The sequence below is a fragment of the Pseudoalteromonas sp. SR45-6 genome, assembly GCF_014163545.1.
Classification (GTDB): domain Bacteria; phylum Pseudomonadota; class Gammaproteobacteria; order Enterobacterales; family Alteromonadaceae; genus Pseudoalteromonas; species Pseudoalteromonas rhizosphaerae.
Genome location: NZ_JACJDM010000021.1, coordinates 1 through 57671, shown reverse-complemented (window position 1 = coordinate 57671; position 57671 = coordinate 1). Strand labels below are relative to the sequence as shown.

Genomic DNA, 57671 nt, shown 5'->3' with positions numbered 1-57671 from the left:
CATCCTAAAACTGTGATCTCTGGTCATATGTTAGGTGATAAGCCATTGACTATTGAAGCGGTGCACTTTACTCGCAAATACATTCAAGACTTTGAAGCTGCAGCCAAGTCTTCAGCTAATTCAAGTGAATTGATGAGTAAAATGAAAGCAAGCTATCCAAATATTGGCGGCGATAGCGTATTGGCGTTAAGTGCCAAAGTTATTATGGGCGAGATGCCTTGGGGCTAATTACTACAGCTTAAATTTATTTATGGCTTTTCAAGCTGCTTGCAGTTTGAAAGGTCTGTTCAACTCTTTGTACAGGCTTCATTTCATGGGGGGAATTCAGCGAGTAATCACGATAGTAATGGCTTTGGCTATGCTTCAAGCATGCAGTACCACTGCCAAAATATCGTCATTAGAACATTACAATAGTTTTAATCTGGAGACTAAATCGATGACCAATCTTGATATTGTAAAAAGTACTTATGAAGGTAAGACCTCAGAAGAAAACGGTAAAAACCTCAAGCGTTATATAACAAACGAAACACAATGGACGGAAGCCGCTGGTTTTCCATATGCCGGAACCTACCAAGGCTTTGATGAAATTGAAAAAAATGTATTTGTACGGTTAGGCAGTGAATGGAATGGTTATAATTTTGCGGTAGAAGACTATGTTGCTGCTGGCGACAAGGTGTTTGCTTATGGTAGCTATAGCGGAACCAATAAAGTCACAGGCAAATTTTTTAAGGCCAGAGTCGCCCATTTATGGATACTCAAAGAGGGTAAGATCATCAGTTTTGAACAATTTGTTGATAGTAAAACCGTTAGCGATGTCATGTAAAAAAGTAGTTTTTTAATAACAACTACAAGTATGTTGTAGGTGCGCTTTTATTTCGTACTCTCGTGCATAAAAAAAGCGTTGCCAATCGGCAACGCTTAAGTTCAACTCTGTAGCACCTAGCACCTAGCACCTAGCACCGATTATTTAGTCAAATAATCCAGCACCACTTGATGATGGTCTTTGGTTTTAAATTTATCGAAAAAGTGCTTTATTGTTCCGTCTTGGCCGATCAAGAAGCTTAAACGGTGAATGCCGTCGTACTCTTTACCCATAAACTTTTTGTAGCCCCATACGCCGAATGCTTCTGCAATCGCGTGATCTTCGTCTGAAAGTAGGTCAAAGTTTAATTCTTTTTTGGTTTCAAAGTTCTTTAATTTTTTTACCGGATCAGGGCTGATACCAACCACGCGGGTATTTAGCTGTGCTAACACAGCTTTTTCATCACGTAAGTTTTCAGCTTGCACGGTGCAACCAGGTGTTGATGCTTTTGGATAAAAGTACACTAATACTTGCTGCTCTTTTAATAGCTCTGCAAGGACGATTGTTTCATCATCTTGGTTTTGTAAGCTAAAAGCGGGGGCTTTGTCGCCGGCTTGTAATGGATTAATTGTGTTCATGCTTTGCTCCTTAGCGAATGCGTCGAAATATGTAATCTACGTTTAGAGTACGCGACAGATCTTCAAATTGGACTTTAAACGTATCAATGTCAACCTCAACAGGAATGTTAAACTCCAGTTCACAGCGCATTTTTGTATCTTTTTCTTCGTCATAGGTATCTGACTTTAAAGAACAAATACTAATGTGGTTGTCGGCAAAAAAGCGGGTAACTTTACTTAACGTGCCAGGTGTATCGATACCTGTATATTCGAGGGTGTAGCCAGCACAAAATTCACTTTGAGTATGACTGGCTGTCCGCTTCATCATAGTGAGTAAGCCCAGCTCCATGCCTTTGAGGGGCAGGGTGTGTTCAATGCGGCTGATTGCCGACATATCACCTGATAACAGCATAATAAATGTAAATTCATTGCCTAAGATGGCAATGCGACTATCAATAATATTACAGTGACAGTCACTGACTAATTGGGTTAATTCACTGACAATACCAGGGCGATCATCGCCAATGGCAGTTAAAACGATCTGATGATTTGAAAAAGCAGTCATGAATTCAAGTACCTAGGTTATATTATTAATAACAATCAGAGTAAGCTAAGCCGGCAATTACCACCACACGGCGGCGAAGTTTAACACAAAACAATCGCTAAACTACAGGCCGAGATAATTAAGCTGTTATTAAAGCACAGTGTTTCTTGTTTTTAGTGGCATGGGAAAGTACCATAGTTAAAATTTTGCATATTGACAGGCTGACACTTACGTTTAGCCGTACCCCAAAGTAACGGGTTTTGCATAAAAACAAGATACGTAAAGTTAATATTGACTTTACACTGAACCAAATCGGCATAACCCACTCATATATTTGTTAAAACAATTAAGGGTATGCTAAGGAGAATTATCTGTGCAGTATTGGATCCCAAAAGCGCTTGCTGTAAGCGTATTGGTTAGCTTGTCAGGATGTGGTGTGTTCACTGACGAAGCGCATCAAAAACGTAATTACCGTGCCAGTGAGCCGGTACAAGTGCCAGGACAATTGGCTCAGCCAGCTTTAGACCCCATTTATAAAATGGATGTGGCGGAATATGACAATAATCCGGATTCAACAAACTATCGTCCCCCAGCACAAGTATTAACTGTGGCAAAAGGCAGTTGGGTTGAAGAAGGTGATAAACAAGCACGCGTTTATTTTGATAAAAACGATGGTATTGTCGATTTAGATGAGTTTATTTGGGATTCTGTGCACGCTGTGTTAGCGGAACACCAAACAAAGGCAATCAAACAAGATAAGTTATTAGGTTCAATAGAAACTGACTGGTATGCCATAATTAAACCTGAAGAAGGTTGGTTATGGGATAGCGATACTGCGGTATCTGAGCAACGTTTTATTTTTACTATTGAAGAAAAGTCACATCAACGCACAGCTTCATTAAGCGCTAAGTTAGCTGAGTATAAAAGTAAAGATGTGCCATTGACACCAGTTTTACAACAGCAGCTAGAAGTGCGTGCACTGAACCAAGTAGTGGCTGAGTTTGATTATCGCTATCGTCAACTTGAAGTTGAAATACGTAAACAACAAGGCATTATTTCGCTGGAAATGGGTTTTGATAATAAAGGCAATGCGGCACTGGTAACTGAACAGGATTACTTTGTAATATTTGATCGTTTCTCAGGATTTCTTGAGCGCCTATCGTTTACGATAGTTGAAATTGATCAAGAACGTGGTTTGATCACGGCTGATTACAACAAACCTGAATCAAGTGTTTGGGATTCAATTTGGGGTGAAGAACTTGCTGAATTGCCGATTGAAAACGGCCAATATCAAATCTTAGTCAGTCGCACCAAAGAAGGTGGTACTAGCTTAACGTGGATGGACGATGAAGGCACAACGTTAGAGCCTGGTACGATGAATGACTTACAACAAGCGTTAGAAAGTGCTCTGCGCCAACGCGGTATTAAAATTTAATAATAAATAATAATAACACCACAAAAAGAGCTTTTGCTCTTTTTGTGGTTTCTACAGGTTGAAAATAATGTCTAATCTAGCTTCCTCTCACCCGCAGTTTGACTTTAAGGTATGGTTTAATTTTTTAGTTCCTTCATTGATTGGCGTCCTCTTATTCATGACTCCAGTGCCAATGGACGGGGCAATGACTATTCCTATCGCTGTTATGGCAAAAGCGGTGCAAGCACATATTACATCGTATGCCGATACGTTGATCACTCTAATTATTTGTACTACAGGTGTTTTATCATTGATTTTCAAGGCTTTTAAGCCTGCGGTATTAATGAAATCTACTATTTTAAAGCATCTTTTTGATGTGCATTGGCTTTGGCTAGTGATCCGCTTATTTGGTATGGCGTTTATTATCTTAACGGTTTTAAGTATTAATAATCCGGATTTTAAATCGACGTTACCAGAGTTTTTAATTCCACTTTTCGATGGTATTACATCAGGAAATACCGGTGGCTTAGTGCTAAAAGATTTATTGCCGGTGTTATTTTCGGTATTTATTTTAGCGGGTTTATTACTGCCTTTATTGTTGAATTTTGGCTTGCTTGAGTTAGTAGGCACATTATTAACTAGAGTAATGCGCCCGTTATTTGGCGTTCCAGGGCGAAGTGCTGTTGATTGTGCAACCTCGTGGCTAGGTGATGGCAGTGTGGGTATTTTAATGACTGCGCGCCAATATGAAGAAAAGCATTATACTCAGCGTGAAGCGGCGATTATCGGTACTACGTTCTCCGCGGTATCAATTACGTTTTGTTTGGTGGTATTAGGCCAAGTAGGGCTGGAAAAATTATTTGCCCCGTTTTATTTAACCGTTTGTTTAGCTGGGGTTGTTGCTGCGCTGATCGTGCCACGTATACCGCCATTGAGCTTTAAAAAAGATATATATATTGATGGAAGTCAGCCTGATAAGCATAAAGAACGCGTGCCACATGGCAAAAATGTGTTCAAACATGCGCTACATGTAGCGCTGCACAAAGCTAAAAACTCACCGGGCTTTGCTGGTACCATAAAAGAAGGTATTCACAACGCATTAGATATGGTGTTTGCAGTATTACCTGTGGTTATGGCTGTGGGCACGTTCGCATTAGTTATTGCTGAATATACGCCGATATTTGCTTATTTAGGCAAACCGTTCATCCCATTTTTAGAGTTATTACAAATCCCAGAAGCAGAAACTGCTGCGCAAACGATCATGGTTGGCTTTGCGGATATGTTTATTCCGTCAATATTAGCTGCTGGCACGATCGAAAGTGATGTTACTCGTTTTATTATTGCGGCAATGAGTGTAACCCAGTTGATTTACATGTCAGAAGTGGGCGCGCTTTTATTGGGTAGTAAAATCCCAGTCAATATATTTGAATTATTTGTAATATTTATTCTCAGAACCTTGATCACGTTACCCGTTATTGCCCTGATGGCACATTGGTTGGTTGGCTGATCCTGCCAGTTGTTAATTTATAAAAAGCCTTGATTAATCAAGGCTTTTTTTTATGGTTGTTAAAGTGGTTTATCAATCAATAAAATTGCTTGATCGGCGGGCAGGGGTTTAGCTTTTAAGAAGCCTTGGCCAAAATCACATTGAGTTTTTTGTAATATGGCGAGTTGCTCTTGAGTTTCAATTCCTTCGGCTACAACATCTAACTTAAGTGATGATGCCAATGACAAAATGGCGTCAACCAATGGCGTGGCGGTGTCTTTAAGGCGGTCAATAAAGCTCTTATCAATTTTTAGCACATGAATTGGCAGTTGGTGTAAGTAACCCAAAGAAGAGTACCCCGTGCCAAAATCATCTAAACATAACTTTACTTTTAATGGCGCTAACCCTTCAATTATCTTAGTTGCTAATTCTAAGTTTTCGATCAAACCTGATTCGGTGATCTCTAAACATAAGGAGCCTAATGCTAGCTCATATTTATTATAAATAGCATGAATTTGTGAGATAAAGTCTATGCTTGCAAAATGTCGTGAGGAAACATTCACTGTCACACGTAAGAAACGTTTACCTTGTTGTTGCCACGCAGCTATTTGTTTTCCTGCCAGATCTAATAAATGCAGGTCGAGATTAATTATTTGCCCGGTGTGTTCTGCTATTGAAATAAAATCATTAGGTGAGACAAAGCCTTTGCGTGGGTGATGCCAACGTACGAGTGCTTCAAAACCGACCACGTTACATTGTTGTATAGCAAAGATCGGCTGATAATATAACTCAAACTCATTATGCTCAATGCCATGCTGTAAATCATTTTCTATATCAGCGTGGCTTTTGAGCTTTTTACGCATGGTGTTATTAAAAAATCTTACTTGGCCACGGCCTGTTGATTTAGCTTCGTACATTGCAGCATCGGCATGCTGTAATAACTGATAGGCTTTGTCGTTTTCGTTTTCACAAAATGCAACGCCAATACTGGTCGAAGCTTGCAGTAAATGGCCATCAATATTAAGTGGCTCCGCGAGGACTTTTTTAATCCGTTTTAGTGCGTCGTTAACTTGGTTTTTGCGACTGATATTTTCCATAAAAATAGCAAACTCATCACCACCGAGTCGTGCGAATGTATCGGTATTTCGTATTGTGCCTTTAATTAACTTACAAATGGCGATTAAAAAGTGATCGCCCACTTCATGTCCTAATGAATCATTGATGCTTTTGAAGCGGTCGAAATCTAGATACAGCAACGCATGATATCGCCCTTTGGGTGTTCGAGTAAGCCGTAAAATGCCGTGCTTAATGCGGTCAATTAGTAAAGAGCGATTAGCAAGCCCAGTTAATTCATCATGCAAAGCGCGATGTTCCAGTGCTTGGCGAGATAGTTGTCTGTCGATGGCCATACTAATTTGGCGGCTGACATACGTCAGTAGGGTGCGGTCATGATCATTATAATGGTGAGTTTTATCGTAACTTTGTACCACGATCACACCGCTTATATGATCGCTTACTTTAAATGGTACACCAAGCCAAGATTCTGACTGGCGACCCACCATTTTAAAGTGGCCATCATTTATATGTTGTTGATATTCTTTTTTATTTAATAGTAAAGGCTGTTCGGAATTTAAAAGATAATAGGATGCAGTATGTTTTAGTTGCTCTTTTGATATCTTTTTATGGGCATTTGAACGTACTCCTTCCTCGACAATGTAAACAATATCGAGAATATCGATATTTTTGTTGTATAGCCCTACCAAAAAGTTATCAGCGCGCAGCAAGTTGGTCATAATGCCATGCAATGCTTCTAAAAAAGTATCCAAATCATTGGCTTGATAGGTTAAATTTGCTATTTGTAAAAGCGTTCCTTCTAGCTTTTGTGCTGCATTTAATTTGCTTACCGTTTGTTGCAAGTTTTCAACGGTGTTGACCTGATTTATTTTAGCACTGAGCAAATGCGCTACGGTGGTTAAAATTTCAAGATGGGCATCACTAAAATAGTTACGTACCGGATGCTCGCAGTCTATAACTCCTAAAACCTGCTGCTTATAAACTAATGGTACGCATAGTTCAGACATTGCAGGGCGTACATCTGCGATATAACGGCTATCAGTACTGACATCACCAATAATGACTGCGCTGCCTGTTGAAGCAACATAACCAGTAATGCCTTGATTAAATGCGATGGTTTTTCGTTCTATGGCATAGTTACTATTAGCAGGAGACACTCCCATTGATGCGACTTCATGCAAGGTTGTAGCACTTTCATCGGCAATATAAATAACACAATCAACAAAACCTAGCCGTTTAACTACTTCAGTGGTGACATAGTTGAATAGTTCATCGAGTTTATCTAACTGTAATAAGCTTGATGAAAACTGATTAATAATACTCAGTTGCTCGGTTTTAGCATCAAGCGCTGAAGATAACTCTACTTTATTCTGCATATGCCACGCGTGAATATACCGTTTTGTGTCATTAATGAATCTATAGATTAACGGAATGTTAACGTTTAGACAAAGAATAAATAAAATTAGCAAGATATGTACGTAAAGGAAAACGCACGCCAAACTATTGATGATTCAGTGCTTTCATTCTATCCGTTGATAAAAAGCATCAGTAAAAACCGCAATAAAATCTTTACTCAGATAGGGCATATGCATATGATCAACTAAATTCAGCCGAGGAAACAAGTAATGACAAAGCAAGCCTTCGACACTCAGTCAATGTTAACTATCACTCGCCCAGATGATTGGCATGTTCATTTACGTGATGGGGATCAATTAAAAGATACAGTGCGTGATATTAGCCGTTATATGGGACGCGCTATTATTATGCCAAACTTAGTTCCTCCGGCAACCTGTACTGAAACGGCTTTAGCGTATCGCGACCGTATTATGGCGGCTGGACCACAAGGAAATTTTGAGCCTCTGATGGTGCTTTATCTAACTGATAACACGAGCGCGGATGAAATCAAAAAAGCGCATGCCACTGGTAAAATCGTTGCCGGTAAAGTGTATCCAGCAGGTGCGACAACAAATTCTGATTCTGGTGTAACATCAATTAAAAAGATTTACCCAGCATTAAAAGCCATGCAAGAAGTTGGTATGTTATTGCTGATCCATGGTGAAGTGACAGATTCATCGATTGATATATTCGATCGTGAAAAAGTATTTCTAGAGACAATTTTAATTGATGTGGTACAAGACTTCCCAGATTTAAAAATTGTGCTTGAACATATCACCACGAAAGATGCCGTTGATTTTGTAAATAATGCTTCTGATAATGTGGCTGCAACCATTACGGCACATCATTTATTGTATAACCGCAATCATATGCTAGCGGGGGGGATCCGCCCACATTATTACTGTTTACCAATATTAAAACGTAATACACACCAACAAGCACTTATTAGTGCTGCGACCAGTGGCAGTGCTAAGTTCTTTTTAGGTACTGATTCGGCGCCGCATTATAAAGATAAAAAAGAAGCCGCATGTGGGTGTGCCGGAGCATACACCGCTCATGCTGCACTTGAGTTATACGCGGAAGCATTTGAAGAAGCCGGTGCGCTTGATAAGCTAGAAGGCTTTGCAAGTCATTTTGGTCCAGACTTTTATGGTTTAGCACGTAATACAGATACAGTTACACTTCTAAAGCAACCATGGACAGTGCCAGCAAGTTACCCATTAGGAAATGATCACGTGGTGCCAATTAAAGCCGAAAGCACAATTGATTGGCTGATTAAATAACCATAAAGTCAGTAAAGCACAGCTAAGAAAGGTGTGCTTTTTGTATTAAAATTAATCACTTGAACAGTTTTATTGAGTTGATGTTAAAAGCATTAAAATAATTCTCAATTAATAGAGCTAAAACAATTATATTGTGTTAACCTTAACTTGCTTTGAGTTTTTGCGTATTGAATTTTTTGGTTAATGTGCGGCGTGTAAGGTTTCCGGTTAATGGTTATTACTTCTTCCTGTACTTTATCCCAGCGATTTATTGGGCATTCACTCAGGGAGGATATAGCCAATCTGGCTGAATTTTAATTATTGACTTACAGGAAAATTTGGTATGTCAAACACGGTTACTGGTAAAGTTAAGTTCTTCAACGAAGCTAAAGGCTTCGGTTTTATTGAACAAGAAAATGGTCCTGACGTATTCGTACATTTCAGCGCTATTACAGGCTCAGGTTTTCGCACTCTAAGCGAAGGCCAACAAGTGTCTTTCGGCATCAAGCAAGGCCAAAAAGGCCCTGAAGCTGAGAACGTAGAACTAGCATAATTTTTATTATGTGAACCTAGGTTCAACTTGGTGAAACAGGACTCTGTTTCACCATAATTCCCCCTCATCAAATTCTTTTTTAAAATAAACCTTTTACCGCTACTTTTTTAAATTCAATAAATATACACTAAATTCTGAATGCTATTTCACTAGACCAAATGCTGCTCAATACAAGCGGTGTACATATTTGCGTCCCTCAATAAACTTTTTATACCAACTGTATATAGTTAGTCAGCTACTCAACACCAATAAAGATGATGTTTTTAATTAAATTAGTATTTAATTAGATAGTGCTATTTTGCCTCTGATTGCTCATACATAAGTTCGGCACGTTAGTAATCGGTATAAATAGGAACAGGGGATATCGCCTCAACATGTTTAATGTGATTATTTCTAATATCTTGATAACACTGGCAGTGACTCTTTGAGTCTTACAGAGAAAACGGGTATTACTTTAGGCCTTAATCATACGCCACGCTTTCCTTTAAAAGGTCCAGTTGCTAATTTTTATATGCGATATATCCTAGGTTTGGCTGCATAAAAAGGCTTTTTTACTGAATGATTACGCTTATTCGAAATAATTATGAACTTTTTTTAACCCTCTTAGATTACACATAAAATGTTACATTTATGTTTTGTATTTCATGGCTGACGGTAGAACTGTTGTTAGGTAGCGGCTTTCATCCCAGCTGAAAACTCAGTGGTGTTGCATTTATGTTAATCCTTTGTTTTTTGTGTTTTAGTTTGCAATGATTGAATTAATTTATTTCGATCTAATTCCAAACATCAAGTTGACAGCATGCATTGCATTTAGCATTATTGGAGGGTTGATATCTATTAAAAGATATCAGGGTTGTCTCCTTCGGGAGGTAATTAAATTATAAAAGTAACATTACTTAATTGGTTGGGAACTATGTCTGTTAAAATCAGAAAGAGTCTTGTAGCAACTGCGTTGGTTGGCGCTTTTGCATTCGCAAGCAGCAATGTGATTGCAGATCCTTTGAATGACGTGCAAAAAGCAGGTCTACAAATTCAAACGGCTGCGGTTAAGTCTCAAACTAAAATTGACAATGTATATGGTCAAACTCAAGAGCTATTAGCTGAGTACCGTAGCGTTGTTGATGAATCTGAGCTATTGAAAGTATACAACGATCACGTTGCACGTTTGGTCGCTGACCAAAATGCACAAATTGAATCGTTTGACCGTCAAATTGCTACGATCGACAACACAAAACAAAACGTTGTGCCTTTGATGTATCGCATGATCGATACGCTCGAGCAATTCATCAAAGCGGACGTTCCGTTTAACAGTGACAATCGTTTGGCGCGTGTTGAAAGATTACGTGAAACAATGGTTTCTTCTTCTGTAACGACTTCAGAGAAGTTCCGTCAAGTATTAGAAGCATACACAATTGAAGCTGCATACAGCTCTTTAGTTGCTGCTTCACAAGGTACTTTAGAAGTTGATGGCAAGAGCATTAACGTTGATTTCGGCCAACTTGGTCGTATCACATACGTTGCTCAATCGTTTGACTTAAAACACGCATGGGTATGGGATAACAACACTAAACAGTGGAAAGAATTAGGTGATGAATACCTAAAACCTGTTAAAGAAGTTATTCGTATGGCGCGTAAGCAAGCGACATTAGAACTTGTTAAACTACCAATCTTTGGCGCGGAGTAATCAATAATGAAGAAACTATTTAAAGGTTTTGCTGTTGCAGCAGTACTATCTGTTTCTGCAGGTACCGCGCTTAATGCACATGCAAATACTTCTGCTTTAGATAAAATTCTTGAGCAAGTAAAGCAAGAGCGTATCTCTGAAGGCAAAATCAATAAGCAACGTGAACAAGAGTTCTTATCAGATCGTGCTGATAAGCAAGCGTTACTTAATAAAGCAAAAAGCCAATTAGCGGCTGAAAAGTCACGTGGTGATAGCTTAACAAAGCAATATGCACAAAACGAAACTACCTTAGCTGAGAAAGAGGCTGCTCTTCAAAGTGCACAAGGTACGTTAGGTGAAATGTTTGGTGTTGTACGTCGTGCTGCGCAAGATGCAATCGGTTCAATCGAAGCATCTCTTGTTTCTGCTGAAAAGCCTGGCCGTGCTGAAATCTTACGTTCATTAGCTGCTGCTAAAGAGTTACCAACAGTTCGTGAACTTGAAGAGCTTTGGATAGCGCTACAAACTGAAATGACTGAGTCAGCTAAAGTTTCTACTTTTGAAACTGAAGTTGCAGGTCTTGACGGTAACGCAACAGTTAAGAAAGTAACCCGTATCGGTAACTTCAACTTAGTAACAGACGATGGCTACTTAATCTATTCGCCTGAAACTAAATCGATTCAGCCTTTAGGTAAACAACCTGATGGTTATATCCTTGCTGGTATTAAAGACTTAGAAAATACGTCTTCTGATAACTATGCTGGTGTATATGTGGATCCGACTCGTGGTGCTATCTTACGTATCAATACACAAAAAGCGACACTTGATGAATACTTCCACCAAGGTGGCGTAGTTGGTTACATCATCACTGCGTTATTAGGTTTAGGTATCTTAATCACACTAGTACGCTTTATTGACCTTACTCTTACTCGTAGTAAGATTAATAGTCAGCTTAAAAACGTGTCTACACCGAATACAAATAACCCATTGGGTCGTATTCTTAAAGTGTACCATGACAACAAAACGCAAGATGTTGAAAACCTTGAGCTTAAACTTGATGAAGCGATTCTTCGTGAAACGCCACGCATTGAAGCTGGTATCAATATCATTAAAATCCTTGCTGCAATCGCGCCGTTACTTGGTCTACTAGGTACGGTAATCGGTATGATCTTAACGTTCCAAACAATCACATTGTTCGGTACAGGTGATCCGAAGATCATGGCAGGTAACATCTCTCTAGCACTTGTAACTACTGCGCTAGGTCTAATAGCTGCATTACCACTTATTCTTCTTCACGCTGTTGTTGCGGGTCGTAGTAAGTCGGTATTACACATCCTCGATGAGCAAAGCGCAGGTATTATTGCTACTCACGCGGAGAAGGAGAAAGCCTAATGCTAGTCCTGATGGAGATCTGGGAATCTATCAGGGATTTTGTTGGCACAGGCGGCCAGGTTTTATACGTGGTCGCGATAGCACTCTTTCTTATGTGGGTTTTAATGATTGAGCGCTATTGGTTCCTACTTGCAGAATTTCCTCGTTTATCGTCGGAAATTGTAGCAAAGTGGGATGCCCGCCAAGACACTACGTCTTGGTACGCACACAGAATCCGTGAAGCATGGATTTCTGAAGCGTCTGAAAAATTAGATCAGCGTATGTTGTTGATTAAAACATTAGTAGCTGTTTGTCCTTTAATTGGCTTACTTGGTACAGTAACAGGCATGATCGCGGTTTTTGAAACCATGGCAAGCCAAGGTACAGGTAATGCACGTTTAATGGCATCAGGTATTTCAATGGCAACAATCCCAACAATGGCTGGAATGGTTGCGGCATTATCTGGAGTATTCTTTAGCTCACGCCTTGAGGCAAGAGCGAGAATGGTGAAAGCCAAGCTTGTTGATAGTATGCCTCATCACTAGAGAGAGAATTAAATATGGCACGTAAACAACGTTTTCGTGAAGAAGAAGATGCAACGGTAGATATGACACCGATGCTTGACATCGTATTTATCATGCTTATTTTCTTTATCGTAACTACATCGTTCGTTAAAGAGGCTGGTATCGAGGTCAATAAACCAAAAGCGGCCCAAGCTACGAAGCAAAAAAATGCTAACATTTTTATTGCAATTCGTGACAACGGCGAAATCTGGATTGATAAACAGCAAGTTGATGTTGAACGTGTTTCAGCAAAAATCGAAAGTTTATTAGCAGAACAACCTACTGAAGTTGTAATTTTGCAAGCTGATAAAGATGCAAAACACGGCGTAGTGGTTAAAGTTATGGACCAGATCAAAGCGACGGGCGACAACCTGAGAATTTCAATAGCTGGAGATCAGTAATGATTCGTTTTCTGTTTTCACTGATTGCAGGTGGGGCAGTTACTTTCGGCTTGTTCTACTTCATGGCCTTCCTCATCTCTGGTGGGGCTGACCGTAATACGGAACAAAAAGAGCAGATCATAGTCGAAATTATGACGAATCCGCCTGAATCTAAGGTGCAGGAACGGAAGCGAGTACCGCCTCCGCCGCCTCCACCGCCAAAGCAGCCGCCTAAACCGCAGCCGCCACAGCCGGAAAATAACAACCCAAATCCAGGTGCTATGTCATTTAACATGCCAAGCATTGATGTGGGAAGTTCGGCAGGTGGTCTAAGTGGTCCAGGGGCATTCGGACGAGACGGTGATGCGACACCAATCGTTCGTATTGAACCAAAATATCCAACACAAGCAGCACGTGATGGCAAAGAAGGTTGGGTACAACTTTCATTCTCAATCGATGAATTGGGTGGGGTTACTGATGTTGAAGTAATTGACGCAGACCCTAAACGTATTTTCGATAGAGAAGCTAAACGCGCCTTGAGCAAGTGGAAATACCGTCCTAAAATTATTGACGGTAAGCCACAAAAGCAAGTTGGTTTACAAGTTCAGCTAGACTTTAAAATTAACCAAGGCAATTAAGGAGGCAAGTAATGAGAAATTTATCTAAAGTAACAGCACTTGCGGTACTTATGTCTTTCTCGGGTGCAGTATTTACTGCACCGGTTCTAGCAGCGCCAGATCCCGCGAAAATTGAAGCGCGGAAGAAAGCAAAAACTAGGATCATGGGTGAGCGCACTGGTAAAAAAGTTATAAAAGCGTTTGACTTGTATAACGAAGAAAAGCTTGATGAAGCTATCGCCATGTTGAAAGAAATCGATGCTTCTGATGATTTCGACAAAGCAACCGTTAACCGCTATTTAGGTAGCATGTATGGCCAGAAAGAGCAGTACAAAACTGCGATTGGTTACTTAAAATTAGCTGTTGCCCCTGATGTGTTAAACTTTGCCGATCAAGAACAAAGTTTAAAAACATTAGGCGATATGTATGCTGGTACTGAGCAGTATGAAAAAGCCAAAGATGCTTATGTTGCATGGATGGACTTTACTGGTGAAGAAGATGCAACGGTTTATACTCGTATAGCCCAAGCTAACTATCAGTTAGGTAAATTCCGTGATGTTTTTACACCAGCTGAGAAAGCAATTAAACTTCAAAAAGAGCCTAACAAAGGCCCTTACCAATTAAAATTAGGTTCTTACTTTGAGCTTAAAGACTATAAAAATATGGTCAAAGTTGGTGAAGAAATTGTTCGTATCTGGCCAGATGATAAAAAAGCATGGGTAAGCTTAGGTAAATACTACCTTCAGACGGAAGACTATAAAACTGGTCTTGCAACGATGGAAGTAGCTTACAAAAATGGTTATTTTGAAACTGAAGTTGATTATAAAGTTTTGTCTAACTTTTATTCATTGAATGAAATTCCTTATAAAGCCGCTAAGGTTTTAGAGAAGTCTATCAATGATAAAATTGTTAAGCGTAATAAACAAAATATCAGCGCAGTAGCCAGTAACTATCATCGCTCAAAAGATATTGAAAAAGCAGCTAAGTACTATGAAGAAGCGGCTAAATTTGATGACGATGCTGAGCTTTATCGCAAAGCAGGTTCATTACTTTTACAATCGCAAAATTATAGTGCTGCCGTTGTTCGTTTGAACAAGGCGCTTGAATTAGGTTCTGATAAGACAGGAACTATTTATTCAGATTTAGCGGAAGCTTATTACTATCAAGAAAAGTATAAGCAAGCTTATGCTGCAATTACTAAAGCAATGGATGACCCTCGCACGCGTAAGTTTGCAAAAGGTTGGTCTGTATTTATTAAAGATAAAGCCGCTCGCAACGGTGTTAAGATTTAACTTTAATTCGCTATAGCAATTTATAAAAAGCCCCTATGGGGCTTTTTTTATTGGATTAACTCATGATAAAACACCTAATATGGATATGCTTCTCAGCACTTTTCTTGAGCGCATGTGGTGATACGAATAATCAGTATCAAAGTAAAGAGCAAGCTCAGCAAGCATTGCAAACACTAAATCAATTTTTAAGACCAACAGGTGAAATTAAACAAGTTAACGAGCAACAGTTTCCATTTAGTGATGCATATTTGAAAGAGCGTCACAGCATATATCAAGCCATGCAAACCTTAGACTTCACTCCTGTCGCGCAGAGTTCATTGGATTATCTTATTATTGCAGAGCGTTTTCCGGAGCGTTATTTTACATGGCCGGTGTATATTCCTGTGCTTGATAATATGCTTGCCTATAACCAACAACACGACATTACTGCAAACATAAACAATTGGCTCAGTTTTACTCAGCAGCAGTTGGTGCTTGCTAAAGAGAGTAAACTTAGACTCAACTCAATTGAGCTTAATGCGTTACAAACGCAGGTAACTAAGAATCTTACTCGCGTTGATCTTCCAGCAAACCTTAAACACACTCTCAACGAGTTTAATGAGTATTTAGCGCTCTATACACCCCGTGGAAGTGTTGGTTTACATGGCTTATCAAATGGTGGGTCTTGGTATCAAAGTAAGTTAAATTACTTCTCAGGCACTACTAAAGCACCAATAAATTGGCTAGTTGCAGTGCAATCTCAGTTGAAGGAAATGCAGCAAGGGGCATACTCTATGCGTTTTGCAGTTGATCATCAGCACTCAGTCCTTGAGCAGCGTTTTGCATTGTCTAAAGATAAGCAAGTTGGCTTTGATTGGGCGCAAAATTACTTGAGCTTAAGGGGTTATGCAGGGCAAGCTGCAACACATATAAGTAATCAAGAGCGTACTTTCTGGTTAGCTATGATGGAAACCGATCTTGGCATCCATTACCATGCTTGGACTGTGCAACAAGCGAAAGTTAATTTACTGAAACGATTAAAAATGACGCCACAACAAGTCGATTATTTAGTGGCTGATATCATTTTTTATCCGGCGCAAAGTTTTGCGTTCGCAACACTTTTAACAACTTCATAAGCTCGCTTGCTGATTTTTATGATCTTGGCTCGCAGTTGCCGCAGCGCTGCGCTGTTGGATCGGCATTTAGCCGTTGCGAGTCAATTTTTTCTTCACAGTCACAGCAATAACCATATTGGCCGATATCGATTTGGCAGACTGCCGCTTCAAGTTGTTCTAAGCGTACTATGATATCTTTATATTCAGTGCCAAGTTGCTTCTGCGTAAGCTCTAACCATTGTTCAGGGTTATTTTTGCGCAAGGTTTCAGCTAGCGAGTGATGCAGTAGGTTACATGAACTTGATAGTGTCGTAAGCAAGCACAGCCTTACTTGCTCTAACTCTGTATTAAGTTGTTGAAGGTGATATTGAGCATTGATCATTGTCATTGTCCTCGTTGAGCAATGCTGCAGTATTCATTAATTTAAAAAAGCCGACTATGATGTGTGTCAAATTAAGGTGCGATAGCGTATTTTTTCAAAACATCGGCAACATCTTCTTTTGTTTTAAGGCGTCTGATCTCATCGAACAAAATATCGGCCTGGCTATATTGGCGTTTTAAATAGCCCAGCCACTGCTTAGTACGAGAAGCAAAATATTTTTCATCTTTCGCGGGGTCATGATGTATGGCTGAATGGATCAGATGATAGAGAATATGCTCCCACTTTAAGCCAACATAGTGCTCATCATTAAAGTGTGCTTTTATTTTGCGTGCTAAATCAGGATGCGACAGTGCACCGCGACCAAGCATTAAGTCTTTACAACTACTACGTTGCTGGCAAAGTAGTGCATCTTCTACTTGCCAAATTTCACCATTTGCGACTACTGCGATGTTTTTATCTTTGATCAGTGGTGGAATTTTCTCCCAATAAGCGGGCGGGTTATAACCGTCTCGCTTTGTACGGGCATGTATAGCAATACTATTGGCACCGGCACTAACAACGGCATCAACAATTTCTTGACTGTTACTGTCATCATCAAAACCTAAACGAATTTTAGCGCTTACTTGATGCTCGCTTGGCACGGCATCACGGACTGCTTTAATGATTTCATACATGTGTTCAGGGTCTTTTAACAGCACAGCGCCACCTTTACTGCGATTGACTGTTTTCGCAGGGCAACCAAAATTAAGATCAACGCCGTGAGAGCCAAGCTCAATTACCCTGACAGCGTTTTCAGCTAATGCGTGTGCGACTTGGCCAAGTAATTGGATACGCACAGGAGTGCCAGAACGCGTTAAACCGTTATTATTTAGCTCTGGGCAATAGCGATGAAATACTTTATCAGGCAAGCAGGCATCGATAACACGTACAAATTCAGTGACGCATAAATCAAAACCACCAATTTCGGTGAGTAGTTGGCGCATTTTAAAATCGACAACCCCTTCCATAGGCGCTAAAACTAATTTCATGATAGGGGCACTTTGACTTGATAAAAGGAGACGTAGTTTACCTGTAAATATAACATTGATAAATGCCAATTTTACTCCCATAGTTAACTTCAATTGTTCACTCTTTTGTAGCGTTATTGTAACTAACAAATAAAAAGTTGCGATTAAGTGAAATATTATTTTTGTAGTAAGGTCTACTTAGTACACCCCTTACATGTTTAGAGAGAGTCATAAAATGAATACACTTAAAAAAAATTCAATTGCGTTAACATTAGGCGCGGTAGTTGTAGGCAGCACAAGTTTTATTTCTGCAGATGTTCAAGCGAATCCATTTGAATTTCAACAAATGGTAACGGGCTACCAAGTCGATGCTACAGAAGGTAAATGTGGCGAAGGTAAATGCGGTGGAGATGCTAAAACTAAAGACGACAAAGCTAAAAAAGAAGGTAAGTGCGGCGAAGGCAAATGTGGTGGCGATGCCAAACACGACAAAGCTAAAAAAGAAGGTAAGTGCGGCGAAGGCAAATGCGGTGGCGATGCTAAACATCACAAAGCTAACAAAGAAGGCAAATGCGGTGGCGATGCTAAACACGATAAAGCTAAAAAAGAAGGTAAGTGCGGCGAAGGCAAGTGTGGTGGCGACGCTAAAAACGACAAAGCTAACAAAGAAGGCAAATGCGGTAGCCATTAATTAGATAAGTTATGAAACCTGCACTTTAGTTAAGTAGTTTGTTTATAAAAGGGCCGCATTGTGGCCCTTTTAAATGAAGGAGTGGATATGACTGTATCTAGTAACAGTGAATTTGGCATGGTAGGGCTTGGGCTGCGCAGAGAAATGCTCGATGAATTATTGACGCAGATACCAAAGCAAATTGATTTTATGGAAGTGGCGCCTGAGAACTGGTTAAAACTCGGTGGTCGCTTTGCTAAGCAGTTTAAGTCACTGACCGATACAAGTAATTTTGTCTGTCATGGCTTGTCATTGTCGATCGGCTCACCTGAACCGTTAGATATTGAATTTGTTAAATCCTTAAAAGTCTTTTTCAAAGCACATAACGTTAAGCTTTTTAGTGAGCACCTTAGTTATTGTTCCGGCAACGGCCACATGTATGATCTGATGCCGATCCCATTTACTGAAGCTGCGATTGCCCATGTTGTTGGGCGGATAAAACAGGTGCAAGATATTCTCGAACAGCAAATAGCTATCGAAAATGTGTCTTATTATGCCGCACCTGGTCAGCAAATGAGCGAGTTAGAATTTACCACTGAAATATTACAGCAAGCTGATTGTAAGTTATTACTCGATGTAAATAATATTTATGTGAATTCGATAAATCATGGTTATGATGCAGAGCATTTTTTAGCTAGCTTGCCATCGCAACGTATAGCGTATGGTCATGTCGCAGGGCATTTCAACGAGGCGGATGATTTACTTATTGATACTCACGGTGCTGACGTGATTGACCCTGTTTGGCAATTACTTGACCGTGCTTATCAACATCATGGGGTGTTTGCGACTTTATTGGAACGTGATTTTAATATTCCAGCTATCGCTGAGCTTACCAAAGAGCTGGATATAATTCATCAACTACAAGCCAAGCACGCAATAATACAGCGAAAAGAAAGTGCCTGATATGAATTTTATTGAAACCCAACAAGCGTTTATGGCGCATATTCGAGCGCCAGATACACAACCAAAGCCCGATGACATTGAAGAACGTCGTATGGCGATCTACCGTGATTTATTTTTCAATAATATCAATGGCTTTATTTCCTCAGCATTTCCGGTTCTGAAAACACTCTACAGCGATAACAATTGGTTAAGATTAGTTCGCCAATTTTTTGCTGAACACGATTGTCAATCACCTTATTTTTTGGATATTGCTGGTGAGTTTATTGCGTATTTAAGTAGTGATTACCAATTGCAAGAAATTGATCCCCCCTTTATGCTTGAGCTTGCTCATTATGAATGGATTGAGCTTGATGTCTCGGTTGCGCATGCGGATCCAACTGATTGCATCATTAATGCACCGCTGAGTAATGTGCCTCTTTATATGAGTAGTTGCGCGCGAAATTTAAGTTATCAGTTTGCTGTACAGCATATTAGTGTTGATTTTCAACCACAGCAGCCTAGTGAACAGCCTCATTATTTTGTGGTGTATCGCGATACCGACGACGAAGTACAATTTCTTGCTACCAATGCAATGACCGCATTATTACTGGCGATTATAGATACAACACCGAGTATCAAATTAGCTTCGTTGGTGGAGCAAGTTGCTTTACAAGCGCCGCAATTTACTACAGAACAGCTTGTGCAAGGTGCTACAGCAACATTACATGCAATGGCGGAGCGTGGCGTTATCGTGACAAAAAATCACCCTTAAAGTCTTTATTGATTATTTTACATCGTCTATTATGTGCGCCTTAATTCGTCGCGCTTAATAAAAGGTAGTACCTATGTCAGAAGATAAAGATTTTAAAGATCCGTTTAATGCAATGTATTTTCTTGCATTCTTAGCTGTGTTTGCAGGAATTGGCTGTTTAAATGCAATCCTAGGCTGGATCACCACAGTCTCTTAATTTAGCACTGCTAAATTATAATAAGGCTGTATATAGTGCAGTCTTATTACTTAATTATTTAACTTCTTACCGACAACTCATTTTTGTGATGTTATAATTGTCTGCTTTGTAATATTACAGATAAAACAGTTTAAATTATGACTCAAGTAACTCCATCTATCATTAAAGATAGCATAACTACTATTGCAGATTACCCTAAAGCAGGCATTATGTTCCGTGATGTAACTACGCTAATGGCTAATCCCGCTGCATTTCAAGCAACAATTAATGCATTTATTTCAGCTTATAAAGATCAAGGTTTTACCAAGATTATAGGTACTGAATCACGTGGTTTTATCTTCGGTGCACCGCTTTCATATGCATTAGGTATTCCTTTTATTCCAGTGCGTAAACCGGGTAAACTGCCACGTGCAGTGATCTCTCAAGATTACCAGCTAGAATATGGTGAAGATGTATTAGAGCTGCATACAGATGCCATTGTCCCAGGTGACAAAGTGCTTTTAGTAGATGACTTGTTGGCAACCGGCGGTACCATTGAAGCGACCGCTAAATTAGTCAATAAGTTGGGTGGTCATGCGACAGATGCAGCATTTGTAGTCTCTTTACCAGAACTAGGTGGCGAGCAACGCATTGCAAAAATGGGGATTAAAATCCTGAAATTGGTTGAATTCGAAGGCGAATAATTAATGAGTTATCAAGTCCTAGCGAGAAAATGGCGTCCACAGACCTTTCATGAATTGGTCGGTCAGTCCCATGTGAAACAAGCGCTTATTAATGCTTTAACACAAAACAGACTGCATCACGCTTATTTGTTCACTGGGACTCGCGGGGTGGGTAAAACCACCATCGCACGTATTTTTGCAAAAAGCTTAAATTGTGATGAAGGCATTTCGGCGCAACCTTGTGGCAAGTGTAGCAGCTGTATAGATATCGAAACTGGTCGTTATATTGACTTACTTGAGATAGATGCCGCATCGCGCACTAAAGTTGAAGATACCCGTGAGATATTGGATAACGTGCAGTACGCGCCAACTCGCGGTCGCTACAAAGTGTACCTGATCGATGAAGTACACATGCTTTCAAAGCATAGTTTTAATGCATTATTAAAAACCTTGGAAGAGCCGCCTGAGCACGTTAAGTTTTTATTAGCGACGACGGATCCACAGAAACTGCCTGTCACCATTTTATCGCGTTGTTTGCAGTTTAATCTTAATGCGTTATCGCAACCTGAAATACTCCAACAACTTGAATATGTGTTAGGCGAAGAAAAATTAAGTTTTGAAACTCAAGCCCTGCAAATTATCGCCAAAGCTGCTGATGGCAGTATGCGTGATGCATTGAGTTTAACTGATCAAGCGATTGCTCAAACGAATGGTGATATTAAGCATCAAGCGGTGCAAGCAATGCTAGGGTTGATGGACAACCATTATAGCCAGCATTTGCTGGTTGCATTATTAGCCCAAGACGGCCATGCATTGATGGCGCAAATCGAGCAAGTTGCCACCCAAAACCCAAATTATATTGCTTTGTTAGATGATCTAATTGGCCTTACACATTTAGCACAATTAACCCAATTAGTGCCCGATGCCGCCAAGTTAGATGAATATAATCGCGAGTTTATTAATGAAGTAGCAAAGAGCTGCGATTCACAACAAATCCAAATTTATTATCAATTACTGCTTAATGGCAAAAAAGACTTACAATGGGCGCCAGAGCCTCGTTTAGGTTTTGAAATGGTTATGCTGCGTTTACTGGCATTTCAACCAGTTGATAGCCAAATTCTTGCAAGTACTGCGGCGCAGGCACCAGCGGCCGATAACAACCGGTCTCGCTCAGCAGCATTGAGAGATATTCTCAATAAAAATAAGCCTGCAACACCACAGCCTGTTGATAACCAAGTATCATTGCCTCAAGCTGCACCGGTACAAGCGACCGAGAGTGCGCCTGAACAAGTCGTTGCAACAACTGAACAATCTGTAACCGGTGAGCAAACAGCACATGTCGATACGCAGCCAACTGTTACCACTGCACCACATACAAATTCGGGAATTATGCACGAAGCCGCGCATGGTAATGAGCATGATTCAGATGCTGAGCTTGAGCAACAATTAGTATCCCAATATGATGAGGTAATGAATAACGCAGTGGAGCAGGGCTTTCATAGTGGCTTTGAGCATGCGCCAGGACAATCTTTGCCTGAGCATCAATATAGCGTAGAGCAAACCGCTCCAGCACAAAATAACAGCTCATTCTCTGACTATTCAGATACCACAGATATTAGCCAAAAAGAAGCACAAGCGCAGTCCGCAATTGCACGTATTTTACGAGATAGAAATATTTCTGGTGCAGGTACGCTCTCTGGTGGTAAAACACCTGTGGCGCCATCAACGAATAAACCAGCTGCGGTTGAGCGCGGTACTGCGGTAAAAAAGTCACAGCCCCAGATAACGGGGGCAAGTAGTCAGCCTGAGACTGATGGTTACACGCCGAATATCGCCCCAAATAAGCGTGTGAAACCTGACTTTAAAGAAAAACATCAGACTATTACTGAGAATTTAGCACCGGAATTGCTAGAGCAAATTAATCCACAAAAAGTAGTTGCTGCACCTGAGCCTGAAATAAACATTCAAATACCGGATGATTTTCATAGCCCGATCAGCGATATTCGTTTTGCACATCAACAAGATGAGTGGGCATACTTAATTAAGCGGATGGGACTTGGCGGGCGGATGCGTCAATTTGCTTTGCATTCAATTTATTCAAAGCAACAACAACAGCTGCACTTAGAAGTGGATGAATCGCAAAAACATCTCGATACCCCGATGTTAAGGCAAAAGCTTAGTGCAGCGCTGGCCAGTATTTACGGGCATAATGTTGAGCTGACAATCAATTTTGCCCCTGGGGTGATAGATTCGCCTTACTTAATTCAGCAAAAGATCGATGCAGGGCGCCATCAGCAAGCAATCGATGTGATCAACGGTGATGAAAATATCGTACAGTTACAGCAGCTATTTTCTGCAATTATCGATGAAAACAGTATTCAGGCATTGTAATTCATTGCAATAGCCCTTATCTTCATGGCAATTAGAAATAGAAAGAGAGAAAGTTATGTTTAAAGGTGGAATGGGTAACATGATGAAGCAAGCGCAGCAAATGCAAGAGCGCATGCAAAAAGCCCAAGACGAAATTGCTCACTTAGAAGTGGTTGGTGAAGCCGGTGCCGGTTTAGTTAAAGTAACCATGCTTGGTAACCACAATGTTCGCCGTGTTGAACTTGACGAAAGTTTGATGGAAGACGAAAAAGACCTTATTGAAGACTTACTTGCCGCTGCGTGTAATGACGCAGTACGCCGTGTAGCAGAAGAAACACAAGAGCGTATGGGTAAAGTAACTGGCGGTATGCAATTACCACCAGGTATGAAAATGCCGTTTTAAGATAAAACATGCAACTTTCAGAGAGTTTAAACCAGCTGATCGAAGCACTACGCTGTCAGCCGGGCATAGGCCCAAAGTCAGCGCAGCGCATCGCGTTTCATCTGCTTGAGCGCGACCGTAAAGGGGGCACTCAACTTGGTAATGCACTTATCAAGGCGATGACTGCAATAGGACACTGTCAATCGTGTCGTACTTTTGCAGAGCAGCCGCAGTGTGAAATCTGTTTAAGCCCCAAACGCCAAGATAGCGGAATTTTATGTGTGGTTGAATCACCTACCGATGTGTTGGCGATTGAACAAACTGGCCAGTATAAAGGTTTGTACTTTGTATTGATGGGACATTTATCACCTATCGATGGTATTGGTCCAAATGAAATTGGCCTTGATATTCTTGAAAGTAAGTTGCAACAAGGTGGGATAAACGAGGTTATATTAGCGACCAACCCTACCGTTGAGGGGGAAACTACAGCGCATTATATTGCCCAGCTTTGTCACCGCTATAAAGTTGATGCATCGCGGATAGCCCATGGTATTCCGGTCGGTGGCGAACTTGATTTGCTCGATGGCATGACATTAATGCATGCATTTAGTGGCCGACGAGTGGTTAGTCAAAATTAGCTCTTAGAAGCGCATTAATTTAAAACCTGCATTAACGTCTGTTATGCAGGTTTTTTGTTTTTATACCTTGGCGGTAAAAGTTTGATCGTAATTTATCCAATAACTGGGTAATCTATTTTTAGTAGCTGGAGTCTTTTTTTCACCAGTTTGGTTAATTTGTAAGGATCACAATGCAAGATAATAAAAAACATCAGCGTGCTTTACTAAAGAGTAAGCGCTTTCTACCGCTTTTTGTCACCCAGTTTTTCTCTGCGTTAAATGATAATATTTATAAACAAGCGGTGCTACTGTTATTGATTTTTCAAACGGCAAATGTTGCCGATGGCGCTTTTTATGCTAACTTAGCGGCAGGCTTATTTATTCTACCGTTCTTTTTATTTTCAGGGATGGCGGGACAAATTGCTGAAAAAAAGGAAAAGTCAAAATTAATCCGCACCGTAAAACTTGCCGAAATTCCGATTATGCTAGTAGGCGCTGTGGCCATTTCAACGCAATCTGTTTGGTTGATGTTAACCACGGTATTCTTAACAGGGTTACAAAGTACCTTTTTTGGCCCGCTAAAATATTCCATTTTACCGCAGCACGTGGCAGCCGATGAATTAACCAAAGCCAATGGCCTTGTTGAATCTGCGACATTTGTGGCTATATTGATTGGCACAACGTTTGGCACGTATTACATTACCCAAACAGTGGGGCCAACGGTCATCTGTGTGGCAATTATAAGCCTGGCGATTATTGGTTATTTGAGTAGTCGCTCTATTCCAATCAGTGCCGCGAATGATCCTAATTTAGTGTTTACTTTTAATATTTTCTCCTCCACCAAAAGCCTATTTAGGGTACTTAATTCACAAACTGAGTCGGTTGGAAAGTCGGTACTTGGTATCAGCTGGTTTTGGTTTATAGGGGCGATTATTTTAACGGCGCTACCAAATTATGTGAAATATGTCATGGTTGGCGATGAGCTGGTCGTCACCAGCGCTTTGGTGGTGTTTTCATTGAGCATCGCAATAGGCTCGCTGTTGTGTGAAAAGTTGTCTCGCTCGCGGATAGAATTAGGTATTGTGCCATTTGGCGCGTTGTTGATCACATTATTTTTGTACTTACTGAGCCAAGAGCCTGCAATGAGCTTTTACCAGCTACCAAGCGAAGAATTATTTACACTTTCACAAATACTGCATACTGGTGACATGTATTGGCATTTTATTTGGATGGCCGGCATTGGCATTGCCTCTGGTTTTTATACTGTGCCATTGTACGCTTTGATCCAACAACGCACCGTCGAATCAAGCCGTTCACGCATCATCGCCGCTAATAATGTGTTAAATGCGTTGTTTATGGTCGCCAGTGCGGTGTTAAGTATTGTAACGCTATCTATATTTGCATGGACGATCCCACAGTTATTCTTGTTACTGGCAGGATTGAATTTACTGATCTCTGTGTATATTTATACCAAGGTGCCAGAGTTCTTCTTACGCTTTGCTGTTTATTTATTGACCATTTGTATGTATCGAGTGCGTACCAAAGGGGATCATAATATTCCTAGTGAAGGCGCAGCAGTATTGGTGAGTAATCACGTCAGCTTTGTTGATTGGATGTTTATTTTAGCGGCATCACCAAGGCCTATTCGATTTATGGTATTTGCCCCCATTTATTATTCTCCCGCGTTGCATTGGTTATTTAAAATGGCCAAAGCTATCCCAATTGACAGTGAAAAATCTAATCCGCAGGCGTTTCAAGAAGCATTTGATGAGGTTGCTAAAGCATTAGATAACGGTGAGTTAGTGGGTATTTTCCCTGAAGGGAGGCTAACTGGCGATGGTTCGATTGATATTTTCCGCCGTGGTATTGAACGTATTATACAGCGTTCACCGGTGGCCGTTATACCTGTTCATCTAGGCGGGTTATGGGGCAGCATGTTTAGTCGTAAAGCAAAATGGCGACTTCCACGACTGAAATGGTCGCTGGTCGCTGTGACTGTTGGCGAGCCTATTGCTGCCAATGCAGTCACTGCAGATGAATTGCGTGAGCGAGTGATTGCCTTAAAAGAGCAGTATGAAAAAGGTGCTGTTTAATAGCGATTAAACGCTGATGTAACAGAGATGTAAATTTAGCGCGCAATATTCAGTCGTGAATATTGCGCGTGAGTCGTGTGCTTAGTTGGCCGCTAACTAACTGCTAACCAAATACCAACCGCGACCATCAAACTACCAGCGATGCGGTTCATCCACTTGATATTGTCACCTTGGTTTAAAAACAGCCGTAAACTTTTACCGCCAGTGGCATAGAGCATCATGCAAGTGAACTCGCTGAGCATAATGATGGCGACTAACATACTCAATTGTGGCGCAATCGCGTAGTCAATATTTATAAATGGGGGTAGCAGGGAAATCATAAACGCCCAGCCTTTAGGGTTGGCAATCGCGGTGATAAAGCCTTGTGAGAATAGTGCTTGGCGAGATACTTTTAATTTACTGTCTGCGCCTAATTTGATGGTTGCTTTTGCTCGCCACATTGAAATGCCAATGTAGACTAAATAACCTGCACCGAGCCATTTTAATACGTTAAATAGTGTCGGGTAGTTGAGCATAATACTTGCCACCCCTGCGACTGCTGCAACAGCCACAATAGCAACGCCAAGTAATTCGCCAATCATCATCCACATAGTTCTGCGCACGCCAATACTCATTCCTAAGGTCATGGCTAAAGTCATACACATCCCAGGTGTAATAGAGACAAAAAAGAAGGTGGGTATAAATACCCCCAGCACTGCGAAGTCGAGCATGTAAGCATCCGTTAGTTGCTGCAATAGAATGCGCAATAGTAATGGTTTTCGAAAGCGTTAGAAACCAATTTGGGATAGTTAAGCGCAATTATGAGATTGTTAGCACCCGCGATAAAGCTCCGGTTTATCACTTATTCGTAAGCTAATTGCGATCCTTATAGAGGATGCCGCTGTGATCTTCTGTGTATTGATTACAAACACTTATTTGTAAGTGGGTTTTAACAAATATATTTTTGCTTTGTTGGGTGCTTTGAATTAGGATCAAATCAGTTTAAAACCAAGAACTAATGCCCTGTGTCTAGATTATTTATTGCTATTACCACCATTTTCCTAAGTTTCACTGCAACTGCGGTTGAAGTTACTGATCTATATCAGGACGTATTAAAAGTATCTGACAAATCTCGCGATGCTCGACTCAGCGCCAGCCGCGAAGCGTTGCTAAATGTACTGGTTAAGGTCAGTGGCGATCCAAATGCTGACAAAAACCCAACGGCTCAGCGACGTAGTAAAGATATATCAGATTACATGCTCAAATTTGAATACGACGAAAAAGCCAATGGTCAGCTTAACCTCGTGGTTAAATTTGAAGCAAACAAAATCAACGCACTCGTCAAAGAACTTAATTTACCATTGTGGGGGACGCGTCGTCCGCTGGTGGCTATTTGGCTTGCCATTGAAGATAACTGGCGTCGCGAACTTGTTACCCAAGAAAGCTATCCGCAGTTAGAGCAACTAATTTATAGCACCGCAGCGCGACGTGGTTTGCCTGTCGTGGTGCCATTACTTGATTTACAAGACCGTGCATTAGTGGGAATACCTGAAGTGTGGGGAAATTTCTCTACGCCAGTCGAGCAGGCATCAAGCCGCTATAGTGCAGAGCGCAGTATTACCGCGCGTTTATACAAACAACCTGACAGTGAGGTTTGGCTGTTGGATTGGCGTTTTACTAACGATGAGCTGTTTGAAGCAAACAGAGTAACCGGTGATAAACAACAAGCCATAGCCTTAATGATTGACAGTTTAGCGGCAGGCTTAGCCAATGAATATGCGGTTGATCCAAATTCTACAACGCAGCTTGCCCAAGCGGTGTTTAAATTAAAAGGCACCACTAACTTTGTCGATATAGAGCTTGCTAAACGTCAGCTACAGAGCTTAAGCGTGGTTACCCAAGTGACAATTCGTTCTCGTACCGCTGATATGGTTAGTTTTGCGATAAATCATACTGGCAGTATGCATGATTTACAAAAAGCCTTAGAGCTCGACCGCGCTTTTCAACCCTTTGTTGACCCTCGTGCGTTTTATCCTGTGACAGCGCAAGACGATTTAGAATATCAATGGGTTGGTTTGTAATGCCGGCAATGGAGCCGGTGCAAATGGCATTGCCGGTGACGTTACCGGATGATGAAACGTTTGCCTCTTATTTTGGTGGTGAAAATTCACTGGAAGTGAGTCATTTAAAAAATGCCTTTAAAAGTTTAGCAACCACTTTTCAATATACTTATTTGTGTGGTTTAGGGGATTCAGGTAAATCGCATTTACTGTATGCAACCTGTATTCATGCTCAAGAGCATGGTTTATCAACTATGCTGCTATCAATGCGCGAAGTGATTGATTTCGGTCCTATGGTGCTCGATGGCTTAGATGCCCTTGATGTGCTGTGTATTGATGACGTGCACTTAGTAGCAGGTAACGATGCGTGGGAAAAAGCGTTGTTTAATTTTTTTAATCGTTTTAACGAACCGGGTAAGTGCTTGGTAGTGACAGCGGATCTGTTACCAGACATGCTAAATATTAGCCTGCCGGATCTTGAGTCACGATTAAAATGGGGTACGACATTTCAAATCCGTTCTATGAGTGATGATGACAAAGCCGAAGCCTTAGTAAAGCGTGCCAATATGCGCGGCTTAGAGCTCAGTGATGAATGTGCGCGCTTTTTATTAACGCGTTTGAGTCGTGATATGCGTGCGCTACTTGATGTGCTTGATAAACTTGACCATGCATCGATGGCTGCACAACGTAAATTGACAATTCCTTTCATAAAATCCACTCTAAAACTCTAAATTCTTTTACAACATAGCTTAAGTTCCCATTTTACTTAACCAGAATGGGAAAGAATTCAATAAGATTGGTATAAGGTCTGGAATCTAGCCATTGCTTTCAGTTATCATTAGCTATTACTTAAATCACCTTCTGTGACAGATCAGGTATCGAATGAACTTAGAAAATATATTAGCGCAAGCACTTGAGGCGGTCGCCAGTGCCAGTGAAATCGCGCAGCTTGAAGATATCAGGGTTAACTACCTTGGTAAAAAAGGCGAAATCACGAATCTATTAAAAACCCTTGGTAAAATTGCCCCTGAAGAACGCAAAGAAGCAGGCCAAGTAATTAACCAAGCTAAGCAAGATGTACAAGTTGCGATTAACGACAAGCGCGAATTATTAGCAAGCAAAGCCCTTGAAGAGAAATTAGCCGCTGAAACAATCGATGTAACATTACCCGGTCGTGTTATGCCAACAGGTGGTTTACACCCAGTGACGCGTACCATTGAGCGGATTGAGAGCTTTTTTGGCGAATTAGGTTTTGCGGTTAAATCTGGCCCAGAAGTAGAAGATGATTTTCATAACTTCGACGCGCTAAATATTCCTGAGCATCACCCAGCGCGTGCTGATCACGATACCTTTTACTTTAATCCAAAACTGGTGTTGCGTACGCAAACCAGTGGTGTGCAAATTCGCACCATGGAAGCTGAGCAACCGCCGCTGCGTATTATTTCTCCAGGGCGTGTATACCGTAACGATTACGACCAAACACATACGCCGATGTTCCATCAGGTTGAAGGGTTGATGGTTGATACTGATGTAAGCTTTACTGAGCTTAAAGGTATTTTGCACGATTTCTTGCGTAACTTTTTTGAAGAAGATATGGAAATTCGTTTCCGTCCTTCATTTTTCCCATTTACAGAGCCTTCAGCGGAAGTTGATGTGATGGGTAAAGACGGAAAATGGTTAGAAGTATTAGGTTGCGGAATGGTGCACCCTAACGTGCTTAAATCAGTGGGAATTGATCCAGAAAAATACACTGGTTTTGCTTTTGGTATGGGTGTAGAGCGTTTAACCATGCTGCGTTATGGTGTAAATGACTTACGTGCGTTTTTCGAAAACGATTTGAAATTCCTTAATCAGTTCCGTTAAGAGTGAAGAAATAACATGAAATTTAGTGAAAAGTGGTTAAGAGAGTGGGTTAATCCTGCAATTGACACGCAGGCTCTTTCGGAACAGTTATCGATGGCCGGCCTTGAGGTAGATGGCGTAGAGCCCGCTGCGGCAGAATTCTCTGGCGTTGTTGTCGGTGAAGTAGTTGAATGTGGTCAGCATCCTGATGCAGATAAACTACGTGTAACTAAAATCAATGTCGGTGGCGATGAGCTATTAGGTATTGTATGTGGTGCGCCAAATTGCCGTTTAGGTATCAAAGTCGCAGTAGCTATGGTTGGCGCTGTATTACCGGGCGATTTTAAAATTAAAAAAGCCAAACTACGTGGTCAACCGTCTCACGGCATGCTGTGTGCATTCGTGGAGCTGGGTATTAGCGAAGAAGGCGACGGTATCATGGAGTTGCCACTTGATGCACCAGTGGGCACAGACTTACGTGAATACTTAAGCCTTGATGACAACATTATTGATGTTGATTTAACCCCGAATCGTGGTGACTGTTTAGGTATTAAAGGCATCGCTCGTGAAGTGGGCGTACTTAACAGTATTGATGTTAAAGCCCTAGAGATACCAGCGGTTGCAGCAACTATTGATGATAAAGTATCAATTGAACTAGTAAACGATGAAGCCTGCCCACGTTATTTAGGGCGTGTGATCAAAGGCATCAACCTTGACGCCACAACACCACTTTGGATGGTTGAGAAGCTTCGTCGTAGTGGCGTGCGCGCAATTGACCCTGTGGTTGATGTAACTAACTATGTGTTACTTGAACTTGGCCATCCAATGCATGCTTTTGATTTAAATGCGATTGAAGGCGGTATCAAAGTACGTAGCGCCCATGCTGGTGAAGAGCTGGTATTACTAGATGGTAATACTGCTAAGTTGAATGAATCTACCTTAGTAATAGCCGACCATAACAAAGCGCTGGCGATTGCCGGTATCTTTGGCGGTGAGCAATCAGGCGTTACCGAGCAAACAACGGATATTCTATTAGAAAGTGCGTTTTTTAATCCAGTTGCTATCGCAGGGCAAGCCCGTAGCTATGGTTTACACACAGATGCATCGCATCGTTATGAACGTGGTGTGGATTTTGCGCTGCAACATGATGCAATAGAACGTGCAACTGCGTTGTTACTTGAGATTGTAGGCGGTCAAGCAGGCCCTGTAGTTGAAGCTGTTGCAAAAGATAAGCTTCCTAAGGTCACTGAAGTGCGTCTTCGTCGTGCGCGTTTAGACCGTGTTATTGGTCATCATATTGAAGATGCGAAAGTAACCGACATTTTAACCCGTTTAGGGCTTGATGTGAAAATTGTCGATGGTGTGTGGAGTGCAGATGTACCAAGCTACCGTTTTGATATTCGTATCGAAGAAGATCTAATTGAAGAAGTTGCTCGCGTATATGGTTACAACAGTATTCCAAACGTAGCTCCGACTGCTAAATTAAAAATGACCACTCATAACGAAGCCAATATTGCAGTGAGCAAATTTCGCAATACGTTAGTGACTCGTGGTTATCAAGAAGCGATCACTTACAGCTTTGTTGATCCTAAAGCACAGGCTATTTTACACCCAGACAGTGACGCGCTTATTTTGCCACATCCAATTTCGATTGAAATGTCGGCAATGCGTGTGAGCCTTATGCCAGGTTTACTTGCATCAGTAATGTATAACCAAAACCGCCAGCAGCCACGTATTCGTTTATTTGAGCATGGCCTTAAATTTCTACGTGATGAAAACGCAGAGAATGGCGTAAACCAAGTTGCAGTTATCGGTGGTGCTATTACTGGTCTGGCACATGGTGAACATTGGGTTGAAGAAAAGCGCACCGTTGATTTTTATGACTTAAAAGGTGACGTTGAAGCATTACTTTCATTAACCAATGATATAACGCGTTTTGAAATCAAAGCAGAGCAATCAGATGGCTTACATCCGGGCCAATCTGCGGTGATTTATGTTGAAGGTAAAAAGGTCGGTTTCTTTGGTGCTATTCATCCTCAAGTACAAAAATCGTTAGATATCAATAATGCGACTTACGTGTTTGAAATTGAAATGACAGCCATTGAAAAAAGAAATTTACCAGAGGCTGTAGGGGTTTCGAAGTTCCCTTCAAACCGCCGCGACATCGCTATTTTAGTGGAAGATCAGGTGAAATCTGGCGACATTTTATCAGTGATAGAAAAAGTTGGCGGAAATCAATTGGTTGACCTAAACTTATTCGATGTGTATAAGGGCAAAGGTATTGAGCCAAATTATAAGAGTTTGGCGATTGCTCTAACACTGCAAGCGGTTGATAGAACACTCGAAGAGAAAGATATCAATCTAGTAGTTGATAACGTGGTGGCCGCACTGGCTGAACAGTTTAATGCATCGTTGAGGGACTAGATATGGCGCTTACTAAAGCCGACATAGCTGAACACCTATTTGAAAAATTGGGGATCAATAAAAAGGATGCCAAAGATTTAGTTGAAGCGTTTTTTGAAGAAATCCGCTCAGCGCTTGAAAAAGGCGAGCAGGTTAAGCTCTCTGGATTTGGTAACTTTGATCTTCGTGACAAGAAAGAAAGGCCTGGCCGTAACCCGAAAACTGGGGAAGATATCCCTATTTCGGCACGACGCGTCGTCACCTTTCGACCTGGTCAAAAGCTCAAAACTCGTGTTGAAGTTGGTACGAGCAAATAAATTAAAAAAGGCAGCGTCAGCTGCCTTTTTCTTTTCTATAAACTAAGTTTGAACGCGATTAAAAATCCCGTGGTGAAACAAACTGCCCAGCTTGAATACTGTCGTAGGTTTGCTGTGCGAGGGTATCTAATCCGCTGAGACTTTTTCCTGTTGCTGTTAGCTGTTGTTCAATTGGGAATATTTCAACATTGGTTATCCCAGAAAGCTGCGCAATTTTTGCAAAAGTATAGGCATGCTTATATTTTTCCTGCTTATAAAACAAACTGGTCAATGTGGTGAATATTTCGGGGTTTGGAGTTTGCTCAGCTTTGTTTAGCTCTAACGTTTTATACAGTAAGTCTATGGTCTTATCTTCATCAAACTTAATATAGTAGCTGGCTAAGAAAAACTGGATTTCAGCGTCCTCAGTGACACTAGGATCCTTTTCAAGCGCAAGTAATTTAGTCAGGGCTGATTGGTCATTATTGCGTGACCAGTGATAATACAACAACCCAGGGTGGTTAGTATTTTTGGTATCTTGAAATAACCGTGTCATTTCCTTGATACTGGTTAAATGCGCTTCAACGCGTGAGGTGGTTTTTTCTTTTAACTTGATATGCTCAATTTTTGCCGCCAGCGATACGCATCTATCGTATTTTTCAAAACCCTTTAATAATAAATATTTGTTATCGTCAGTCGGTTGTTTGTATTCATGGTAACGCGCCATGATCACATCAGCACGCTGTGCTTTACAGTGACTATCGGTATTTAAATCATTACATAAACCTGGGGTTTCTTTACACACCTTTGCAAGTGTCAACGGTTCTTCACACCCAGTTAATGCCAACAAACTCAGTAAAACACTTGCTCTTAGTAACATCCCTTAACCTCACCTTAATAATTACCTTGTTATTCTAGCGTAATGAATTGATCTCTAACAGTGGAGAATAAAGTTAGTTTAAATTAGAATAGCGAAGCCCACTGAGGCGTGTTGCTCTCAAAATTCAATACGTCTTATGGCTATCCGTTCAAAAATTGTTTAATTAGGTAAATAAAATGACCTCATCTCACGAGTTAGAATACACAAATAGTTGGCAAGAACGCCAAGATTACGCAGAAAGTATGCAACCTATCATTGGTAAGCTTTATCGTAATCGTGGTATTGAAATCGCGGTATATGGCCGTCCTCTCGTCAATGCCAGTACAATTGATATCATCAAATCTCACAAAACAGTGGCACAGTTTGAAGGTACTAAACTACGTTTACGCGAAAGCTTTCCGTTTTTAGAAGCTATTAGCAAAATGGATTTAAACTCTGCCCGTATCGATATTGGTAAACTGGCTTATGGTTATTTATTTAACGATGTTGCAAATGGTCGTTCTATCGAAGAATATTTAAACGACGAGTTAGCTGAAATTGTAAACTCACAAGCCAAAGAGCCACGCGATGTGGTGTTATATGGTTTTGGTCGTATCGGTCGTTTACTAGCGCGTTTGTTAATTGAAAAATCAGGTCCTTATGCGGATTTACGCTTACGTGCAATCGTTGTTCGTGGTGGTAAAGACGGCGACCTTGAAAAGCGTGCTAGCCTATTACGTCGTGATTCAATTCATGGTCCTTTCAATGGTTCAATCACCATTGATAAAGAACGTAATGCAATAAAAGCCAATGGTAGCTACATTCAGGTGATCTATGCTAACTCTCCAGATGAAATTGACTACACAGCATATGGTATTGAAAACGCATTGATCGTCGATAATACGGGGATCTGGAAAGACGAAGCTGGCCTTGGCTTACATTTAAAATCAAAAGGCGCTGCAAAAGTACTATTAACAGCACCGGCGAAAGGCAATATCAAAAACATCGTATATGGTGTTAATAACCACGATATCAAACCGGAAGATAAAATTGTTTGTGCAGCAAGCTGTACTACCAACGCAATCACACCAACATTAAAAGCACTTAATGATAAGTTTGGTATTAACAATGGTCACGTTGAAACAGTTCACTCGTACACTAATGACCAAAATTTGATTGATAACTACCACAAAGCAGATCGTCGTGGCCGTGCCGCAGCACTTAATATGGTGATCACTGAGACTGGCGCAGCTAAAGCTGTTTCAAAAGCATTACCAGAACTTGAAGGCAAATTAACGGGTAACGCAATCCGTGTACCTACACCGAATGTGTCTCTGGCTATTTTGAACTTAAACCTTGCGACCAGCACCACGGTTGAGGAGTTAAACTCGTTCTTACGCCATGCTGCTCTGCATTCAGAGTTACGCGACCAAATTGATTACACGGCCTCTACTGAGATTGTGTCTACCGATTTAGTCGGCAGTCGTTATGCGGGTGTGGTTGATTCAACCGCCACTATCGTTGATGACAACCGTATTGTACTTTATGTTTGGTACGATAATGAGTTTGGTTACAGCTGCCAAGTTGTGCGTTGTATGCGCGATATGGCCGAGGTTTCATTCCCAAGCTTGCCACGTTAATTGGTAATAGCTTAAAAATCTTTACAAAAAGCCAGCATTCGCTGGCTTTTTTAGTCATGAATGTTTTTTCAAAACCCAAGCCATGTGGTAGGCTGTATCCAGTTTGCTACATTTTAATAACAATGCGTCCATTATAGTGAGGCGTTATTTAATTTCTAACTAACAAGCGATGAGTTAGCGATTAATTTTTCATATATAGGTTTAATAAAATGAAAATCACCAGTAATTTTGACAGTGGCAATATCAAGGTCATTGCCGCGACCGATCCACTTAATATTCAGCTTGAGATCAATAAAGATCATTTATCTGATTTTTTTCAGTGGTTCCATTTCCGTTTAGAAACAACACCTTTTCAAAGCCATAAATTACATATCAATAACCTTGAAAATTCAGCTTATCCTGACGGCTGGGAAGGTTATCAGGCAGTTGCATCATATGATCGCCAAACCTGGTTTCGTATTCCTTCAAACTATGCTGATGGCACGTTATCATTTGAGATTGAGCCAGAATGTGGCTGTGTTTATTTTGCTTACTTTGCACCATATAGCTACGAGCGTCACTTAGATCTAATCACATGGGCACAAAGCCAAGAAGCCTGTCAGCTTGAAACCTTAGGTGAAACACTTGATGGCCGTGATATGAGCGTACTGCGCATTGGTGGCGAAAGTGATGAAAATAAGAAAACTATTTGGATAACAGCCCGTCAACATCCAGGCGAAACGATGGCCGAATGGTTTGTTGAAGGTGTATTACATAAGTTATTAGATGATGAAGATCCACATGCAGCAGCATTGTTATCAAAAGCGGTATTTTACATCGTACCGAACATGAACCCTGATGGCAGTGCTCGCGGGCATTTACGTACTAACGCAAAAGGAGTTAACTTAAATCGTGAATGGCAAACTCCCAGCATGGAAAATAGCCCAGAAGTATATTTAGTGCTAAATAAAATGCGTGAGACCGGTGTTGATATGCACCTTGATATTCACGGAGATGAAGCGATTCCATATAACTTTGTAGCCGGTAGTGAAGGTATCCCAAGCTATGATGCACGCTTAAAAGACTTAGAAGACAGTTTTAAAGCGGCATTGCACATAGTGACTCCTGAGTTTCAAGATGTCCACGGTTACCCGAAAGATGAGCCAGGTCAAGCCAATCTAACGGTGGGGTCATCAGCTGTTGCAGAAGAATTTAAAGCGCTTGCTTATACGGTTGAAATGCCATTTAAGGATAACGATGGTTTACCAGATCCTGATTATGGCTGGTCAGATCGCCGTTCATATCAATTTGGCCAAGACACCTTGGCTGCGATTGTTAACGTAGTAGATAAATTAAGATAACGCGTTTGTACTAAGGGCATCATTCATATCGATGCCCTTAGTTTTTTTAATCGCGATGAATGGCATTAGCGACGCTAATAAAGCGATGATATTTGTTTAATGTGTTACTTAAATCTTTTCCAAGCTCTGTTCGAGCCGTATATTTAAGTTACCTGCATAAAACCACGTAGGGTTAATTAAGTTTTACAAGTAGTTGTTTTGAAAAATAAGTGTTAACAAACTTAGATCGTTTAAGTTAATATTCAAAAAGTTGCAGGGGAGGTAGTAATGTTGTTACCTTATTTCCCATAGCCATATGTCGCGCATTCTGATTAGCTACAGCAGAGTATCGTAACTAGAAAATAATAAATATAACTATAGAGGATATCCATGGAAGCTTTTGTAAGCGCTGTTAATGATGTTGTTTGGAGTAATGCACTCATCTATTTATGCCTAGGCGCAGGCTTGTTCTATTCTGTATTAACCCGATTTGCTCAAGTTAGACATTTTAAAGAAATGTGCAAATTACTATTTAGCCCTAACACCTCAGATAAAGGGATCTCATCTTTTCAAGCATTGGCTGTGTCGTTATCTGGACGAGTAGGGGTTGGTAATATAGCCGGTGTAGCGGCAGCAATTGGCTTTGGTGGCCCTGGTGCTATTTTTTGGATGTGGATAGTGGCTTTTCTAGGGGCAAGTACCGCGTACGCCGAATCTACATTAGGGCAAATTTATAAAACAGAAGAAGATGGCCAATATCGCGGCGGCCCAGCATATTATTTTGATCGCTGTTTAGAACAAAAATGGCTGGCGATTTTATTTGCCGTGTCGGCAATTATTGCATGTGGTGTTTTTCTGCCGGGCGTGCAAGCCAATGCAGTTGGCAACGCGTTTACCCAAGTGTTTGGTGATGGCACTATGGTCTCAACGAGTTTTGGTGAGGTTGGTAGCTTTAAATTGGTTGCTTTGGCAATTATTCTTATTGTTTTAGCGTTTATTATCTTCGGTGGTATTAAGCGTATTGCTAACTTTACTCAAATTGTGGTGCCATTTATGGCGTTAGGCTACATAGTATTAGCTTTAATCGTGGTATTTTTAAATATCGATAAAGTACCTGATATCTTCTCTTTAATCATAACAGATGCGTTTACCGCACAGGCCGGTTTTGGTGCCGCTATTGGTTGGGGTGTAAAACGTGGTATTTATTCTAACGAAGCTGGTCAAGGTACCGGACCGCATGCAGCTGCAGCGGCTGAAGTTGATCACCCAGCCCAACAAGGTTTAGTGCAAGCTTTTTCTGTTTATGTTGATACTATTTTTGTTTGTACTGCGACAGCATTAATGATTTTAATTACCCAGCAATACAATGTAGTGGGTGAATTACCTGCAGGGCAATTTATTGTACAAAACGTTGATGCTGCAACTGAAGTTGGTTCAGCTGCTTTCACGCAAATGGCTTTATTCAGCGTGTTTGGTGGTTTTGGTGAAGCATTTGTTGGAATTGCATTGTTCTTCTTCGCTTTTACTACAATACTTGCTTATTATTATATTGCTGAAACCAATATCGCATATTTAAATCGTTATTTTAAAGGTACTATTCCGCTTGTGATGGTGAAATTTGTGATTATGTTTATGGTGTCATATGGCATGGTAAACAGCTCTGGTTATATCTGGAGTATTGGTGACATTGGTGTAGGTTTAATGGCTTGGATAAATATATTGGGCATTTTATCAATATTCTTTGTGGCTAGACCTGCGCTATTATGTTTGCGCGATTACGAAGATCAGAAGAAAAAAGGCGGGGATATCACATTTGACCCTGTTAAGTTAGGGATCAAAAACGCTACTTTTTGGGAAAAGCGTCTCGCAAAACAATCAAAAGACTCTCAGTTATAGGATTGAGTGGTGTAATCAGAGATGTTTTGGTTATTGTAAAAATTAGATACTCGTTGTTTTTCGGATCTCAGCTATTGGCTGCAATTGAAAAAAGACAACGACAAATAAAACACGTACAATAAAGGGCGCCGCAAGGCGCCTTTTTTATGCGTAGATTTTTATGCGAAGTATGGAGAAAGATATGGCAATTGTTCGTTGTCCTAGTTGTAATAAGTCAATATCCGATAAACACCAACAGTGCCCTCACTGTGAGAATAATGTAGCGCAGCTTGATGATGAACAACGTCAACAGCTAGCGCGCGAAAAACGCATTCAAAAACAACAAATGTTTATGAATCATTCTTTTTTTGCTTTACTGATATTTTTAGGTGGATTCTTTAGTTTATACTTTTTACATCCAGAACCTGAAACTCCATCGTGGTACGCATGCTCCGCAGCCATTGCAATCGGTTGTATTTGGTATTTAATAAACCGCGTTATTTTAGTGACTTTAAAAAAGAAAAAATGACATGAACATCGATAATCTCGTAAAAACAATTACCCCAGAATTATTCGAACGCCTCCAGTATGGTGCCGCAACAGGTAAGTGGCCTGATGGCACGGTACTCAGTGACGAGCAAAAGCAGCAGACAGTGCAATTAGTCATGCTTTACCAAGCAAAAGTAGCGCAAACAAATGAGCAATTCACCATCGGTTCTAATGGTGAAATGGTGCAAAAAACCAAAGCACAATTGCAAAAAGAATTTACCGCAGACAACGAAATAGCAAGGTTTAGTGAACATGATCTTTAAACACCTTTTTACCCCGAAGTGGAAGCACCCGAAGCAACAAGTACGTTTAGAGGCAATTGAAAAGCTAGATGTAGAGCGTGATGCGACGATTTTAAATGCATTAGCTCTGGAAGATAGTTCAGCAGAGATCCGTAAAAAAGCGCTTAATAAAGTCAATGATTTAGTGCTGTGGTGGCAGGCGTATAAACAAGATCAAAGTTTAAAAGAATTAGCAGAACAGCATATATCAAATGCCGTACTGAGTGATGAAAGTAACTTATCTAGCCACATTAAAAACGAATACATAGAGCGTTTTGCTCCGGTAAAAACGCTTGAAAAACTTGCATTTGCAGAAAAAGAACTGCAAGTAAGAGCGAAGCTATTAAAACGTTTGGCTAATCCTAAGTTAGTTGAAAAGGCGTTCAAAGAAGGTTCAAGCGAACTACAAGTGCACCTTGTTGAGCAAGTGATCACCCATCAATTAGTGAAAAGCTTAGTTAAGCATGCACATGATGAGGCAAAATTAACCCTTGAGACGCATATAGAAAATGAGCGTTTAGCAATTGAAATGCCATTAAAAGTACAAAATGATACTCGTGTTATTTTGGCAAAACTTAATGCATTACGTGAAAAACAAGACTATGCGCTTGTTACTCAACAATATGGTGAGTTAACCCAGCAATGGCAGGCACTTGATCTAACCTGGTTAAATCCAGAACAACGCGAGACGGTTGCAAATAAATACATCGTACTAACCGAAAAATTAAATGAGTTAGTTAGTCAATTACAAGCTGTTCATGAGCAACAACAACAACGGTTAGCTCAGCAGCAACGACAATTATTGGCGTTGGCAAATTTAGAAGCGTTAAGTGATGAAATTGAAAATGCGCTACAAGTTGGCTTAGAAACACCAGAGCAAATACAACAAGATTGGTTGGAAGCTAAAGTTGCACAAGCACAGGAAACACTGACACAAAGCGAACTGCAAGACGGCGGGCAAAAAAACCAAGTGACTGGCAGATTAACAAGTTTGTTTAAGCAAGTAGCTAAATTACCAGAGCTTAGTGAAGCGATCAGGGTTTTTAAAACTTCATTAAAAGAATTGAGCAGTATCAACACTGACGATATTGACCAAGCAAATTATGATGAGGCTAATCGCCAATTTAAGCAGACGTATAAAGCGGCGAATGCATCTTTAGCTCAGTTACCTAAGCCGTTACAAGGGCCTTTTAAAGCACAATTAAATGAGCAACAACAACGCTGGAATAAAGCTGTTGCACCTATTAGTGATACATTAACAAAAAATCAGCAACAAGCTACTCGCAAAGGACGCGATGTTCAGCGCCTTATTGAACAAGGCCGTTTTAATGTTGCATTTGGTGTGTTTAAAGGCTTTATTGAGCTGTATGAAACGTTAACTCCAGTTAGTCAGCAAAGTCTTGAAAAAGTCAAAGCAGATCTTGAGCAGCAGTTAGAAAATGCTCGTGATTGGCAAAAGTATGCGTCTGCCCCTAAGCGTGAAGAGCTACTAACTGAAATTACCAGTTTGCTCAATCAACCTTGCACAGATGCCAAGGCGCGTGCAAACGAAGTGAAAACATTACGCCGTCGTTGGAATGAGCTTGGACGTTTAGATACCGAGCAAGAGCAGGCGCAAGGTAAAGAGTTTGATGACAAGATAGAGCTATTATTTGCACCATGTCGTGAACATTTTGCGCAACTTGAACAACAGCGCGAAACGACGAAACTTGAACGCGAAGCGATTATCACTCAGATGAAATCATTGGCTGATACTGATACGACGAGCGATGAGTTTGATTGGAAAGAGTTTGAAAGCCAATACAATCGTATCAATAAAGTATGGCGTAATGCGGGTAATGTAGAGCCAAAAGTATACCGTGCTTTGCAAACACAATATAAAGCGCAGCAACAGCAAGTATTCAATGCGTTGAATGCGTTTCATAAAAGCAACGCGGCAGCAAAAAATGCACTCGTTGAACAAGCACAGCAATTATCAGTAAGTGAAGACTTAGCTGATGCTTGTCAGCAGCTCAAAGAGCTGCAACAGCAGTGGCAGGGAATAGGCTTTGCGGGTGTAAAAGCTGAAAATGCATTATGGCAAAAATTCCGTCAATACAACGATGTGACATTTGCTAAACGCAGTGAGGAGTTTGCTCAGCATAAACAGCAACAAGCCGCCGACAACGCAGTTATCGCAGCACAACTGAGTGAACTTGAAGACGCATTACCAGCGGTTAATCAAAAAGCGCAATTACTAGATTTACGCACTAAGCTAATTGTGCTTGAAGGGAGCAAAGAATTAAATAACCGCATGCAAAAGCTATTAGCTAACATTGATGGTAAATTAGCCGTGCTGACAGAACAAGCAGCACAGGCTGATTTTAGCGCTTTATTTAGTGCGCTTGAAAACCAGCAAGCAATACCTGCACAATGGCAAGGGTGTGCTGATACGCATTTAACCATTACGCAACTGATGTTAAGAATGGAAATTCTAGCTAATGTTGCCAGTCCTGAGGGAGCACCTCGTATGGCTGAGCAGGTTGCAATGCTTGACGATAAGCATCGCGGTGAACAAGCTGATCTACATTATTACTTAAAACAGTTATTGGCTCTGGCTCAAGGTTCAGTTGATGCTGACACACTAGGACGTTTAAAAGCGGTATTTAGCATTTAAATAATCTAGGGCGCCGCAGATTAAATAAAGCCGCCGTTGTGCGGCTTTTGTTTTTATTTGGTTTTTGACGATAATATTATAGTAAAGGAAAAACAATGAAGTATATTTTATTAATTAGCTGTTTATTACTCTCTGCTTGTAACACCACGAACGGCGTATCTGTTTATTCATTTACTAGCAGCGAAATTGAAACAGCACTTAACCAGCAATTACCAAAACTTAGTGAAGAAGTCAGCTTGATGGGGTTACCTGTACAGTTTAATGTGAATGATTTAAGCGTGAATGTCGGCCCTGATAATCGTGATGTAATCGTATTAGGTGCAGATTCGAGTGCTGTTATAAATGCTTTCGCACTTAAATACCCAGTGCGTCTGAAGCTGCAAATAGAAGGTGCGCCATTTTATGATAGTGAGAAAAAAGCGGTATTTCTACGGAATGTAAAATTGCTTGATTCAACTATCGACGCGGGCGGTTTTAAGGGAAACCTAGCGGTGCTTGATGATGAAGCAATGAAAGTTATTAACGGATTTTTAGCTGTAAACCCAGTCTATAGATTAAATATGAATGATCCTAAGGTTGCGCTATTAAGTAAATTACCTTTAGATATGAAAGTAGAGCAGGGCGCAATTAAATTAGTACCTAGCATTTAAACTAATATTATTCAGATGGTTGAAGCCCTGCACGTACAGGGCTTTTTTGTATCTGTTTAAATATAAGTAAGGTGGTTGTTGCTTAATTTAAAAGGGGAGGTACACGCTATAAGGGCTGCTATTTATAACCGTCATCGAGATATAAATTAAAAGAATAATTTTATTATATAGGTACAAGTTGTGTGTTTAATCGACTATACTGATTGTTAGTTAAACACCCTTAATTGCCTTCTTTATGGATAAAGAGCCTATTATGAAAAAATGTAACGTGATATTCAGTGCAACGATGATAGCTGTATTCTCGGTTGTAGCTTTTGCTAATGAGCCCGATTTAAATTCTAATCCTTTTCTTGCAGAACATGCAGCGCAACAGCAGGGCGCTCAGGTGTTTTCTTTTACAGAAACGCCAATTGAACTGCACGAACATGATAAAGTTAATGCAGCTCAAGATACAGACTATATACGGCTCGCTGTAGAGACGAAAACGAATGGGTTTGCGTTAGTCGACACATCTCAGATCAAAGATATTGATAAAGTCATTGCAGAGCAAAAATATGGCCATGAACTATTTCTGCACAGCTTGAAACCTGAAATCATGGCTGCGCAATCAACCGCAGACCAAACTAATTTGTCTGAGCAATTTGCAGGAGACACAGTTGCTTTAGATAATATATTGTTGCAACAAGAATTTACTGTTATGAGTAAAACCGTTGGCGGAAATTTTATTGCCGGTAGCGGTTGGGATCAGTTAACTCAGATTGTCAAGAATGATACGTTTGGTACTGTGATTATAAAAATGTTTAGTTTTAGTCAAAGCAGTGGCGTATATATTGATGCGGACGCGGTGAATTATTATGTAAATAGCAACCCTGGGGTCCTTTATGTACTTAAAGACAATAGCGATAATGTGTACACGAGTTTATCTTGGGCTGACCAAAAGCAATCCTATTCTATTGGTCTTGAAAAAAACATTAATGATATTGGTTTAGCGGGGCGGTTTAAAACGCTAATAACGTCGATGTAGTTGTATTATAAAGTGATCAAATGAATTTATGTAATTGCGAAAATATTGAGATGAACGTTCGTTTTAAAATAAAGCGATTACATACTATTTATGTTAATTAAGCATGTTAAGTATATTTTTCAGCGCTGATAAAGTGAATAATAAACCACTTAACTTTAATAAATGACTATACTAATCTTATTGATTAATCTTAGTTTAAATAAAATCCTTAAAAACTGCTTAATCAGCTTGGCCTATTTTAAAGAATAGGCTTATAATTTAGTTGAATCATATCTAATTTATAACTTTACAACTTAGTGAGTAAAAAATGAAAGAAGTTAAAGCTTTTATTAAATCAGCGAGTCTATCAGACTTAGAAAAAGCACAGGCATTACTTGGCGATGCGATTGCAAAATATACGCAGCAGCAGCAAGCGAAACAAGAAGTACTTGATCTGTTAAAAGCAAAAGGTCTTACTCTTGATGATCTTCAAGACGGTGCCAACGATAAACGCACAAAAGTAATGCCTAAATACCGTATTGAGTTTGAGGGTGAAATTGTTGAATGGACTGGCCGTGGTAAACGCCCTAAAGCATTCCAAGGTGTTGAACTTACCGACCACTTAGCTTAATACTGTAGGGGGTGTATACCCCCTCTTTATTTACAAAATAGTTATTACCCCATTATTTGTTGACCCCTTCGAAGTTGCCACTATGACGTATGTACTACGACCCTATCAACAAGAAGCGGTTGATCGCACTGTCGCTCATTTTCGTAAAACCTCAGATCCTGCTTTAATTGTATTACCTACGGGTGCAGGTAAAAGCTTGGTGATCGCTGAGTTAGCGCGAATTGCCAGAAAGAAAATTTTAGTACTTGCCCATGTCAAAGAGCTTGTTGAGCAAAATGCTGAAAAATATAAAAGCTTTGGCCTTCAGGCGAGTATTTTTTCTGCGGGTTTAAAACAAAAGTCATTGCTACATCAAGTAACGTTTGCCAGTATCCAATCGCTGTCACGCAATCTTGAGCAACTTAACGAACATTATTCGTTAGTGATCATAGATGAATGTCACCGTGTCAGTGGTGAGCAAGATAGCCAGTACCAAAAAGTGATCGTTGCGCTAAAAGCATATAATCCGCAGTTAAAAGTACTTGGGCTTACCGCTACGCCTTATCGTATGGGAATGGGCTGGGTTTATTATCGCCATTATCATGGTTTTGTTCGAGGCGATAAAGCGAGTCCATTTCGAGAATGTATTTTTGAACTACCCCTGCGTTATATGATCAAGCATCATTATTTGACTGCGCCAAAGGAAGTGGATGCGGCGATCAGTCATTATGATTTTTCTTCTTTACAAAGTGATTCCTTCGGACGCTATACAGCCGATGATATGAACCAGTTGCTAGAAAAGCATAGCAGAGCAACCAAAGCTATTATGCAGCAAGTTATTCAGTACAGCGAGCAACGCCAAGGGATCATGATTTTTGCTGCGACCGTATTGCATGCAAAAGAAGTCTATGGTTATTTGCCTGAACAACAAACGGCTTTGATCACCGGGGATACTCCTAACGCTGAACGTGACCGTATTATTTTGGAATTTAAGCAGCGCCGACTAAAGTATTTAGTCAATGTATCGGTGCTCACCACCGGGTTTGATGCGCCTCATGTTGATTTTATTGCTATTTTACGCCCGACAGAGTCGGTTAGTTTATACCAACAAATTGTTGGTCGAGGCCTGCGTTTAAGCGAAGGGAAAACCGAGTGTTTGGTAATTGATTATGCAGGTAATGGCTTTGACTTATTTTACCCCGAAGTAGGAAGTAAAAAAGGCGATAGTGATAACGAGCCTGTACAAGTACTTTGCCCGGGTTGTGGTTTTGCCAATATATTTTGGGGAAAAACCGATACACAAGGTAAAGTGATTGAGCATTTTGGCCGTCGCTGCCAAGGTTTACTCGAAGATGATGATGGCTCAAAAGAGCAATGTGATTACCGTTTTCGCTTTAAAGAATGTGAAGCGTGTGGTGCGCAAAATGATATTGCCGCACGTCAGTGCCAGTCTTGCCATGAGGTAATGGCTGATCCTGATGATAAACTACGTGCTGCATTAAATTTAAAAGATGCATTGGTATTACGTTGCAGTGGTTTAAGTGTTGTTAGCCTTGCAAATAACGAACATATTATTAAAGTTACTTATTATGATGAAGATGGTGCTAGTTGCGATGAAATTTATGATTTCTCAAAGTCCGGCGCCCGTTATGCGTTTAATAAACAATTTGCTCAGCGTACTGCTAATGGTCAAACACCCACAGAATATAAGTCAGCTGGACAAGTTATTGCTGGACAGATGCAGCTTGTTGCACCGGATTTTGTTATTGCTAGAAAGAGTAAAAAATATGGCTGGAAGGTTGCCGATAAACTATTTGATTATCAAGGTAACTTCAGAAAGGCAAATCAGCTAAGCTATTAATAAGCTTAACTGATTTTAGACTTAGGCGTCGTCGCCATCCATTAATCCCCAGCCATCACCATAACCGTTATAGCCATTTGCAATACTTTCTAAATATTGCTCTGTTTGGCCAAGTAAAGTGTGATCTGGCACCATCTCGACCTGAGTTACCACTTCCCAAATACCGGTGTCTGTGCATTGCACTAATTCGGTGGCAGGGGAGAGTTCATCTTTGGCTATCGCGGTGGCAAACTTTTCGGCATCTACTTTTTGCTCAAATAAAATATAGAAATCAATTTTGTGCATTTGGGCCAAATCTATACCCGCAGCGGCGATTTCAGCTAAAAGTTGGCCATTGTCATCATCAGGAAAGTGCATTTAAAAACTCAATAAAATTATTTCAAATTAGTATCGACTATTGTAACCAAAATAAAGCACATAAGCGTACTAATTTTCACATTTGAGTTACTGCGTGAAGTGACTTCAATATGGTACTATTTCAATAATTATCGGTAAATTGTTTTTAAGTAAGGAAATTACTTGCCTAGTTGGATATTAACTCGCTTTGCGGTTGGTTTATTTTTATTTTTTTCGTTTCATGTATTTGCAGCTGCGCAAGTGGTAACTAGTTATGAAATTAATGGTATTAAGGGCGATCTTGAAAAAAACGTTGCGCTGTACTTAAAACAATTAGAAGGTGACAATGCAACCAGTACTTTGTTAAGTCATGCAAAAAAACAAGTGGCGAGTAGTTTAAAAGCACTTGGTTATTATAAACCGACCATTAAGTTAAATTATAATAATGAAACACAAACCTTAGTGGCCACTATTGAGCGCGGACCTGTAACACGAATTGCAGACGTACGTATTACTGTCCAAGGTGATGGTAAAGATGACCCTCTACTCAAGCATAGCATCAACACTATTAATTTAAATCAAGGGGATATTTTAAATCACAGTAACTATGATGCGGCGCGTAAAAAAATTGAAGGGCAATTGCTTGAGTTAGGATATTTTGATGTTAAATGGCTAGCACACCAACTCGCAATTTCATTAAAGAATAACAGTGCTGAAGTGATCCTAACGATCGACACCGGTGTTCGTTATCAATTTGGTGAGTTAGTTTTAGGTGAAGAAACTCGAGCTGAAAAATACATCCGTTCTATTGCAAAATTTCAGCAAGGTGAAGCTTATAAAGCAACCTTGGTATCTGAGTATAACTTAGCGCTTTCAACCACTCCTTATTTTGCCAGCGTACGTGTTTACGCTGATATTTCTAATCGTGCAAATAAGCAAGTGCCTATTAGGGTTGACGTGCTACACAAACCTGCCAATAGTTATGAAATAGGCGGCGGCTACAGTACAGATCTGGGGCCCAAAGTGCGTTTTAAATGGTCTAAGCCTTGGATCACTGAAAATGGCCACTACCTTGAAAGTAACTTAAATGTGTCACAGCGTCAGCAAGATATTTCACTTGGTTACACTGTCCCTGTTGATGATCCAAATGATGACTTATGGCGTTTTTCTGTTGGTTACAAGTTAGAAGATGAGTTAACTAACGACGTATACAGTAAAATTCTCACAGGGCAACTACAACGGCAATGGTTGACCAATGATAACTGGGTTCGTACCGCTTTTTTACGCCGCGATCGTGAAACATACCGAATTGGCGATACAGAGCAAAGCTCAAAAATGTTAATGCCCGGGCTCAGTTACGCTAAAAAAGTTACCGAGGGAGGCACAACACCATCATCAGGATATCAATGGCTGGTGTCGGCAGAGTTTGGCTTAAAGGACATGTTTTCAACTACTAATATCGTCAGAATGCAGATACAAAATGCTTGGTTGCAAACATACCTTGACCGACATCTGATTTTTTTAAAAGCAAATATTGGTGCAATGTTGGTTGATGATATTGATAACGTACCATTTTCACTGCGTTTTTATGCTGGTGGTGATCAAAGCGTACGTGGTTTTGCATATCAATCAATATCACCTGAAGATGAAGCCGGTCGTTTGATTGGTGGTAAATATCTAATTACAGGTACTGTTGAATATAATTACCAGTTTGCAGAAAGTTGGCGAGCAGCCTTATTTGTAGACAGCGGTACAGCGACCAATGACTTTACTGACCGTGTAGAAGTGGGGGCTGGGTTTGGTATTCGTTATTTAACACCAGTAGGCCCTGTGAGAATTGATCACGCGTGGGGACTCACTAAAGAAAGTAACAGTACACGATTAAGTATTACCATAGGGCCTGAAATTTAATGTCAAGAATGAAAAAAATCATCACCGCACTCACAGTGTTTCTTGCCTCGGTATTCGTGCTGGTATTTTGTTTATTATTTACAGCACCGGGTAATCAGTTGATTGCCTATACCGCAAACAAACTAGTCGATGGCTTACACATAGATATTAACAATGGCCGTTTTTTATATAACGATTCATTTGATGTGCGGTTTCAACAAGGTGGCTTAGATTTTAATGCTAAAAACCTAAAAATCGATCTATATTGGTGGGGATGTGAAGGTATTTGCATCGAAAATATAAGTGCGCAGAGCATGGCACTGGTATTGCCCGATACTTCACAAAATTTAGCTGATGATGAAGCGACTGTTCCAGAGCTGCCAGTTGCCAGTAGTACTGATGAAATCAGTTTACCGATAGCAATTTCGATTAAACGTATCGCAATTGCATCGTTTAAGCTTGCTCATCCCAGCGCTGATGTCACAGTGACAAAATTTGCGCTGTCAGCCTCGGCAGAGCAATCCCTTGTGACGTTAAAATCACTCTCAATTGCTCAAGTTGATGTGCTGCTCAAAGAGACTCAATCACCTCCTAGCGAACCACTAACTGCACTTGCGGCGTTACCTGACATCCATTTTAGCTCGCCGCTTGCAGCAACACTTGAGCAATTATTGGTATCGAAAGTAACGATTGTACAGGGTGAGCAAAGTCATGAAATTACAGATATTAAAGGTGCTTTCTCAATTGCAAAAAATCAACTGATATTACCTTCATTCAGTGCTGACTATTTGCAATGGCATTTGAGTAGCCAATTAAAAGCCTCCTTAGTTGATGATACGCCGGTTACGGCAAAAATAACTCTTAACAATCCAGAGCATCAGCTCAGTTTGGCTGTGGATGGTGATTTACACGATTTGCAATTAGATGTAATCACCCAAGGGCAATATCCGCTAAGTGCAAAAATAAACGCAGATTTAAAAACGATAAACTTTCCTTTTTCAGTCAATGCAAATATTACTCAGTGGCAGCTTGAAGTAGATAACAACGCTTTAGAGATTAGTGATGTGCAGTTAACTGGCAAAGGTAATGCTGATGATTATAAGTTACAGCTAATAGCACAAAGTCAGTTGGCGGCATACCCTAAGGTACAGTTAAAGTCCTCTCTTAAAGGTGGCCTAACCCAGATCCACGTCGATGACTTGTCATTGTTAGCGAACGAGAGTAAAGCCACTATTACAGCGTCTGCGCGTTGGGATGAAGGTATCCATAGTGAGTTTTCAGGGCAATTAACTCATTTGAAAGCCCAGTACCTAACAGATGCGCTAACAAGTGATCTTTCAGGGCAATTTAACGGTGTTTTCAGTGCTAAGCAGCAGCAATGGCAGCTGAAAATGACCAATACTCAGCTAGCTGGTACGCTGAACGATATACCATTTAGCTTTGCCTCAGACTTTGATTTAAATAACTCACTGTATGCAAGTATTGATAAGTTTGAGCTTGCCAGTGGTGAAAATAAACTTACATTATCTGGTGATATCACTAAGCAGTGGAATATTAAAGGGCTGTTACATTTAAATAAAGCGCAGCAAAATGAACTCGAATTTACCGGCGTTGGTGAAGGTAAGCTTGCGATAACTGGGCAACGATTGGAGCCGATAGTTAATTTAGATGTTGGCATCAGTCATTTAAGCTTTACTGATATTGCGATTGAACATTTAGCGCTCAAAACAGACTTTAATTATGCCGCTGATTGGCAAACCAATGTGAGTTTAAAACTCACCGATGCGAGCGTATCTGGTCGTCATATCAACAGTTTTACTATAGCAGCTGCAGGTGATAAAGCTGATCATCAACTGCAACTTAATTTAGATGCCGCTGACGGAGAAGCTCAATTTGAAGTTGCTGGTAAATTTATTAATCAAGTATGGCAAGGCCGTGTCAGTGATGTATTACTTACTGATAATGTTATTCGTGTTAGCACACAACCGGCGGTTGCAATTGAATTTAATATCGACAATGGCGATTTTTCGGTGCAGCAACATTGCTGGAAAAGTGACAATAGCAAACTTTGCGTTGAGCAGCTTAGCCAAACTAACCAACAAGGTCAGTTTAAAGCGCAACTGGATAATTTTGATCTAGCCGAAATAAAACATTTATTACCTGAGAATATTATTACCGAAGGGGGCTTGAACGGCCAACTAAATGCGAATTGGCAAAACACTCAATTACAAACTTTAACAGCAGCAATTAGCTCACATGATTTGGCGGCTACGCTTATAAATGAAGATAAGCGCTATCGTTTACCAATAGAAACGTTTTCGCTTAACGCCACCGCGGGTCAACAAAATGCACAATTGCAGGCTCGCCTAAGCTCTAGTGTGATTGGTGATATCAGTGCTGACCTCAATGCTGAAGATTTAACTGGTCAGCAATTGCTTCGTGGTCAACTTATGATTGATAAGATTTTATTAACCGATTTACAGCCTTTTATGGGTACTCTAGAGCAATTAAAAGGCAGTATTAGCGGGCAAATTGCGTTAGCTGGCACGCTCAGTGCGCCATTGTTAAATGGTGAACTTGAGATTTCCGACGTGAATTTACAAGGCGAGCAACTTCCAGTCGCGATTGTGGATTCAAATATTAGTATCGCATTTGATAAAACCAAAGCGACCTTAGAGGGTCAGTTAAAAGATGCTGAAGGCGGTGACTTAGCACTGACCGGTGATATTGATTGGCAAGGGACTCAACCTGCAGTTAACTTAGCGGTACTTGGTGAGCAGTTTTATGTGCGTGCGCAGCAAGGAGTGATTTTTAAGATCTCCCCAGACTTAAAAATAAGTTTAGTTGATAATGCTTTTAAACTAGCAGGGCAAGTGGTTGTCCCGTATGGTCGAATAGAAATCGAAGAGTTACCAGAAGGCGCTGTGCGAGTCAGTGATGATGAGATTATTATTGATAAGCAGACTAAGCAAACGCAAGCAGTGCCTTTTGATTACGATATAAACTTAAAGCTAATTGTTGAAAACGATGTGCGTATAAAATCTTTTGGTTTGGAGTCAAAAATTGAAGGTGATTTAGCGATTAAAATGGATCAACAAACGCCAATGATCACCACCGGTGAATTGAATTTACGACAAGGGACATATCGTTCATTTGGTCAAGATTTGATAATTCGCACCGGGCAAATTGGTTTTAGTGGCCCAATTGATAAGCCGTACTTAAATATTAAAGCGATCCGTAATCCAGCCAATACAGCTAATGATGTTATTGCCGGGATCACTTTAACAGGCAATATCGACCAGCCTGTATTCAAAGTGTTTTCAGAGCCTGCAATGGATCAAGCACAATCACTCGCTTACTTGTTAAATGGTCAACCATTAGGTGAAGGTGATAGCTCAACCGATGCGATGTTAACTCAGTTGTTGCTATCGCAAGGGGTGAGCCGCAGCGAAGGAATGGTTTCTAAAGTTGGTGAAACGTTTGGTTTATCTGATGTGAGTTTGAGCTCTAAGGGTAGCGGCGAGGAAACCAAAGTTGAAATTTCGGGTTACGTTGCGCCAGGCATTCAAGTGAAATACAGTGTGGGGATTTTTGACTCCCTTAGTGAAGTGGCTGTACGCTATCAGTTACTGTCGCAGTTATACATTGAAATCACCAGTGGCCTGTATCAAAATGTTGATATTCTTTATAAATTCGATTTAGATTAATGGTCATGATGCATTGAGAGCCTATATTTTAGCTTATTTATTTTGTTCTTTTAGTGGCTTAGCTAACACGCAATTAAGTGTTAGCTAAGCCGAAGGTCATCCTTATCCTGCTGAGTTACTCGCACTGGTATTAAGTAAGTCTGCTATCACTATTGCGCAAGCTAATTTAAAAAATCGTCTAATTGTTCAGCTTCGCAATCCCTTATTGCCGCGCAGTGCGCCGATTCAGCAACAACAATTTTGGCTTGATAAAAAAACCTTAACCCAATAATGTAGCACCACTAATAATAAAAAAAGTTGTGGGATATGTTGAAAAAATCATGCTTAGCTGCGGTTGCGTTAATCTTGAGTCAAACAAGCGTGGCAAACACGGTTGAACAACCAACAGTCAGTGATGTAATGAGTAATGTAAGCGCATCAGAATGGCGAATGGTAGACACTGATAATATCATTAAAATTACTCTACCTTCGGGCGCGGCGTATATTGAACTTAATCCATTACTTGCACCAAAACACACACAGAATATAAAAAAACTTGCTCGTGAAGGCTTTTATAGAGGTTTGAGTGTTTACCGTTTTGTGGAAGGTTTTGTAGCCCAAGGCGGTGATGCCAGTGGTAAAAAAGTAATTAACACTGCAAGTAAAGCTGTACCTGCTGAGTTTTATTTAGCGACTAAAATGGCACTTAAAATTACCGAACTGGATAGAGAAGATGGTTACGCTGCAATCACGGGGTTTTTAAATGGCTTTGCAGTGGCACAAAATGAAGCGCAAACCCAAACTTGGCAAGTACATTGTAACGGTATATTTGCGATGGCAAGGGATAATGATATTAACAGCGGTGGCACTGAGTTTTATGTCACATTAGGTCATGGACCTCGTTACTTAGATAGAAATATTACCGTATTTGGCCGGGTGCTAGAAGGCATGGCTCATTTTAATCTGCTCTCACGCATAGAAACAGCAGGAGAGAAATTTAATCCAATAACGGATCTGCAAGTTTTAGCTGATATAAGCAAAGAGGACCTGAGTCAATTTAAGATGCTAAAAACAGATTCTAATAGTTTTAAAATGTTGATTAAAGCGCGTCAAAATCGCAGTGAAGCATGGTTTGTAGAAACGCCTAATTATGTTGATGTATGCGGTATGTCAATACCAACTAAAAGAGTTAGTGAGCTAGAAAGTTAGCGAGTTGAAAATTAACCCCGAGCGGGCTCGGGGTTCTATACAATAAAATGACTATTATTGGCGGTTTATTTTCACGTTAAATGGTATTGTATCGTGATCTGTGGATCGATATGGGTTGATATCAAGGCCACCACGTCGGGTGTAACGGGCATAAACTTCAAGCTTGGTAATCTTCAATTGCGTGATTAAGTCACAATAAATACGCTCAACACATTGCTCATGAAACTCATTATGAGTACGAAAAGAAATCAAATACCGCAATAAAGACTCTTTACATACTTGCTCACCGGTATAGCGAATAATAATACTCGCCCAGTCAGGTTGTGAGGTGATCAAGCAATTAGATTTTAATAAGTGACTGTGCAGTGTTTCAGTCACTGTATTTGTCGCGACCGCTTGTAAAGAGTTAGCATGTAAATGGTAGTTATCAATTTCAATGTCTAAGTCGTCAATGCACTCACCAGGCAACGGCGTACAGGGTAAACAGTTATAATCACTCGGGCTGTACAAAGTAACATTGACGGGCTTTGCTACTGCTGTCGATAGATCCGCAGTTAGAATAGCCTGTACGTCATCAATTGAATCAAAACGGCTTTGATTAAAGCTATTTAAATATAACTTAAAAGACTTTGATTCAATGATATGGCTACTTTGACAAGGAAATTCAAAGGTGGCCACGGCAACCACAGGTTTACCTTTTGCGTTTAACCACGACAGCTCATAGCCAGTCCAAAGATCTTGACCTTTAAAGGGTAAGGCACTTTCATCAATGTTTAAATCATCGCGGTTAAGTTTACGTGCGATCGGAAACAATAAGCTCGGTGTGTAGGTATCTACATACTCGGTTGACTGGCCAAGTACGCTGCCTTTTAGTTCAGGTGAATTGCTGTAATCTGTCATGTTACGTCTTTTATAGTTACAATAGCGCCATTATACCTAAAGCTTATGAGTTTCACAGTATGAGTATTGCTACAGAATTAGAACAACTTCATCAACGATTTGCCCAGCGCCAGTTAGAGCAGACAGATTCATTACCATGTATTGAGCACGACAGTGATTGGTCAAGCCCTTGTGAGGTTGGCAGTGCGGATGCAAATGGTATGATCCAATGGCAGGCGACGCGTCGCAGTCCTACAGGCTCTTTAACTGATTTAGCAGCAGCCCTTGAGGTTGAATTTCCACAAGCACTGAATGAGTATTATGGCGCGTTTTTCGCAGGAGCAATTACTGCCAAAATAAACCAACATAGCGTGGAGTTACTGCAAGCTTGGAATGAAGATGACTTTGATTTACTGCAGCAAAATATAACCGGGCATGTATTGATGAAGCGTAAGCTTAAGCAAGAGCCAACGGTATTTATAGGCTTAACGGATCAAGACGATTTATTAGTATCAGTATTAATTTCTTCAGGTGAAGTATGTTTGGAGTATGTCGGAAAGAAACCGCATCATACCTTAGCGGCTAATCTTGGAGAGTTTATTGCAGCACTTGAAATATAACAATGCTAAAAAAGGGAACTGCAGTTCCCTTTTGTTTTATTACTGAAAATCCCACGATATATTAGACACTAAACCACATGGTTCACATCTAAAATCAAATAAGCCAAACCATGATTCAGGTAACTTCCACTCGTTATTACAGCCTGGGCATTTACGTTCAAGCTCAGATGCTTTGTCTTTGCCACCAACCCGATACAAATAATAATAAACTGGCTTTTTAGTTAAAAAGCTAACACGTTTGGCAATATCTTTACCGCGACGAGAAAGATCGCTATCAATGTTTGATATTTCATCTAATGCAGGAAATTCACAACGCGTTGCACCATTAATTTGAATTTGGTCGCATGCTTGCCAGTCTTCTTGCCATTTTATTAAAGTTTTATAATCACCATTGGCAATCGCGGGTATTTTAAACAACGGAACGGGTAAAAAATCATCACCGCAATACAGCGGACTACATGTATGCACATAGGTTGTATATAAAATATAGCTGGACGGCTCATGACACTCATCTGCACCATTAGAGTGAATATCTTGGCCGATCACTTTTACTTTTGGTGCCAGCAATCCAGCGCTATGTAATTTATCAATGCTGTGTTTTACAAATGGACTGTTGTTGAGCGGGTGCATTGCATCATCAGTGGGACACATAACACGCGTTACAAAGTAGCCATCTTTTAATACTGTTGGGAATTCTTCTCCCATTATTTGCCCATTAAAGCGCAGTGCATTAACTAAGCGGTTTATCGCTTGTTCGGCATTTTCAAGGGTCGTATCTTGGTAACAATCAAACGTTAAATCAACAACAAACATGATGGATCTCTAATTTATTATTTTTCAAGTAGTGCTAGTAAGCGGTCTAGTTTTGCTTCGATGCGATCAAGTTGACTAGAGTTGTCTACAGTCTCACTTTTTTGCTGAGGTTGTTTTGCTAAATTATGGATAGAATCAGGGTTATTTTTATATTGGCTAACAGCAGCAATAATAACAGGCAATGGAATAGGTTGTGTCAGTTTACTTTTAGTTAAAGCTACAGTAGGAATTTTGCCTTCATCAAGAAGGGCTTTAATTGCATCAAAAACAACAGCATTCATTCGATTTTTAAACTCTTTAAAGTAAGGCATAGCACTAACATGTGCTGCGCCGGGTATAATAACAGGTGGTTGGCCGTAGCCAAATACTTTTACTGCTGACGTAAACGTACATCCAGTTCGTCAATCACTTCACTCCAATCACCATCTTCTGCTAATGATTCAGCAATAAAATGTTGTTGTGCTTGATCCCAAAAAGGGGCGTCTTGTAATAATGTTGTGGCGGGTAATGAATGAGCAGCAATGAAAGTGTCAATCTCAGCCTCTGAACTTGGTAAGCCGAGTTGTTTGAATAATGTATTGATATCGTGTTTAGTGGTATCCATGTCATGCCCCTTGATGGTAACGGTAAAACAGTTATAGAACTTTATGATGGGTTGTTAGAGTTTAACACCCGCTGAATTTGCCTTTTAACGCAGATAGGAATATACCTATAGTTGTTGATGTACAAAAAATCAAAATAATAAAAAGGACTAGCTATGACAGTTGAGACTGAAAATGAGACATTTCGAGTTCAATATATCGCTGCAGAAGACATTAGTATTGCTGCGAGCTTAATCTATCAAGCTTATCATGATGATCCGCTATTGCAACCAATGCTCAATTATAGTGAGGCGAATAAAGCCGTTTATGAAAAAAAATTACGTGCTCTGATCCGTGAAGAGCTCAGTACTTTTTGGCAAGAAAAACAGCCGCTGATTGGTTTATATAAAAATGATCGTTTAAAAGCGGTTGCGTGTGTATTCGAATCATCAAGTCAGCTGCAAGCACAGCGCTATTGGCACTGGCGTTTAAAGTTAATGCTTAGTGCTGGCTATTTGCAAACAAATCAATTAATTGAAAAAGAGCAAACGATCCGTAATGCGCTCGCAGCACAAGGAAATTACTATTTTTTAGCCTTTATCGCAGTTGATCCTCATTTTCATGGTGAAGGCCTCGGCCGTCATCTACTGCGTGGCTTGAATGATTTAGTTAGCGGTAATCCAGCTGCATCGGGTATGGCTGTATTTGTAACCCAAGATAAACATACCGCGTTTTTTGCCAGTGAAGGTTTTGTGCACTTACAACAACTGACTTTTAACAATGTACAAGGTGAACTGCTATTTAAATCAGCTCAATAGCATTGATTTAAGATAAAGCGCCATAATGGAAATGTCACTGTAGGAGATGTCTCACATTATCGTGCGCTTAAGCCTTTTATATCGCTGTGATCATGATTGATTTCATCGTAACAAACTGTTTTATAGTAAAAAAATTGTTTTTGCAAATTTGTTACATGAAAATTATTATTATTTATGACTACCGCTGAGTCCACTTTGCTTTAAACTTTACTTTGTCAAGACGACACAGACTCAATGAATGAGCTGCTGCCAAGGAAACGGATTATGGCAATTAAGCAAGATGCTTAGCAGGAAGCAAATGGACAAGTTAACACGGATGCAAGGATGAGTTAGGACACTGCGAGGATGCGGTACATTAGCGGAGCTAATGATAAGGATAGCCCAAAGGATTATATTACAGGAAGTAATAGGAGCGTTTGGAAACGCAGGATGGCCAGGTAGGCAAAGAGGATAACACTAGGATGTGTAGGATATTGCATAGATGCAATGTGAGGGTGTATTTGGATATATACCCGTTCAGGGGATAGATAAAAATGGTAGCTTCGGCGTAGGTATGGATGCCTTATTATGGACGAAGTCAGATTGGGGCGTAACTATATGTTACGCCTTAGTTTTTTATAGTTAACGTGAAATGATTAAATATCAGTGTGCGCTGCTAACTCGTTAACTTTCTAACTCGCTAACTTGCAAACTTGCAAACTTGCTAACTCGCTAACTTTCTAACTTTCTAACTCGC

General features: G+C 40.4%; 54 protein-coding genes (1 of these 54 running past the window's edge). 42 read left to right on the top strand and 12 right to left on the bottom strand.

Annotated features, from left to right (window positions below):
• A protein-coding gene (locus H5158_RS10990; protein WP_182717926.1) for an MBL fold metallo-hydrolase crosses the window boundary here: on the top strand, nucleotides 1-228 show its 3' end. It extends 654 nt beyond the left edge of the window; 228 of the gene's 882 nt are visible here — the last part of the coding sequence; the start codon falls outside the window, past its left edge; its stop codon occupies nucleotides 226-228.
• A complete protein-coding gene (locus tag H5158_RS10985; RefSeq protein WP_310736698.1) occupies nucleotides 191-823 on the top strand; it encodes a nuclear transport factor 2 family protein in 633 nt (210 codons plus the stop codon). The genes H5158_RS10990 and H5158_RS10985 overlap by 38 nt, the downstream gene beginning before the upstream one ends.
• Before the next feature lie 140 nt (nucleotides 824-963).
• Here H5158_RS10985 and bcp read toward each other — a convergent pair whose 3' ends face one another.
• Nucleotides 964-1440, bottom strand: a complete 477-nt coding sequence (gene bcp / locus H5158_RS10980; RefSeq protein ID WP_145241547.1) for a thioredoxin-dependent thiol peroxidase — start codon at nucleotides 1438-1440, stop codon at nucleotides 964-966.
• Nucleotides 1441-1450: 10 nt separating this feature from the next.
• Nucleotides 1451-1984 carry a glycine cleavage system protein R gene (locus H5158_RS10975; protein ID WP_145241549.1) on the bottom strand — a complete coding sequence of 178 codons (534 nt, stop codon included), beginning with the start codon at nucleotides 1982-1984 and terminating at the stop codon, nucleotides 1451-1453.
• A 352-nt stretch (nucleotides 1985-2336) separates the two neighbouring features.
• On the opposite strand from H5158_RS10975, the gene bamC reads away from it, so the two are divergent.
• Both bamC and H5158_RS10965 read left to right on the top strand, forming a co-directional pair.
• Nucleotides 2337-3398, top strand: coding sequence for an outer membrane protein assembly factor BamC (gene bamC / locus H5158_RS10970; protein WP_182717927.1), 1062 nt, complete (start codon nucleotides 2337-2339; stop codon nucleotides 3396-3398).
• 67 nt (nucleotides 3399-3465) lie between these two features.
• A complete protein-coding gene (locus tag H5158_RS10965) occupies nucleotides 3466-4884 on the top strand; it encodes a YjiH family protein (protein WP_149982889.1) in 1419 nt (472 codons plus the stop codon).
• A gap of 59 nt (nucleotides 4885-4943) precedes the next feature.
• Here the strand turns inward: H5158_RS10965 and H5158_RS10960 are convergent, their stop codons facing one another.
• Nucleotides 4944-7313, bottom strand: a complete 2370-nt coding sequence (locus tag H5158_RS10960) for an EAL domain-containing protein (protein ID WP_182740020.1) — start codon at nucleotides 7311-7313, stop codon at nucleotides 4944-4946.
• Between the two features lie 249 nt (nucleotides 7314-7562).
• Between H5158_RS10960 and pyrC the strand changes: the two genes are divergently transcribed.
• The 9 genes from pyrC (at nucleotide 7563) to H5158_RS10915 (ending at nucleotide 16148) form a co-directional block, all read left to right on the top strand.
• Nucleotides 7563-8615, top strand: a complete 1053-nt coding sequence (gene pyrC / locus H5158_RS10955) for a dihydroorotase (RefSeq protein WP_182740019.1) — start codon at nucleotides 7563-7565, stop codon at nucleotides 8613-8615.
• Nucleotides 8616-8937: 322 nt separating this feature from the next.
• A complete protein-coding gene (locus tag H5158_RS10950; RefSeq protein WP_145241558.1) occupies nucleotides 8938-9147 on the top strand; it encodes a cold-shock protein in 210 nt (69 codons plus the stop codon).
• A gap of 913 nt (nucleotides 9148-10060) precedes the next feature.
• A complete protein-coding gene (locus tag H5158_RS10945; protein ID WP_149982892.1) occupies nucleotides 10061-10831 on the top strand; it encodes a DUF3450 domain-containing protein in 771 nt (256 codons plus the stop codon).
• 6 nt (nucleotides 10832-10837) lie between these two features.
• Nucleotides 10838-12202: a MotA/TolQ/ExbB proton channel family protein gene (locus H5158_RS10940; RefSeq protein WP_149982893.1), complete on the top strand. Its 1365-nt coding sequence runs from the start codon at nucleotides 10838-10840 to the stop codon at nucleotides 12200-12202.
• Nucleotides 12202-12726 carry a MotA/TolQ/ExbB proton channel family protein gene (locus H5158_RS10935; protein WP_145241564.1) on the top strand — a complete coding sequence of 175 codons (525 nt, stop codon included), beginning with the start codon at nucleotides 12202-12204 and terminating at the stop codon, nucleotides 12724-12726. Before H5158_RS10940 ends, H5158_RS10935 begins: the two co-directional genes overlap by 1 nt.
• 14 nt (nucleotides 12727-12740) lie before the next feature.
• Nucleotides 12741-13145, top strand: coding sequence for a biopolymer transporter ExbD (locus H5158_RS10930; protein WP_054205753.1), 405 nt, complete (start codon nucleotides 12741-12743; stop codon nucleotides 13143-13145).
• Complete coding sequence (locus tag H5158_RS10925; protein WP_149982894.1) at nucleotides 13145-13762, top strand: energy transducer TonB; 618 nt, start codon at nucleotides 13145-13147, stop codon at nucleotides 13760-13762. Before H5158_RS10930 ends, H5158_RS10925 begins: the two co-directional genes overlap by 1 nt.
• Nucleotides 13763-13773: 11 nt before the next feature.
• Nucleotides 13774-15033 (top strand): hypothetical protein, encoded by a 1260-nt coding sequence (locus tag H5158_RS10920; RefSeq protein WP_182717928.1) that lies wholly within the window; start codon nucleotides 13774-13776, stop codon nucleotides 15031-15033.
• Between the two features lie 62 nt (nucleotides 15034-15095).
• On the top strand, nucleotides 15096-16148 hold the full coding sequence (locus H5158_RS10915; protein ID WP_182740018.1) for a hypothetical protein: 1053 nt from the start codon (nucleotides 15096-15098) through the stop codon (nucleotides 16146-16148).
• A 16-nt stretch (nucleotides 16149-16164) separates the two neighbouring features.
• Here H5158_RS10915 and H5158_RS10910 read toward each other — a convergent pair whose 3' ends face one another.
• Both H5158_RS10910 and H5158_RS10905 read right to left on the bottom strand, forming a co-directional pair.
• Nucleotides 16165-16509 carry a TraR/DksA C4-type zinc finger protein gene (locus H5158_RS10910; protein WP_149982897.1) on the bottom strand — a complete coding sequence of 115 codons (345 nt, stop codon included), beginning with the start codon at nucleotides 16507-16509 and terminating at the stop codon, nucleotides 16165-16167.
• 71 nt (nucleotides 16510-16580) lie between these two features.
• Nucleotides 16581-17537, bottom strand: coding sequence for a tRNA-dihydrouridine synthase (locus tag H5158_RS10905; RefSeq protein ID WP_149982898.1), 957 nt, complete (start codon nucleotides 17535-17537; stop codon nucleotides 16581-16583).
• A gap of 214 nt (nucleotides 17538-17751) precedes the next feature.
• Between H5158_RS10905 and H5158_RS10900 the strand changes: the two genes are divergently transcribed.
• The 9 genes from H5158_RS10900 (at nucleotide 17752) to H5158_RS10865 (ending at nucleotide 26220) form a co-directional block, all read left to right on the top strand.
• Nucleotides 17752-18207 (top strand): hypothetical protein, encoded by a 456-nt coding sequence (locus tag H5158_RS10900; RefSeq protein WP_182740017.1) that lies wholly within the window; start codon nucleotides 17752-17754, stop codon nucleotides 18205-18207.
• A gap of 117 nt (nucleotides 18208-18324) precedes the next feature.
• Nucleotides 18325-19149: a DUF692 domain-containing protein gene (locus H5158_RS10895; RefSeq protein WP_182740025.1), complete on the top strand. Its 825-nt coding sequence runs from the start codon at nucleotides 18325-18327 to the stop codon at nucleotides 19147-19149.
• 1 nt (nucleotide 19150) lies between these two features.
• On the top strand, nucleotides 19151-19900 hold the full coding sequence (locus H5158_RS10890) for a DUF2063 domain-containing protein (RefSeq protein WP_182740016.1): 750 nt from the start codon (nucleotides 19151-19153) through the stop codon (nucleotides 19898-19900).
• Nucleotides 19901-19973: 73 nt separating this feature from the next.
• Nucleotides 19974-20096, top strand: a complete 123-nt coding sequence (locus H5158_RS23355) for a hypothetical protein (RefSeq protein ID WP_257325665.1) — start codon at nucleotides 19974-19976, stop codon at nucleotides 20094-20096.
• Nucleotides 20097-20233: 137 nt separating this feature from the next.
• On the top strand, nucleotides 20234-20779 hold the full coding sequence (apt, locus tag H5158_RS10885; RefSeq protein WP_149982901.1) for an adenine phosphoribosyltransferase: 546 nt from the start codon (nucleotides 20234-20236) through the stop codon (nucleotides 20777-20779).
• 3 nt (nucleotides 20780-20782) lie between these two features.
• Nucleotides 20783-23149 carry a DNA polymerase III subunit gamma/tau gene (dnaX, locus tag H5158_RS10880; RefSeq protein ID WP_182740015.1) on the top strand — a complete coding sequence of 789 codons (2367 nt, stop codon included), beginning with the start codon at nucleotides 20783-20785 and terminating at the stop codon, nucleotides 23147-23149.
• A 55-nt stretch (nucleotides 23150-23204) separates the two neighbouring features.
• Complete coding sequence (locus H5158_RS10875; RefSeq protein WP_149982903.1) at nucleotides 23205-23531, top strand: YbaB/EbfC family nucleoid-associated protein; 327 nt, start codon at nucleotides 23205-23207, stop codon at nucleotides 23529-23531.
• A gap of 8 nt (nucleotides 23532-23539) precedes the next feature.
• Complete coding sequence (recR, locus tag H5158_RS10870) at nucleotides 23540-24148, top strand: recombination mediator RecR (protein WP_149982904.1); 609 nt, start codon at nucleotides 23540-23542, stop codon at nucleotides 24146-24148.
• Between the two features lie 170 nt (nucleotides 24149-24318).
• On the top strand, nucleotides 24319-26220 hold the full coding sequence (locus H5158_RS10865; protein WP_182740014.1) for an MFS transporter: 1902 nt from the start codon (nucleotides 24319-24321) through the stop codon (nucleotides 26218-26220).
• Between the two features lie 92 nt (nucleotides 26221-26312).
• Here the strand turns inward: H5158_RS10865 and H5158_RS10860 are convergent, their stop codons facing one another.
• Nucleotides 26313-26930, bottom strand: a complete 618-nt coding sequence (locus H5158_RS10860) for a LysE family translocator (protein ID WP_182740013.1) — start codon at nucleotides 26928-26930, stop codon at nucleotides 26313-26315.
• A 294-nt stretch (nucleotides 26931-27224) separates the two neighbouring features.
• On the opposite strand from H5158_RS10860, the gene H5158_RS10855 reads away from it, so the two are divergent.
• The 5 genes from H5158_RS10855 to ihfA all read left to right on the top strand — a co-directional run bounded on the left by H5158_RS10855 (nucleotide 27225) and on the right by ihfA (nucleotide 32821).
• Nucleotides 27225-28280 carry a DUF2066 domain-containing protein gene (locus H5158_RS10855; protein ID WP_182717933.1) on the top strand — a complete coding sequence of 352 codons (1056 nt, stop codon included), beginning with the start codon at nucleotides 27225-27227 and terminating at the stop codon, nucleotides 28278-28280.
• Nucleotides 28280-28990: a DnaA inactivator Hda gene (gene hda, locus H5158_RS10850; protein WP_179959227.1), complete on the top strand. Its 711-nt coding sequence runs from the start codon at nucleotides 28280-28282 to the stop codon at nucleotides 28988-28990. Before H5158_RS10855 ends, hda begins: the two co-directional genes overlap by 1 nt.
• A gap of 151 nt (nucleotides 28991-29141) precedes the next feature.
• Nucleotides 29142-30122 carry a phenylalanine--tRNA ligase subunit alpha gene (gene pheS / locus H5158_RS10845; RefSeq protein WP_145241591.1) on the top strand — a complete coding sequence of 327 codons (981 nt, stop codon included), beginning with the start codon at nucleotides 29142-29144 and terminating at the stop codon, nucleotides 30120-30122.
• A gap of 15 nt (nucleotides 30123-30137) precedes the next feature.
• Entirely contained in the window at nucleotides 30138-32525 is a 2388-nt protein-coding gene (pheT, locus tag H5158_RS10840; RefSeq protein WP_182740012.1) for a phenylalanine--tRNA ligase subunit beta, read from the top strand.
• Between the two features lie 2 nt (nucleotides 32526-32527).
• Nucleotides 32528-32821, top strand: coding sequence for an integration host factor subunit alpha (gene ihfA / locus H5158_RS10835; RefSeq protein ID WP_016707763.1), 294 nt, complete (start codon nucleotides 32528-32530; stop codon nucleotides 32819-32821).
• Nucleotides 32822-32879: 58 nt separating this feature from the next.
• Here the strand turns inward: ihfA and H5158_RS10830 are convergent, their stop codons facing one another.
• Entirely contained in the window at nucleotides 32880-33680 is an 801-nt protein-coding gene (locus tag H5158_RS10830) for a DUF2989 domain-containing protein (protein WP_182740011.1), read from the bottom strand.
• Between the two features lie 176 nt (nucleotides 33681-33856).
• Between H5158_RS10830 and H5158_RS10825 the strand changes: the two genes are divergently transcribed.
• From H5158_RS10825 to H5158_RS10780, 10 genes are all read left to right on the top strand, one after another.
• Entirely contained in the window at nucleotides 33857-35299 is a 1443-nt protein-coding gene (locus tag H5158_RS10825) for a glyceraldehyde-3-phosphate dehydrogenase (protein WP_145241596.1), read from the top strand.
• A gap of 209 nt (nucleotides 35300-35508) precedes the next feature.
• Nucleotides 35509-36639 (top strand): carboxypeptidase family protein, encoded by a 1131-nt coding sequence (locus tag H5158_RS10820; RefSeq protein WP_182740010.1) that lies wholly within the window; start codon nucleotides 35509-35511, stop codon nucleotides 36637-36639.
• Nucleotides 36640-37008: 369 nt separating this feature from the next.
• On the top strand, nucleotides 37009-38514 hold the full coding sequence (locus tag H5158_RS10815; protein WP_182717936.1) for a sodium:alanine symporter family protein: 1506 nt from the start codon (nucleotides 37009-37011) through the stop codon (nucleotides 38512-38514).
• A 181-nt stretch (nucleotides 38515-38695) separates the two neighbouring features.
• Complete coding sequence (locus tag H5158_RS10810) at nucleotides 38696-39022, top strand: hypothetical protein (RefSeq protein WP_149982912.1); 327 nt, start codon at nucleotides 38696-38698, stop codon at nucleotides 39020-39022.
• A gap of 1 nt (nucleotide 39023) precedes the next feature.
• Nucleotides 39024-39305, top strand: coding sequence for a YeaC family protein (locus H5158_RS10805; RefSeq protein WP_016707757.1), 282 nt, complete (start codon nucleotides 39024-39026; stop codon nucleotides 39303-39305).
• On the top strand, nucleotides 39295-41979 hold the full coding sequence (locus tag H5158_RS10800; RefSeq protein ID WP_182740009.1) for a DUF349 domain-containing protein: 2685 nt from the start codon (nucleotides 39295-39297) through the stop codon (nucleotides 41977-41979). The genes H5158_RS10805 and H5158_RS10800 overlap by 11 nt, the downstream gene beginning before the upstream one ends.
• Nucleotides 41980-42074: 95 nt before the next feature.
• Nucleotides 42075-42629, top strand: coding sequence for a DUF1439 domain-containing protein (locus H5158_RS10795; RefSeq protein WP_182717938.1), 555 nt, complete (start codon nucleotides 42075-42077; stop codon nucleotides 42627-42629).
• A 253-nt stretch (nucleotides 42630-42882) separates the two neighbouring features.
• Nucleotides 42883-43653 (top strand): hypothetical protein, encoded by a 771-nt coding sequence (locus H5158_RS10790; protein ID WP_182740008.1) that lies wholly within the window; start codon nucleotides 42883-42885, stop codon nucleotides 43651-43653.
• A 307-nt stretch (nucleotides 43654-43960) separates the two neighbouring features.
• Nucleotides 43961-44263 carry an H-NS family nucleoid-associated regulatory protein gene (locus tag H5158_RS10785; protein ID WP_149982916.1) on the top strand — a complete coding sequence of 101 codons (303 nt, stop codon included), beginning with the start codon at nucleotides 43961-43963 and terminating at the stop codon, nucleotides 44261-44263.
• An 82-nt stretch (nucleotides 44264-44345) separates the two neighbouring features.
• Nucleotides 44346-46103 carry a DEAD/DEAH box helicase gene (locus H5158_RS10780; RefSeq protein WP_182740007.1) on the top strand — a complete coding sequence of 586 codons (1758 nt, stop codon included), beginning with the start codon at nucleotides 44346-44348 and terminating at the stop codon, nucleotides 46101-46103.
• A 21-nt stretch (nucleotides 46104-46124) separates the two neighbouring features.
• Here H5158_RS10780 and H5158_RS10775 read toward each other — a convergent pair whose 3' ends face one another.
• Nucleotides 46125-46460 (bottom strand): ribonuclease E inhibitor RraB, encoded by a 336-nt coding sequence (locus H5158_RS10775; protein ID WP_182717941.1) that lies wholly within the window; start codon nucleotides 46458-46460, stop codon nucleotides 46125-46127.
• A gap of 174 nt (nucleotides 46461-46634) precedes the next feature.
• Here H5158_RS10775 and H5158_RS10770 point away from each other — a divergent pair, with 174 nt between their 5' ends.
• The 3 genes from H5158_RS10770 (at nucleotide 46635) to H5158_RS10760 (ending at nucleotide 53224) form a co-directional block, all read left to right on the top strand.
• Nucleotides 46635-48350 (top strand): autotransporter assembly complex family protein, encoded by a 1716-nt coding sequence (locus H5158_RS10770; RefSeq protein ID WP_404936145.1) that lies wholly within the window; start codon nucleotides 46635-46637, stop codon nucleotides 48348-48350.
• Complete coding sequence (locus tag H5158_RS10765) at nucleotides 48350-52036, top strand: translocation/assembly module TamB domain-containing protein (RefSeq protein WP_182740005.1); 3687 nt, start codon at nucleotides 48350-48352, stop codon at nucleotides 52034-52036. The genes H5158_RS10770 and H5158_RS10765 overlap by 1 nt, the downstream gene beginning before the upstream one ends.
• A gap of 306 nt (nucleotides 52037-52342) precedes the next feature.
• The gene (locus tag H5158_RS10760) at nucleotides 52343-53224 is read left to right on the top strand and encodes a peptidylprolyl isomerase (protein WP_182717944.1); all 882 of its coding nucleotides are present in this window, start codon (nucleotides 52343-52345) and stop codon (nucleotides 53222-53224) included.
• A 54-nt stretch (nucleotides 53225-53278) separates the two neighbouring features.
• Here H5158_RS10760 and queF read toward each other — a convergent pair whose 3' ends face one another.
• Nucleotides 53279-54124 (bottom strand): NADPH-dependent 7-cyano-7-deazaguanine reductase QueF, encoded by an 846-nt coding sequence (gene queF / locus H5158_RS10755; protein ID WP_182717945.1) that lies wholly within the window; start codon nucleotides 54122-54124, stop codon nucleotides 53279-53281.
• A gap of 59 nt (nucleotides 54125-54183) precedes the next feature.
• Here queF and syd point away from each other — a divergent pair, with 59 nt between their 5' ends.
• Nucleotides 54184-54723 carry a SecY-interacting protein gene (syd, locus tag H5158_RS10750; RefSeq protein WP_182731911.1) on the top strand — a complete coding sequence of 180 codons (540 nt, stop codon included), beginning with the start codon at nucleotides 54184-54186 and terminating at the stop codon, nucleotides 54721-54723.
• Between the two features lie 39 nt (nucleotides 54724-54762).
• On the opposite strand, the gene H5158_RS10745 is transcribed toward syd, so the two are convergent.
• The 3 genes from H5158_RS10745 to H5158_RS10735 all read right to left on the bottom strand — a co-directional run bounded on the left by H5158_RS10745 (nucleotide 54763) and on the right by H5158_RS10735 (nucleotide 56140).
• A complete protein-coding gene (locus H5158_RS10745; RefSeq protein ID WP_149982924.1) occupies nucleotides 54763-55536 on the bottom strand; it encodes a Zn-ribbon-containing protein in 774 nt (257 codons plus the stop codon).
• A gap of 17 nt (nucleotides 55537-55553) precedes the next feature.
• Nucleotides 55554-55817: a hypothetical protein gene (locus H5158_RS10740; RefSeq protein WP_149982925.1), complete on the bottom strand. Its 264-nt coding sequence runs from the start codon at nucleotides 55815-55817 to the stop codon at nucleotides 55554-55556.
• A gap of 89 nt (nucleotides 55818-55906) precedes the next feature.
• A complete protein-coding gene (locus tag H5158_RS10735) occupies nucleotides 55907-56140 on the bottom strand; it encodes a DUF2789 domain-containing protein (RefSeq protein ID WP_145241632.1) in 234 nt (77 codons plus the stop codon).
• 153 nt (nucleotides 56141-56293) lie between these two features.
• Between H5158_RS10735 and H5158_RS10730 the strand changes: the two genes are divergently transcribed.
• A complete protein-coding gene (locus H5158_RS10730) occupies nucleotides 56294-56935 on the top strand; it encodes a GNAT family N-acetyltransferase (protein WP_182717947.1) in 642 nt (213 codons plus the stop codon).
• Nucleotides 56936-57671: the final 736 nt, after the last annotated feature.

Coding starts and splice junctions, on each gene's coding strand:
- bcp (WP_145241547.1), bottom strand. CDS start 1,440: ATGAACACAATTAATCCATTACAAGCCGGCGACAAAGCCCCCGCTTTT.
- H5158_RS10975 (WP_145241549.1), bottom strand. CDS start 1,984: ATGACTGCTTTTTCAAATCATCAGATCGTTTTAACTGCCATTGGCGAT.
- H5158_RS10965 (WP_149982889.1), top strand. CDS start 3,466: ATGTCTAATCTAGCTTCCTCTCACCCGCAGTTTGACTTTAAGGTATGG.
- H5158_RS10960 (WP_182740020.1), bottom strand. CDS start 7,313: ATGCAGAATAAAGTAGAGTTATCTTCAGCGCTTGATGCTAAAACCGAG.
- pyrC (WP_182740019.1), top strand. CDS start 7,563: ATGACAAAGCAAGCCTTCGACACTCAGTCAATGTTAACTATCACTCGC.
- H5158_RS10950 (WP_145241558.1), top strand. CDS start 8,938: ATGTCAAACACGGTTACTGGTAAAGTTAAGTTCTTCAACGAAGCTAAA.
- H5158_RS10945 (WP_149982892.1), top strand. CDS start 10,061: ATGTCTGTTAAAATCAGAAAGAGTCTTGTAGCAACTGCGTTGGTTGGC.
- H5158_RS10940 (WP_149982893.1), top strand. CDS start 10,838: ATGAAGAAACTATTTAAAGGTTTTGCTGTTGCAGCAGTACTATCTGTT.
- H5158_RS10935 (WP_145241564.1), top strand. CDS start 12,202: ATGCTAGTCCTGATGGAGATCTGGGAATCTATCAGGGATTTTGTTGGC.
- H5158_RS10930 (WP_054205753.1), top strand. CDS start 12,741: ATGGCACGTAAACAACGTTTTCGTGAAGAAGAAGATGCAACGGTAGAT.
- H5158_RS10925 (WP_149982894.1), top strand. CDS start 13,145: ATGATTCGTTTTCTGTTTTCACTGATTGCAGGTGGGGCAGTTACTTTC.
- H5158_RS10920 (WP_182717928.1), top strand. CDS start 13,774: ATGAGAAATTTATCTAAAGTAACAGCACTTGCGGTACTTATGTCTTTC.
- H5158_RS10915 (WP_182740018.1), top strand. CDS start 15,096: ATGATAAAACACCTAATATGGATATGCTTCTCAGCACTTTTCTTGAGC.
- H5158_RS10910 (WP_149982897.1), bottom strand. CDS start 16,509: ATGATCAATGCTCAATATCACCTTCAACAACTTAATACAGAGTTAGAG.
- H5158_RS10905 (WP_149982898.1), bottom strand. CDS start 17,537: ATGAAATTAGTTTTAGCGCCTATGGAAGGGGTTGTCGATTTTAAAATG.
- H5158_RS10900 (WP_182740017.1), top strand. CDS start 17,752: ATGAATACACTTAAAAAAAATTCAATTGCGTTAACATTAGGCGCGGTA.
- H5158_RS10895 (WP_182740025.1), top strand. CDS start 18,325: ATGGTAGGGCTTGGGCTGCGCAGAGAAATGCTCGATGAATTATTGACG.
- H5158_RS10890 (WP_182740016.1), top strand. CDS start 19,151: ATGAATTTTATTGAAACCCAACAAGCGTTTATGGCGCATATTCGAGCG.
- H5158_RS23355 (WP_257325665.1), top strand. CDS start 19,974: ATGTCAGAAGATAAAGATTTTAAAGATCCGTTTAATGCAATGTATTTT.
- apt (WP_149982901.1), top strand. CDS start 20,234: ATGACTCAAGTAACTCCATCTATCATTAAAGATAGCATAACTACTATT.
- dnaX (WP_182740015.1), top strand. CDS start 20,783: ATGAGTTATCAAGTCCTAGCGAGAAAATGGCGTCCACAGACCTTTCAT.
- H5158_RS10875 (WP_149982903.1), top strand. CDS start 23,205: ATGTTTAAAGGTGGAATGGGTAACATGATGAAGCAAGCGCAGCAAATG.
- recR (WP_149982904.1), top strand. CDS start 23,540: ATGCAACTTTCAGAGAGTTTAAACCAGCTGATCGAAGCACTACGCTGT.
- H5158_RS10865 (WP_182740014.1), top strand. CDS start 24,319: ATGCAAGATAATAAAAAACATCAGCGTGCTTTACTAAAGAGTAAGCGC.
- H5158_RS10860 (WP_182740013.1), bottom strand. CDS start 26,930: ATGCTCGACTTCGCAGTGCTGGGGGTATTTATACCCACCTTCTTTTTT.
- hda (WP_179959227.1), top strand. CDS start 28,280: ATGCCGGCAATGGAGCCGGTGCAAATGGCATTGCCGGTGACGTTACCG.
- pheS (WP_145241591.1), top strand. CDS start 29,142: ATGAACTTAGAAAATATATTAGCGCAAGCACTTGAGGCGGTCGCCAGT.
- pheT (WP_182740012.1), top strand. CDS start 30,138: ATGAAATTTAGTGAAAAGTGGTTAAGAGAGTGGGTTAATCCTGCAATT.
- ihfA (WP_016707763.1), top strand. CDS start 32,528: ATGGCGCTTACTAAAGCCGACATAGCTGAACACCTATTTGAAAAATTG.
- H5158_RS10830 (WP_182740011.1), bottom strand. CDS start 33,680: ATGTTACTAAGAGCAAGTGTTTTACTGAGTTTGTTGGCATTAACTGGG.
- H5158_RS10825 (WP_145241596.1), top strand. CDS start 33,857: ATGACCTCATCTCACGAGTTAGAATACACAAATAGTTGGCAAGAACGC.
- H5158_RS10820 (WP_182740010.1), top strand. CDS start 35,509: ATGAAAATCACCAGTAATTTTGACAGTGGCAATATCAAGGTCATTGCC.
- H5158_RS10815 (WP_182717936.1), top strand. CDS start 37,009: ATGGAAGCTTTTGTAAGCGCTGTTAATGATGTTGTTTGGAGTAATGCA.
- H5158_RS10810 (WP_149982912.1), top strand. CDS start 38,696: ATGGCAATTGTTCGTTGTCCTAGTTGTAATAAGTCAATATCCGATAAA.
- H5158_RS10805 (WP_016707757.1), top strand. CDS start 39,024: ATGAACATCGATAATCTCGTAAAAACAATTACCCCAGAATTATTCGAA.
- H5158_RS10800 (WP_182740009.1), top strand. CDS start 39,295: ATGATCTTTAAACACCTTTTTACCCCGAAGTGGAAGCACCCGAAGCAA.
- H5158_RS10795 (WP_182717938.1), top strand. CDS start 42,075: ATGAAGTATATTTTATTAATTAGCTGTTTATTACTCTCTGCTTGTAAC.
- H5158_RS10790 (WP_182740008.1), top strand. CDS start 42,883: ATGAAAAAATGTAACGTGATATTCAGTGCAACGATGATAGCTGTATTC.
- H5158_RS10785 (WP_149982916.1), top strand. CDS start 43,961: ATGAAAGAAGTTAAAGCTTTTATTAAATCAGCGAGTCTATCAGACTTA.
- H5158_RS10780 (WP_182740007.1), top strand. CDS start 44,346: ATGACGTATGTACTACGACCCTATCAACAAGAAGCGGTTGATCGCACT.
- H5158_RS10775 (WP_182717941.1), bottom strand. CDS start 46,460: ATGCACTTTCCTGATGATGACAATGGCCAACTTTTAGCTGAAATCGCC.
- H5158_RS10765 (WP_182740005.1), top strand. CDS start 48,350: ATGTCAAGAATGAAAAAAATCATCACCGCACTCACAGTGTTTCTTGCC.
- H5158_RS10760 (WP_182717944.1), top strand. CDS start 52,343: ATGTTGAAAAAATCATGCTTAGCTGCGGTTGCGTTAATCTTGAGTCAA.
- queF (WP_182717945.1), bottom strand. CDS start 54,124: ATGACAGATTACAGCAATTCACCTGAACTAAAAGGCAGCGTACTTGGC.
- syd (WP_182731911.1), top strand. CDS start 54,184: ATGAGTATTGCTACAGAATTAGAACAACTTCATCAACGATTTGCCCAG.
- H5158_RS10745 (WP_149982924.1), bottom strand. CDS start 55,536: ATGTTTGTTGTTGATTTAACGTTTGATTGTTACCAAGATACGACCCTT.
- H5158_RS10740 (WP_149982925.1), bottom strand. CDS start 55,817: ATGAATGCTGTTGTTTTTGATGCAATTAAAGCCCTTCTTGATGAAGGC.
- H5158_RS10735 (WP_145241632.1), bottom strand. CDS start 56,140: ATGGATACCACTAAACACGATATCAATACATTATTCAAACAACTCGGC.
- H5158_RS10730 (WP_182717947.1), top strand. CDS start 56,294: ATGACAGTTGAGACTGAAAATGAGACATTTCGAGTTCAATATATCGCT.